The organism is Priestia sp. TSO9 (assembly GCF_021029645.1).
Classification (GTDB): domain Bacteria; phylum Bacillota; class Bacilli; order Bacillales; family Bacillaceae_H; genus Priestia; species Priestia megaterium_E.
The window spans coordinates 230,468-288,138 of sequence record NZ_JAJEKD010000013.1 but is presented as its reverse complement, the minus strand read 5'-3'; the positions used below and the strand labels follow the sequence as shown (position 1 = coordinate 288,138).

The 57,671-nt window shown below is 37.3% G+C and carries 48 protein-coding genes and 1 pseudogene (1 of these 49 cut by a window edge); 12 read left to right on the top strand and 37 right to left on the bottom strand.

The annotated features are described in order from the left end of the window. Positions 1-53: the 5' portion of a VOC family protein gene (locus LJC66_RS09675; RefSeq protein WP_230932430.1), read on the bottom strand. Its footprint begins 298 nt before the window's first position; the window shows 53 of its 351 coding nt (coding positions 1-53); its start codon is at positions 51-53; its stop codon lies off the left edge, out of view. A gap of 376 nt (positions 54-429) precedes the next feature. Between LJC66_RS09675 and LJC66_RS09670 the strand changes: the two genes are divergently transcribed. Continuing rightward, on the top strand, positions 430-1,860 hold the full coding sequence (locus LJC66_RS09670) for a hypothetical protein (protein ID WP_014460532.1): 1,431 nt from the start codon (positions 430-432) through the stop codon (positions 1,858-1,860). 898 nt (positions 1,861-2,758) lie between these two features. Continuing rightward, positions 2,759-3,898, top strand: a complete 1,140-nt coding sequence (locus LJC66_RS09665) for a hypothetical protein (RefSeq protein WP_230932429.1) — start codon at positions 2,759-2,761, stop codon at positions 3,896-3,898. 574 nt (positions 3,899-4,472) lie between these two features. Here the strand turns inward: LJC66_RS09665 and LJC66_RS09660 are convergent. The 6 genes from LJC66_RS09660 to LJC66_RS09635 form a co-directional block, all read right to left on the bottom strand. Then, complete coding sequence (locus tag LJC66_RS09660) at positions 4,473-5,177, bottom strand: FadR/GntR family transcriptional regulator (protein ID WP_230932428.1); 705 nt, start codon at positions 5,175-5,177, stop codon at positions 4,473-4,475. A 218-nt stretch (positions 5,178-5,395) separates the two neighbouring features. Next, on the bottom strand, positions 5,396-6,769 hold the full coding sequence (gene gudD, locus LJC66_RS09655) for a glucarate dehydratase (RefSeq protein WP_230932427.1): 1,374 nt from the start codon (positions 6,767-6,769) through the stop codon (positions 5,396-5,398). Between the two features lie 36 nt (positions 6,770-6,805). Next, complete coding sequence (locus LJC66_RS09650; protein ID WP_230932813.1) at positions 6,806-8,179, bottom strand: MFS transporter; 1,374 nt, start codon at positions 8,177-8,179, stop codon at positions 6,806-6,808. 118 nt (positions 8,180-8,297) lie between these two features. Further along, positions 8,298-9,764, bottom strand: coding sequence for an alpha-ketoglutaric semialdehyde dehydrogenase GucD (gene gucD, locus LJC66_RS09645; RefSeq protein WP_025751967.1), 1,467 nt, complete (start codon positions 9,762-9,764; stop codon positions 8,298-8,300). Positions 9,765-9,803: 39 nt separating this feature from the next. Beyond that, positions 9,804-10,736, bottom strand: a complete 933-nt coding sequence (gene kdgD, locus LJC66_RS09640; RefSeq protein WP_047751151.1) for a 5-dehydro-4-deoxyglucarate dehydratase — start codon at positions 10,734-10,736, stop codon at positions 9,804-9,806. A 156-nt stretch (positions 10,737-10,892) separates the two neighbouring features. After that, entirely contained in the window at positions 10,893-12,812 is a 1,920-nt protein-coding gene (locus LJC66_RS09635; RefSeq protein WP_098525186.1) for a sigma-54-dependent Fis family transcriptional regulator, read from the bottom strand. 214 nt (positions 12,813-13,026) lie between these two features. Between LJC66_RS09635 and garD the strand changes: the two genes are divergently transcribed. Continuing rightward, the gene (garD, locus tag LJC66_RS09630; protein ID WP_230932426.1) at positions 13,027-14,562 is read left to right on the top strand and encodes a galactarate dehydratase; all 1,536 of its coding nucleotides are present in this window, start codon (positions 13,027-13,029) and stop codon (positions 14,560-14,562) included. Positions 14,563-14,621: 59 nt separating this feature from the next. On the opposite strand, the gene LJC66_RS09625 is transcribed toward garD, so the two are convergent. The 12 genes and pseudogenes from LJC66_RS09625 to LJC66_RS09570 all read right to left on the bottom strand — a co-directional run bounded on the left by LJC66_RS09625 (position 14,622) and on the right by LJC66_RS09570 (position 29,934). Then, on the bottom strand, positions 14,622-15,656 hold the full coding sequence (locus tag LJC66_RS09625) for a DUF3231 family protein (RefSeq protein WP_025751963.1): 1,035 nt from the start codon (positions 15,654-15,656) through the stop codon (positions 14,622-14,624). A gap of 121 nt (positions 15,657-15,777) precedes the next feature. Continuing rightward, positions 15,778-16,901 (bottom strand): annotated as a pseudogene (locus tag LJC66_RS09620) (Ger(x)C family spore germination protein). 35 nt (positions 16,902-16,936) lie between these two features. Further along, positions 16,937-18,460 carry a spore germination protein gene (locus LJC66_RS09615; RefSeq protein ID WP_050690070.1) on the bottom strand — a complete coding sequence of 508 codons (1,524 nt, stop codon included), beginning with the start codon at positions 18,458-18,460 and terminating at the stop codon, positions 16,937-16,939. Continuing rightward, positions 18,447-19,544, bottom strand: a complete 1,098-nt coding sequence (locus LJC66_RS09610; protein WP_230932425.1) for an endospore germination permease — start codon at positions 19,542-19,544, stop codon at positions 18,447-18,449. Before LJC66_RS09610 ends, LJC66_RS09615 begins: the two co-directional genes overlap by 14 nt. 156 nt (positions 19,545-19,700) lie before the next feature. Next, entirely contained in the window at positions 19,701-20,273 is a 573-nt protein-coding gene (locus tag LJC66_RS09605) for an HTH-type transcriptional regulator Hpr (RefSeq protein WP_230932424.1), read from the bottom strand. A 231-nt stretch (positions 20,274-20,504) separates the two neighbouring features. Next, on the bottom strand, positions 20,505-21,719 hold the full coding sequence (locus LJC66_RS09600; protein ID WP_230932423.1) for a cystathionine gamma-synthase family protein: 1,215 nt from the start codon (positions 21,717-21,719) through the stop codon (positions 20,505-20,507). 273 nt (positions 21,720-21,992) lie between these two features. Continuing rightward, a complete protein-coding gene (locus tag LJC66_RS09595; protein WP_230932422.1) occupies positions 21,993-23,042 on the bottom strand; it encodes a 2,3-butanediol dehydrogenase in 1,050 nt (349 codons plus the stop codon). A gap of 54 nt (positions 23,043-23,096) precedes the next feature. Beyond that, entirely contained in the window at positions 23,097-24,974 is a 1,878-nt protein-coding gene (locus LJC66_RS09590) for a sigma-54-dependent Fis family transcriptional regulator (RefSeq protein ID WP_230932421.1), read from the bottom strand. A 264-nt stretch (positions 24,975-25,238) separates the two neighbouring features. Beyond that, positions 25,239-26,618, bottom strand: coding sequence for a dihydrolipoyl dehydrogenase (gene lpdA, locus LJC66_RS09585; RefSeq protein WP_230932420.1), 1,380 nt, complete (start codon positions 26,616-26,618; stop codon positions 25,239-25,241). 15 nt (positions 26,619-26,633) lie between these two features. Beyond that, a complete protein-coding gene (locus LJC66_RS09580) occupies positions 26,634-27,863 on the bottom strand; it encodes a dihydrolipoamide acetyltransferase family protein (RefSeq protein WP_230932419.1) in 1,230 nt (409 codons plus the stop codon). Between the two features lie 25 nt (positions 27,864-27,888). Beyond that, a complete protein-coding gene (locus tag LJC66_RS09575) occupies positions 27,889-28,923 on the bottom strand; it encodes an alpha-ketoacid dehydrogenase subunit beta (protein WP_230932418.1) in 1,035 nt (344 codons plus the stop codon). 18 nt (positions 28,924-28,941) lie between these two features. Then, a complete protein-coding gene (locus LJC66_RS09570) occupies positions 28,942-29,934 on the bottom strand; it encodes a thiamine pyrophosphate-dependent dehydrogenase E1 component subunit alpha (protein WP_372586373.1) in 993 nt (330 codons plus the stop codon). A 474-nt stretch (positions 29,935-30,408) separates the two neighbouring features. On the opposite strand from LJC66_RS09570, the gene LJC66_RS09565 reads away from it, so the two are divergent. Further along, positions 30,409-31,743 carry an ArsB/NhaD family transporter gene (locus LJC66_RS09565; RefSeq protein ID WP_014460545.1) on the top strand — a complete coding sequence of 445 codons (1,335 nt, stop codon included), beginning with the start codon at positions 30,409-30,411 and terminating at the stop codon, positions 31,741-31,743. A 79-nt stretch (positions 31,744-31,822) separates the two neighbouring features. Here the strand turns inward: LJC66_RS09565 and LJC66_RS09560 are convergent, their stop codons facing one another. The 3 genes from LJC66_RS09560 to LJC66_RS09550 form a co-directional block, all read right to left on the bottom strand. Beyond that, the gene (locus LJC66_RS09560; protein ID WP_230932417.1) at positions 31,823-33,199 is read right to left on the bottom strand and encodes an NCS2 family permease; all 1,377 of its coding nucleotides are present in this window, start codon (positions 33,197-33,199) and stop codon (positions 31,823-31,825) included. Positions 33,200-33,454: 255 nt separating this feature from the next. Further along, positions 33,455-33,781, bottom strand: coding sequence for a Na-translocating system protein MpsC family protein (locus LJC66_RS09555; RefSeq protein WP_013056580.1), 327 nt, complete (start codon positions 33,779-33,781; stop codon positions 33,455-33,457). 37 nt (positions 33,782-33,818) lie between these two features. Continuing rightward, on the bottom strand, positions 33,819-35,255 hold the full coding sequence (locus tag LJC66_RS09550) for an NAD(P)-binding domain-containing protein (protein ID WP_195694492.1): 1,437 nt from the start codon (positions 35,253-35,255) through the stop codon (positions 33,819-33,821). A 392-nt stretch (positions 35,256-35,647) separates the two neighbouring features. Between LJC66_RS09550 and LJC66_RS09545 the strand changes: the two genes are divergently transcribed. Then, complete coding sequence (locus LJC66_RS09545) at positions 35,648-36,550, top strand: COX15/CtaA family protein (RefSeq protein ID WP_195694493.1); 903 nt, start codon at positions 35,648-35,650, stop codon at positions 36,548-36,550. 61 nt (positions 36,551-36,611) lie between these two features. Here LJC66_RS09545 and LJC66_RS09540 read toward each other — a convergent pair whose 3' ends face one another. From LJC66_RS09540 to LJC66_RS09510, 7 genes are all read right to left on the bottom strand, one after another. Further along, complete coding sequence (locus LJC66_RS09540; protein WP_230932416.1) at positions 36,612-37,496, bottom strand: SDR family oxidoreductase; 885 nt, start codon at positions 37,494-37,496, stop codon at positions 36,612-36,614. 350 nt (positions 37,497-37,846) lie between these two features. Next, the gene (locus LJC66_RS09535; RefSeq protein ID WP_050690081.1) at positions 37,847-38,341 is read right to left on the bottom strand and encodes a universal stress protein; all 495 of its coding nucleotides are present in this window, start codon (positions 38,339-38,341) and stop codon (positions 37,847-37,849) included. Positions 38,342-38,488: 147 nt separating this feature from the next. Continuing rightward, the gene (gene cyoD, locus LJC66_RS09530) at positions 38,489-38,785 is read right to left on the bottom strand and encodes a cytochrome o ubiquinol oxidase subunit IV (protein ID WP_028408883.1); all 297 of its coding nucleotides are present in this window, start codon (positions 38,783-38,785) and stop codon (positions 38,489-38,491) included. Continuing rightward, positions 38,786-39,385, bottom strand: a complete 600-nt coding sequence (cyoC, locus tag LJC66_RS09525; protein ID WP_230932415.1) for a cytochrome o ubiquinol oxidase subunit III — start codon at positions 39,383-39,385, stop codon at positions 38,786-38,788. 1 nt (position 39,386) lies between these two features. Beyond that, positions 39,387-41,354: a cytochrome aa3 quinol oxidase subunit I gene (gene qoxB / locus LJC66_RS09520; RefSeq protein ID WP_230932414.1), complete on the bottom strand. Its 1,968-nt coding sequence runs from the start codon at positions 41,352-41,354 to the stop codon at positions 39,387-39,389. Position 41,355: 1 nt separating this feature from the next. Further along, a complete protein-coding gene (locus tag LJC66_RS09515) occupies positions 41,356-42,294 on the bottom strand; it encodes a cytochrome c oxidase subunit II (protein WP_269067605.1) in 939 nt (312 codons plus the stop codon). Positions 42,295-42,715: 421 nt separating this feature from the next. Next, positions 42,716-43,609 carry a TetR/AcrR family transcriptional regulator gene (locus LJC66_RS09510; RefSeq protein WP_230932412.1) on the bottom strand — a complete coding sequence of 298 codons (894 nt, stop codon included), beginning with the start codon at positions 43,607-43,609 and terminating at the stop codon, positions 42,716-42,718. 262 nt (positions 43,610-43,871) lie between these two features. On the opposite strand from LJC66_RS09510, the gene LJC66_RS09505 reads away from it, so the two are divergent. Next, the gene (locus LJC66_RS09505; RefSeq protein WP_230932411.1) at positions 43,872-45,104 is read left to right on the top strand and encodes a cytochrome P450; all 1,233 of its coding nucleotides are present in this window, start codon (positions 43,872-43,874) and stop codon (positions 45,102-45,104) included. Between the two features lie 178 nt (positions 45,105-45,282). On the opposite strand, the gene LJC66_RS09500 is transcribed toward LJC66_RS09505, so the two are convergent. Then, positions 45,283-45,747 carry a hypothetical protein gene (locus tag LJC66_RS09500; RefSeq protein WP_195694500.1) on the bottom strand — a complete coding sequence of 155 codons (465 nt, stop codon included), beginning with the start codon at positions 45,745-45,747 and terminating at the stop codon, positions 45,283-45,285. A 215-nt stretch (positions 45,748-45,962) separates the two neighbouring features. On the opposite strand from LJC66_RS09500, the gene LJC66_RS09495 reads away from it, so the two are divergent. Together LJC66_RS09495 and LJC66_RS27710 are read left to right on the top strand one after the other, a co-directional pair. Next, positions 45,963-46,388 carry a CBS domain-containing protein gene (locus tag LJC66_RS09495; RefSeq protein ID WP_230932410.1) on the top strand — a complete coding sequence of 142 codons (426 nt, stop codon included), beginning with the start codon at positions 45,963-45,965 and terminating at the stop codon, positions 46,386-46,388. Between the two features lie 65 nt (positions 46,389-46,453). Further along, a complete protein-coding gene (locus LJC66_RS27710) occupies positions 46,454-46,579 on the top strand; it encodes a hypothetical protein (protein WP_013056562.1) in 126 nt (41 codons plus the stop codon). 62 nt (positions 46,580-46,641) lie between these two features. Here the strand turns inward: LJC66_RS27710 and LJC66_RS09490 are convergent, their stop codons facing one another. Next, on the bottom strand, positions 46,642-47,697 hold the full coding sequence (locus LJC66_RS09490) for an aldose epimerase family protein (protein WP_230932409.1): 1,056 nt from the start codon (positions 47,695-47,697) through the stop codon (positions 46,642-46,644). 189 nt (positions 47,698-47,886) lie between these two features. Next, positions 47,887-48,411 carry a DinB family protein gene (locus LJC66_RS09485; RefSeq protein WP_230932408.1) on the bottom strand — a complete coding sequence of 175 codons (525 nt, stop codon included), beginning with the start codon at positions 48,409-48,411 and terminating at the stop codon, positions 47,887-47,889. A gap of 301 nt (positions 48,412-48,712) precedes the next feature. Here LJC66_RS09485 and LJC66_RS09480 point away from each other — a divergent pair, with 301 nt between their 5' ends. Further along, positions 48,713-49,606, top strand: coding sequence for a sigma-70 RNA polymerase sigma factor region 4 domain-containing protein (locus LJC66_RS09480; RefSeq protein WP_230932407.1), 894 nt, complete (start codon positions 48,713-48,715; stop codon positions 49,604-49,606). A 63-nt stretch (positions 49,607-49,669) separates the two neighbouring features. Here the strand turns inward: LJC66_RS09480 and fsa are convergent, their stop codons facing one another. Together fsa and LJC66_RS09470 are read right to left on the bottom strand one after the other, a co-directional pair. Next, positions 49,670-50,338 carry a fructose-6-phosphate aldolase gene (fsa, locus tag LJC66_RS09475; RefSeq protein ID WP_013082751.1) on the bottom strand — a complete coding sequence of 223 codons (669 nt, stop codon included), beginning with the start codon at positions 50,336-50,338 and terminating at the stop codon, positions 49,670-49,672. 60 nt (positions 50,339-50,398) lie between these two features. Then, entirely contained in the window at positions 50,399-50,908 is a 510-nt protein-coding gene (locus LJC66_RS09470) for a hypothetical protein (RefSeq protein ID WP_230932406.1), read from the bottom strand. Between the two features lie 491 nt (positions 50,909-51,399). Here LJC66_RS09470 and LJC66_RS09465 point away from each other — a divergent pair, with 491 nt between their 5' ends. Then, positions 51,400-51,696 carry a hypothetical protein gene (locus LJC66_RS09465; protein ID WP_013082749.1) on the top strand — a complete coding sequence of 99 codons (297 nt, stop codon included), beginning with the start codon at positions 51,400-51,402 and terminating at the stop codon, positions 51,694-51,696. A 111-nt stretch (positions 51,697-51,807) separates the two neighbouring features. Here LJC66_RS09465 and LJC66_RS09460 read toward each other — a convergent pair whose 3' ends face one another. Then, entirely contained in the window at positions 51,808-53,259 is a 1,452-nt protein-coding gene (locus LJC66_RS09460) for an NADP-dependent glyceraldehyde-3-phosphate dehydrogenase (RefSeq protein ID WP_230932405.1), read from the bottom strand. Positions 53,260-53,771: 512 nt separating this feature from the next. Between LJC66_RS09460 and LJC66_RS09455 the strand changes: the two genes are divergently transcribed. Beyond that, positions 53,772-53,912 (top strand): hypothetical protein, encoded by a 141-nt coding sequence (locus LJC66_RS09455; RefSeq protein WP_195694506.1) that lies wholly within the window; start codon positions 53,772-53,774, stop codon positions 53,910-53,912. A gap of 491 nt (positions 53,913-54,403) precedes the next feature. Then, positions 54,404-54,559 carry an aspartyl-phosphate phosphatase Spo0E family protein gene (locus LJC66_RS09450; RefSeq protein ID WP_230932404.1) on the top strand — a complete coding sequence of 52 codons (156 nt, stop codon included), beginning with the start codon at positions 54,404-54,406 and terminating at the stop codon, positions 54,557-54,559. 135 nt (positions 54,560-54,694) lie between these two features. On the opposite strand, the gene LJC66_RS09445 is transcribed toward LJC66_RS09450, so the two are convergent. Together LJC66_RS09445 and LJC66_RS09440 are read right to left on the bottom strand one after the other, a co-directional pair. Next, positions 54,695-55,663, bottom strand: coding sequence for an extracellular catalytic domain type 1 short-chain-length polyhydroxyalkanoate depolymerase (locus LJC66_RS09445; RefSeq protein WP_230932403.1), 969 nt, complete (start codon positions 55,661-55,663; stop codon positions 54,695-54,697). A 287-nt stretch (positions 55,664-55,950) separates the two neighbouring features. Beyond that, a complete protein-coding gene (locus LJC66_RS09440) occupies positions 55,951-57,297 on the bottom strand; it encodes an MFS transporter (RefSeq protein WP_195694508.1) in 1,347 nt (448 codons plus the stop codon). Between the last annotated feature and the right edge of the window lie 374 nt (positions 57,298-57,671).

Genomic DNA, 57,671 nt, shown 5'->3' with positions numbered 1-57,671 from the left:
ATGTCCTTTACAGGAATAAAAACTGTGCCTACTTCATTTAGTATAGGGTTCATTTATGACCTCCGGTATGGATTTAGTAGTTTTACAAAGTATTCTCTTTTAATCGCTGATAACCTTTTATTTTGAGATGCTTTCTATCAGTCCATTAAACTCGGTAGCAGAATTAGCAGTCTTGCGGACACGGTTATTCTCCATACATAAGCTACACGGCAAATGTAGATGCTTCATGACAAAATGTAGATGACTAAAAAAGAAAATGAGAAAATCTCCCCCTTCTCCTGCTTTGCACGTGTATAATGAAAAATAGACTATAGATAGTAGCCGTCTTTTGTTTGTAGCATCGAACTTTCGTGCATTACAATAGATTTAAAGCCACTATCCAACTAAGAATTAAAATGACTAACTTAAGGTTAAGGAGGTTAGATGTGTATGGATTATTCATCTTTACTCATACGCGAAGTCATTGATAGAGTATCTAAATTACGCCTCTTATCTGTTTATAATGAAAGCATAAAAAGTGATTTAGAAAGCACCATCCTCCCTCTTTATCAGCAGCACTTTGAAAATAAAGATGTAAACGAAGCGTTGAGGATTTTAAAAAAAGACTTTCTCAATCGTACGAAACGCAGATGGTTAGATGCTGCTATACGCGATTATGAGCAAAAAAAGCCTAAGAAGAATAAAGAGCTGATTGGAGAATACAAAGCGCTAACAGCTTATTATAAAACGAACGGAAAAGAACTCTTTTGCAAACAGTTTGAAAACGTATCATCTCCGGAAGAAGTCATTGATAAACGAATTGGTATTCTACGTGAATGGAGTCAAGAAGATAGCTTCTTCTTAACGGATTATCCTTATATTCATCAAAAAACCAAGACTCAGCGAGAAAAAGCAATCCATACGGATATATCTATTATTATTGGGCTGACCATACTGGACCCAAGCTTCCAAAACGGAAATCATAGTATTATTGAAAGCCCTTTTTCAACTGTAGAGAACCCTTTTTTCTCTAACTCAAGAGCAAAGCTTCTCGTCGAGCAACCCCTATTAGAGAAAGAAGGAAAAGAATATTTCTTAAGTACTTATAACTCTGAAGACGGGACAGATTACGAATTGTTAATAGAAAAAGAATACGCTGAAGAAAATGGAAACAAGATTAGTGATTTAGATCGGTTTGATTATAAAGTGTTTTTAGAAATCATGAGCCAGCGCGACGAGTTGTTCGCTACACAGAAAATCATTAACGTAAAAATTGGTGACCTTGTGAAAGCACTTTATAAAACAGACAGTAAGCGCAACTATCAAATGATAGAAGAAAGAATTACAAAAATGAAGCACTACAGCATGACAAAAGTACAGCATAATAAGAAAATTGCCTACGGTATTTTTGACTTTGTGGATATTACTACGATGCCGAACGGAACGCGAATTGCTGAAATTCACGTCAACGAAGTGATATATAGAGACTATATTCAACGCCAAACGGTGCGTATTTATAAAAATAAAGTAGAAAAATTAAGTTTAGACGCCGCTTATCATTTGCTATTCGTTATGCAAAAAGAGCGTCTCATTTGCTATGAAACAAAATCTTCATACAATGTCACAAGAGATTATTTATATTTTTCGACAAGAGTCCGCTTTCGAAAAAGACGAAAAAAAGAAAACCTTGTCGAAATTGAAACAGCCTTAGATGAGCTAGTCGAACAAAAACTAGCTGTCCAATCCTATAAAAGAGTAGGCCAAGTGTTTCAGATTACCTTTATTCCTGTGGGAGAAAGTGAAGTAAAAGACTTATTAGCCGGTGATTACGAATATGCTCCCCTTTCTATTTATCAAAACGTAACAAGTTCTATAGGCTAAAAAAGAATGCCCTTATAATCTTTATAAGGGCATTCTTTTTATCTATCTACTATTAGTTACTGCACTTTTTGCTCCACATTTCCGTGCAAAAGTGTTTTTTTGCTCCAATTCTCCATGTAAACATATTATTTCCCCTGCTAATATGGCAGTTAAACTTCACCTTACTCGTCATTTTGTGAACTTTTTGTGTCTAAAAAAATCGTTATAATTGTTTTTTGCTCCATATTTCCGTGCAAATGTGTCGTTTTTCTTTCTATACTGCATTTACTATAAGTTTGGCTCCAATCTTCCGTGCAAATATGCCACTTTTACATAAATTTTCTTGTGGCAGCGATTTTCCCTCTTCATTTTCTCCAATTTTTGCTCCACATCTCCGTGCAAAAGTGTTTTTTGCTCCAGATTTCCGTGCAAACATGTCATTTTCTTAAAAAAACACTATTTTCTCTGCAAATGTTTGTTTATCCCCTCTGAAAATGTGAACTTTTTGTGTCTCAAAAAGGGCATTTTTCTTTTTTTTGTCCCTATTTTCCGTGCAAATGTGTCACTTTCTTACCTGAATCTTTACTTTTATTATTTTTGCTCCTATTCTCCGTGCAAATATGTCATTTTTACATCAAATTTTTTTTGAATTTGTCGCATTTTGTGTATTTCATCCGTCACAATACGACATTTAGCTTAAGAATGCTGTTTTATCAACGTTTATAAAATATAAAGCTATTTTTGCTCCACATCTCCGTGCAAATATGTCACCTTGTAAATAGATGTTTCATCCCTTGGTATCACTAGTCTTCTTAAAAAATGCACCATTTTCCCGTGCAAATATGTCATTTTACAGCCTATATGACTGTGTCTATACTGTAAAAGACGACGTATATAGTTTTGGAAAGGAGGTCACTACATGAGTATACAAAAGCTGTCACTAAAACGGCACACCCTTATAGCAAATAAGCTGCTGATTGTCATGAGCGGCTTAAATAGAAACACGAAACGAGACAATAGCTATTACTATGAAAAACATTCATTTGGTCTTGCAAAAAACTTTGTAGATATAAAGTGGACAGGTTCTCTGATGAAGCAAATTGTAGCTTACGTAGCCAAATGTAACAGCCAGGGTCATATTTCAATTATTTCTGAGCAAGAACTAGCTAATACAATCCAATGTTCCGTTCGGACCGTTCAAAATAATAATAAGCTTTTAGAAGACTATGACATCATTCGCTGGGATCGTTTATGGGGAGACTATATTCAAGTTTCTTTAAACAACTATTTAGAGGATTTTTTAGATTTACATATAAAAGAAGCTGCTGATGTTCAAAACATATCATATAATTCTGAAATGCTTGACGAAGATCACAATACATATACTTCAAAAGGTGGTTATACTTCTGTTTCGATGGAAGTGATTTATCAACTGCTGGCTATTAAAAATATCAACATGCTGCGCCTGGCTTTACGTGCGTTGTACGTATACGAATCTGATGTAAACGTAAAGAAAGATTCAGAAGCCCTTTTATCTTACACTGAGGTAAAACACATTCTTCCGAAATACATTGGCTATAAAGCTGCTATTAAAGAAATGGCTAGTAAATTGAGTAAAATTTTCCGTATCGATGTACTAGAAAAAGATGATTGTGTCAAAACATTATTAGAAGAAAAGCAGCCAAGAAAATCAATTATTGAAAAAATCAAGGATGGTTTTATTTTAAGTTTCAATTTAACTGGTGCTCATGATAGTAAAAAACAAAAAGAAATCGAAAAAATCCGTGGAGAGCATGCATTTGCTCAGTTTAAGAATTTCTTTAAATCTTTTGGCCATTATTCCATTAAAAAAGAAGATATTCATTCCATTGTGCATGAGTTTGGTTTAGATATAATCGAAAAATCCTTAACGTCCGTTCAGCGTTACTTACAACAAACTTACATAGAAGAAAGTATGGATGCATTTCGACCTCTTGTGCATGAAATGGAGTCAAATTTCTTTACGTATATCCGCAAAATTGCCAACGGGTATTATCAGGCAAAAATTAACGCTCTATAATACTCTTTTTTGTTATGCCTTTTTTTACTCATTTCTACTCTATTTTCCTTCCATTCTTTCTTTCTCTTTCACTTACTAAAACATACATGTCTCTCAGCTATAATAAATACCTCTAAATGATAATGATTTTCGTTTTCGTGAAAAAAATCAACTAAATGAACAAAAAACACAATAAATAAACGTTATTTTCCGAACTACTGCGTAGAAAATATGGCTGTTATAAAAAAATCCTTTATTTTTTCGTGAAAATTCTTGTTGTTAACTGCAGTTTTTTTGATTCCTTAATACCCCTTAAACTCAGTCAGCAGAAGGCTTTTACCAATATAAGTTTTAACAATGTTTATAATCTCTTTAATTTCTTTTTAATCTCTTATAAATGTATAGTAATTTCTTTAAAATAAAGAGCAGCGAATAAATATCATTCATATATCTGGATGCATTAAATTAAAATATATAACTCACTGAAAAAAGCGATCCTATAAAATGGAAAATCTCTTTCTTACTTCATGTATCTGTATCACTTCATAAAAAAACACACAAAACAAATTCTTTACATCTGCTTTGTGTGTTTTTTTTATTTAGTAGGATTATATTGTTTAAGAACTTTATCACGTACATATTTAAGATGATGATACATTTTCTTGAATGCATCATCTGGGTCATGATTAGCTAACGCATCATAAATAGCGGTATGATGTTCTACAGTAAGTGCTGGTTCTCTAAAGGTAATTTCGCTATCTGTTTTTTCATGAGTGAAAAGCAGGGAATTAATCATACCTTCTACCACCGGATTATCCGCGCTAACAGCAATAATTCGATGGAATTCCTTATCCGCTGCACCGTAATTGTTATCTGTGCTCTTTTTTATTTCCTCGATCGTTTCTTTTAACTGGCTTAATTGATCATCGTTTATTTTTTCCGCTGCCATGGTTACTAGGCCCAGTTCTAGTGCCATGCGCGCCTCCACTACTGCAGGTAAATTATCGATTGATAACGCTAACATAACGGAAAAAGGATGTGCTCCTATTTTGTTATTAAAATACGTACCTCCACGAGTTTTTCGTGTAATTACACCAAGTACTTCTAATGCACTCAAGGCTTCTCTCAATACAGGGCGACTTACATTCAGTACGTCTAATAACTCCATTTCAGTTGGCAGTTTGTCTCCTGGCTTTAATTGCCCGCTGACCAATAACTGAATAATACGGTCGACTACTTGTTTTGCCAGCGTATTACGATTAACGGATTCAAATGACACTTTTTTAGTCGAACCACTCATCTTCATCCACCCTTTTCTGAATATTGTTTATTTGTAAGACTAATTATATCATATAGAATTTTTTTATGTATTACCAACCACTACTTCTTAACTATTCTTATTTCTTATCTACATAAGATTATGTATTAAACTGCTCGTTATTATAAAAACAGAAGCTCGAACAAAGACATAGAATTGTTCGAGCTAAAAGCACCCTATAATTATTTTTGAAAAAATTTTTAACGTACCAGACAAGGACGTTTATTATCAAAGCTCCAATTTTTAATTAAATACTGCATAGCTTTTGAATCATCACGTGCTCCTAATTGCATTTTCTTATATAGCTGATGTGCTTGCTCGATTCGTTCTAAATCCACCTCTATGCCAAGTCCTGGTTTCTTAGGTACTGTTACTCTTCCTCCCTCAATTTTAAAAGGATCTTTTGTCAATCGCTGACCATCTTGCCAAATCCAATGCGTATCAATAGCCGTTATTTTTCCAGGAGCGGCAGCAGCCACATGAGTAAACATGGCCAGTGAAATGTCAAAATGATTATTTGAATGTGATCCCCATGTAAGACCCCAATCATGACACATTTGAGCTACACGAACTGAGCCTTGCATCGTCCAAAAATGGGGATCTGCTAGAGGAATATCTACAGCGTTTAACTGGATAGCATGCCCCATTTGACGCCAGTCTGTAGCAATCATATTCGTAGCAGTTGGCAGTCCAGTTGCTCTGCGAAATTCCGCCATTGTTTCTCTTGCTGAATATCCATTTTCGCTTCCGCAAGGGTCCTCTGCATAGGCCAATATATGATGTTTATTTTTACATAGTTGAATAGCTTCTTCCAAAGACCAAGCTCCGTTGGGGTCTAAGGTAATGCGAGCTTCAGGGAATTTTGCAGCTAATGCTGCTACCGCTTCTATTTCTTGCTCACCTTGAAGTACACCGCCTTTTAATTTAAAATCATTAAATCCATACTGCTGATGAGCTGCCTGTGCAAGTTTTACAATTGCTTCAGGAGTCAGAGCTTCTTCATGACGAAGTCGGAACCACTCCACTTTTTCATTTTCACCACCTACATACTCCAAGTCGGTTTTTTTGCGATTTCCAATATAAAATAAATAACCTAGCATTTCCACATATTCTCTTTGTTGTCCTTCTCCTAATAATGCTGCAACTGGTACATCAAGAAATTTCCCTACTAAATCTAATAACGCCGCCTCCAACGCTGTAACAGCATGAATAGTCGTCCGTAAATCGAATGTTTGAAGGCCTCGCCCTGCCATATCTCGATCTTCAAATTTTTTACGTACTGTATTTAAGATGTTATTATAATTTCCGATTGATTGACCTACTACAAATGTTTTCGCATCTTCAAGCGTTTGACGAATGTTTTCACCTCCAGGTACCTCTCCCACCCCTGTGCTTCCGGTACTGTCTTTTAAAATAACAATATTTCGAGTAAAAAAGGGACTGTGAGCTCCGCTGAGATTAAGCAGCATACTATCATACCCAGCCACTGGTATGACCTGCATATCTATAATTTGAGGCGTAGACGATTTTTTTTCGTTTTGAATTTCACTATTTGTAAGGACATAATTGTTCATGATTTCCACTCCTAATTTAGGTTTTATTGTATCCGCTTACATATTATACGTACTTTCATCCTTTGCGGGGATATTCTTTAGTTCTACTCGTTTAATCTCTCCCACTAAAAGAAGATAGCAGAGAATAGCTACAAGAGCGTTAGCGCCCACAAAAACCAATGCTCCATTAAAAGAGCCTGTTGCATTGACAATGTACCCAATAATAATAGGTGTTGTAATAGAAGCAATGTTTCCAAATGTGTTAAAAAGCCCGCCGCTTAAACCCGCTATTTCTTTAGGGGAAGTGTCAGCCACAACAGCCCATCCTAATGCTCCAAATCCTTTTCCAAAAAAAGCAAGTGACATAATTACTACAACAATCCATTCAGCATCTACATAATTGCAAGCAACCATGCTACAGGAAAGCAACATGCCAATAACGATAGGTGTTTTACGTGCAAACGTTAATGAACGACCTCTCTTTAAAAAGAAATCAGATACAATTCCCCCTAACACCCCTCCTAAAAATCCGCATATAGCAGGTAGAGAAGCAATAAATCCAGCTTCCAAAATTGACATTCCGCGTGCTTGAACTAAATAAACGGGAAACCATGTTAAAAAGAAATAAGTGAGCGTCGTAATACAATATTGTCCAATATAAACCCCTAACAACATTCTGCTCTTAAGAAGTTGTTTAATTTGATTCCATCCCGGGCCGGTATTTTTCTTTTTTTCTATTTTTTTATCATCCATATCAATGAGCCCGCCGCCCTGCTGGATATAATTTACTTCTCCTTTTGTAATGCGAGGATGTTTGCTTGGACTGTAGATCACTTTCATCCAAACAGCAGCTAAGATTACCCCTAAGACACCCATAATAATAAATACAAAATGCCAGCCGAACCTGTGAGTGAGCCATGCCATAATAGGCGAAAATAATACTAGTGCAAAATACTGAGCCGAATTAAAAATCGCAGAGGCTGTCCCCCGTTCAGATTTTGGAAACCAGGCCGCTACAATACGGCTATTTCCTGGAAAAGAAGGGGCTTCAGCTAACCCAACCATAAAACGAAGCGTAAATAAGATAATTATAGCAGCACCGCCACTAAAAAAGCCGATAAATCCTTGAAAAAAGGTAAAAATAGACCAAAAAAATACACTGCATGCAATGATTATCTTTGATCCGAATTTGTCTAAAAACCAACCTCCAGGAAGCTGACCAATTACATAAGCCCATCCAAATGCTGAAAAAACATACCCCATTGAAACTGAATTTAAGCCTAATTCTTTTTGAACAGAGTCTCCTACAATGGACAGCGTCGCTCTATCCGCATAGTTAATCGTTGTCAAAACGAAAAGCATAAATACGACAAACCAGCGTACATGGCTTTTTTTGCTGCTTTCCGCTTCCAATTTTGGTTTAGCTTGCATAATCACCTATTCCATCCCCCTCTTATCGTTTTGTTCTTTTCCTATGTTTATCTCTCTTAAAAAGAAGGAATTTTCCTCCTTTTCAAGAGAATAAAAGGTCATAATACAATAAAGGTACTTAACTTTTTATAAAAACAGTTTTAATAGCAGTGAAAAACTCCTTAGCAGCCTCCCCTTGTTCTCTAGAGTGAGAACTTGATTGTTTCATGCCTCCAAACGGTGCCTGAAGTTCAACGCCTGCGCTTTCCGAGTTAATTCGAATAAGTCCAGCATCCATTTCATTAATAAATGAAAGCATATGAGAAATATTTGTAGTGAAAATAGAAGCGCTTAGCCCATATTGAACATCGTTAGCTAGTGCTAATGCTTCCTCGATGGATTCTACTTTCATCAGCGCTATGACAGGACCAAAAATTTCTTCTTGTGAAATCGTCATATTCGATTCTACGTTTTCAAAAATAGTAGGTTCTACGTAAAATCCATTTTCGTATTCCCCGTCAGTTAACTGACGTCCTCCGTATAAAAGAGTTGCACCTTCACTTTTTCCTTTTTCAATATATGACAATACGGTCTGTAACTGATTTTCGCTTGCACATGGCCCCATCCACGTTTCCACGTTTAACCCTTCTCCAACGGTAATTTCTTTTGTTTTTGCTAATAGCTTTTGTTTGAATTTTTCATATACCTCGTGCTGAACAATTACCCGACTAGTCGCAGTACATTTTTGACCTGTCGAACGGAATGCCCCGCTGATTGTACCTTCTACTGCTAAATCTAAATCTGCATCCGCCGCTACAATTACAGGGTTCTTCCCCCCCATTTCTAACTGATATTTAGCTCCTCGAACGAAAGCCTTTTGACCAATTTGTTTACCTACTCGATCGGAACCTGTAAATGTAATCGCATTAATTTCTGGATGTTCAGCAATAGCTTGACCAATGATTGACCCTGAGCCAGTAATCATGTTTACTACACCCGCTGGAATTTTTGCTTCTTCAAAACATTCGATAATCTTAGCACACGTAATAGCTGTTTCGGTAGCTGGTTTAATTATGATAGTGTTTCCGTAGACAAGTGCCGGAGCTATTTTCCATATAGGAATAGCAATAGGAAAGTTCCATGGGGTGATAACTCCAACAACGCCTAACGGCACTCGAGATGTAAACATCAATGCTTCAGCATCGGTAGAAGGAATTACATCTCCCATTTTTCTCATACCTTCTCCCGCATAGTATCGAAGAATAGCTATTCCGCGAGCTGTTTCTCCTTTTGTTTCAGACAAGGTTTTTCCCATTTCACGGGTAGCGCATTCCGCAATTTCATCTAGTCTATTTTCCATAATATCCGCAGCTTTGTGAAGGTACTGTCCGCGAGCTGCGCCTGACAAGCGCTTCCATTTTTCTTGAGCTTGTTGAGCTGCTTTTACCGCTAGATTTAAATCTTCAAGAGTTGATTTTTGTACATATCCTACAGCCTCTTTCTTGTTGGCTGGGTTTAGACTTTCCATCATCTCTTGAGACGATGATGGCACGCCTTTTCCGTTAATAAAATTTAAATATTGTTTGTTTTGAACACTAATTGTCATATGAACTCTCCTTTTTATAAAGCGTTTACATTTTATTGGTTAAGATAAAACTTGTTTAGAGGATTTAGGATATTGATCAAATGCTCGTGTTAAAATCTTTTCGAGCTGTGCGTAATGTTCTTTATCTACTGAAACAATAGGAGGCCTTACTGTATCTGTAACAGGTAGACCTATAATTTCCATCCCTGCTTTAATCAATGAAACAGCATATCCTTTTTTCTGCTTGCGAATATCGTTAATTGGAAGAATTATATTTTGGTAGAGTTCACTTAGTAACTCTTGATCGTAACTTAATAAAGCGTTGTAAAACATTCTTGATATGTGCGGAATATAGTTAGAGATTGCTGACGAATAAGAATCAAATCCAATTGGAGCGTATGCTGGCATCGTTACTTCAGCCATTGGCATTCCGTTTAGCCAGCTTAGTCGTTTCCCTAAAGACTGGGTTAATTCTATATTTAATTCCATATTTCCATATCCGTCTTTTAATCCTACTAATTGGTTTAATTCTGTAAGTTTTTCTAAAGTTGGCAACTGTAAAATGGCATTGTCTCTTTGATAAACAATTGCGTTTAAATGTGTATGCTCAATGATTGCTTTTAGATAGTTGTAAAGGCCTTCTTGTTCACCTTCAATTAAGTATGGAGGTAAAATTAAATAGCCGTCTGCCTGTTTTTCCTCTGAAATACGAGCCCACTCTAAAGCTGTAGAAAGATTACCGCCCACACCTGTATAAACGGGAACTTTTCCGTTGACGACAGATATAGCTACTTCTAACATTGCTGTATATTCTTTTGTATTTAAGGATTGAAATTCCCCTGAACCGCAAGCGATGAAGATAGCCTCTAATCCTTCGTCTAATAAAAATTGAATATTTGTTTCTAAAGCTTTTTCATCTAATTTTCCTTGGTTATTAAGGGGAGCAACGGGAAAACCTAAAATTCCTGTAGGTGCTTTTCTATTCATATTCACATTCATATCCTCCTATAAATTTTCAGATAATTTTTACATTTTTATTGTAAGACAAATTAAATTGTTTGTCAATAAAATAAATAAGCTTAAGTTATTAAATAAAGAATTTTAAAATAGAAACAAAACACACCTCTAACAAAGAGGTGTGTTTTGTTTCTATTTATACGCTTTTTTTATTTCAATTTCATAGTTTCTCAACTTACGGTAAAGTGTACTTCGATCAATTCCCAACAATTTAGCTGCTTGAGATATATTGGAATGGGTTTCCCTTAGAGTAAGCAAAATTTGCTCTTTTTCAGATTGAAGATGATTGTTAGTTTCCGCTTCTTCACCGATGTAATTTGTTTCAAAAACATTTTCATTTAGCTGCTCTTTCATATCCTGAGCCGAAACTACATTATTTTTACTGATCACTACTAATCTTTCAATAAAATGCATTAATTCTCTTACATTTCCTTTCCATTCATAGGTAGTTAATTGTGAATAAGCTTTTTCTGTAATTTCTATATTTTTCTTTTTATAGAGATTAGTGTAATAGACTAAAAAATGCTGAGCAAGATAACGAATATCATTTTTTCTTTTACGGAGCGGTGGAATATTTATAGTTAAGACCTTAAGCCTATAGAGTAAATCCTCTCGAAATTCGCCTTTTTCTACGACTTTTAATAAATTTTTGTTCGTTGCTGCAATAACTCTTACATCTACAGGAATATATTTATTATCACCTAAGCGCATAACCTGTTTTTCTTGTAAAACTCTAAGTAAGCGCGATTGTCCATATGTATCCATCTCAGAGATTTCATCCAGAAAAATCGTTCCTCGATGCGCCATTTCAAACAAACCTTGCTTTCCTTTTCTGGTCGCCCCAGTAAAGGCCCCTTCTACATATCCAAATAACTCACTTTCCAGTAAATTAGGCGGAATGGCGGCACAATTAACAGCAACAAAAGGACCGTTTTTCCGCAAACTTTCTGCATGAATACTCTGAGCAAATAACTCTTTCCCAGTGCCAGACTCCCCATAAATTAGAACGGTTGCATCTACCGAAGACACTGTCTGTCCAATCCGTTTGGCTTCACAAATATGCTTAGAATGTCCTAAAATATCAGAAAATGTGTAGCGTGTCTCGAACTTTCTTGACAGTACTTCCCCTCTAATTTTAGCTTCCATTTCTTGAATACTTGTAATATCTTGAAAAGTTATCATTGCTCCAATAATGTCTTTCTCCACTTTAATTGGAGCAATATTAAATATTAAACTTTTATTTTTGATTTTTTTGATTATACCTAGATGCTCTTCTCCTTCAAAACAATTTTTAATAGGCAAAAAAGGCATAGCAGCATCGATCTGCTTTCCTAGCACTTCTTGCCTTTTTAATTCTAGTAAATGCTCAGCAGCATGATTAAATACTTCTACTTTTTTATTTCTATTAATACTAATAATTCCTTGTATAGAATAATCAATAAGGGCTTTAACTGTTTGGGAACGCTCTTTTTCAATTTTTCTTCCTAAAGAAATCTTTTTAGCTTCTAAAAATGCTGTTCTAACAGCGGAGTTTCCAGATTCAATAGGAATTGCCTTAAAGCCTTTCCTAAGCGATAAAGTAGTTGTTTTCATTCCGCCAATAACAATATCTGTTTCTACTGAAGAAAGTTGCTCAATACAAGTTGGAATATCTTCAACTGAATTAAGAGGATAAATAGAAAGGTTGATACCCAAAATATCTGCTAAAATTTCCACATCATTTTTCATATTCTGAAACGCGAGCATGGCCACTTTAGGATTCTCTAAGCCTGTTGCCTTCTTGCTTTTATAAAAGGCTTGAGCTAAATCTTGTCCTGTAATTGGAATTTCAACTAGAGGAATTCTGCTTACAGAATCAGTAATTAACCTTGCAGTCCCTCCTCTGCAAACGATAACATCACAACTGGATTCTAATTTATTGGCGAGTTTTACGGCGCGACTTAACCTTGCAAGATAGATTTCAACCTCTCCTTGTAATCCTAACTCTTGAATTACTCTTCTCCCTTGTAAAAACAGTTGTTTATCTGGAGCAATAAAAGCAATTTTTGACATATTCGTTCCCTCCTTATTAGTTAGAATATTCTAGTTATTATAACGCATTGACACAACAATTGTTGCTTTATGTACAACAATTGTTGTATATTTCATCACTTTTATTCGATATAAAGGCTTTTTTTACCCGTTAAAGCACTTGGCATGCTTATTGCAATAAATAAAGATGAACATGTTTAGAAAGAAATTAAAAGCGATTAAGGAGAGATGAATCATGTCTTTGCAAATCAATCAAACGGAAAAACCCCTTTATATCAAAGTAAATGAAAACGATAATGTTGCTACTATTGTAAACTCAAAAGGATTGCCGAAAGGAACTGTGTTTCCATCTGGGTTAGAGTTAAAAGAATATATCCCTCAAGGGCATAAAGTTTCATTAAGAAACTTTGAGAAAGATGACAAAATTATTCGCTATGGAGAAATTATCGGAACTGCTTCCTCACCAATTTCTCAGGGAACTTGGGTAAAAGAATCATATGTTACCCTGCCTGATCCTCCTATTTTAGAAAAGTTGCCTTTGGAAACTAAAGTTTTTGCCCATTTACCTCCTTTAGAAGGTTACACATTTGAAGGCTATAAAAATACAAATGGAAGTGTTGGAACAAAAAATATACTTGGGATTGCGACAAGTGTTCAATGTGTAGCAGGAGTACTTGATTATGCGGTTAAAAAAATCAAAACAGAGCTTCTTCCTTCTTATCCAAATGTAGATGATGTAGTAGCTTTAACTCATAATTATGGCTGCGGAGTTGCCATTAATGCACCGGATGCCGTCATTCCGATTCGTACATTACAAAATCTTTCTACCCATCCAAATTTCGGGGGTGAAGTTTTAGTAGTTGGCTTAGGGTGTGAAAAGCTTCTTCCTGAACGTTTGATTCCCCAGGAGGATTCAGGAAATATAACACGTTTGCAGGACCAGACCGGCTTTAAGCAAATGGTTGCTACAATCATAGAGATGGCAGAGGAAAAATTAATTAAGCTAAATAATAGGACGCGCGTAACCTGCCCCCTATCTGATTTAACGGTAGGTTTACAATGTGGAGGAAGCGATGCCTTTTCCGGTGTTACTGCCAATCCAGCAGTTGGATATGCGGCAGATTTACTAGTAAGAGCAGGCGCTACTGTTTTATTTTCTGAAGTTACTGAAGTTCGAGATGCTATTCATTTGTTAACACCACGAACAATTAATGAAGAAGTCGGTCAATCTCTAATTAATGAAATGAAGTGGTATGATCAATATTTAAAAAGAGGCGAAGCTGATAGAAGTGCAAATCCTTCACCTGGAAATAAAAAAGGCGGACTTGTAAACGTAGTAGAAAAAGCACTTGGCTCTATAGCTAAAGCAGGAACAACTCCAATCGTCGAAGTTTTATCGCCTGGAGAAAAACCGACTAAAAAAGGCTTAATCTATGCAGCAACTCCGGCGAGTGATTTTGTATGCGGAACATTACAGTTAGCTTCTGGGATGAACATGCATATTTTCACAACAGGGAGAGGAACTCCATATGGCCTGGCAATGGCACCTGTTCTTAAAGTATCTACTAGAAGTTCATTAACTGAGCAATGGGATGATTTAATAGATTTAGATGCAGGAAGAATAGCACAAGGAGAGGCAACCATTGAGGAGGTGGGTTGGGAACTTTTTCACTTAATTATAGAAATAGCAAGCGGCCATAAGAAAACGTGGAGTGATTATTGGGGGCTGCATAATGATTTATGTCTTTTTAACCCTGCTCCTTTAACTTAACAACATAACGAGAACCTGTTTCTAAACTGGTTCTCGTTGTTTTATGACGCGTTGAGTAACTAGTTGGAGTTTAAATGATCTCTGTCTACCGCTTCAGGCGGTGTTTCCATCCAGCCGTTTTCCATCATAATAGCTGCAGCATCATATACAAACCTTGAGATATTTGTCATTGATTTTCCATATAACAGCGCCAAATCATGCCTTCCATTGACGGCTACTGAATTTCCAAAAGCTCTCATTTTCATTGAGAACATATCCATTTTGTGAAACAGCATCAATTTATCCGAAAATGGTGAAAAAGTAGAAGTAGTGACTAAATGATCAAGAAAAGATGGCGCTGGTAAATTAGCTCGGTGAAGCTTTTCGATATAGCGTTCTACCGCTTTATTTGTCAGATCTTCACCTTTTACAAATAATGCGCGGATTTTTTCACTTTTAGCAACTTGACTAAATGCCAAAATTAAGGCTTTGCTTGTCACATTATTCTCGATGTTATCATACAAATGAGCAATTTCTAATGCATGCAAAGGTCGAACATCTCCTATAAACCCGCTTAAATAATGAGTATTAGCGATGTTCACTTTTTCTGGTGCGGGAATAATTGGCGGCTTAATAATAAATCCTTTATCCATTAAGATTGCCTTTATTTGCTCCATAAGTTCCATTGTAGCTTTCATACAATACGTTAAAAATGTTTTTACATCTTCTCTATACATTAGGGGCAGTGCGATACTGTAAATGCTTAGTCCCGCTTTAGCAGCATATTTTAAATAATGCACGTAAAATTCATCTTCAAACAGCTTTGGAGCGCCTAGGTTCACGTCTTCTTGCGTAAATCCATATGGAATTGGCACATTCTCTTTTGTGAAAATGTCTTTTACGGTACTTTGAAATTCTTCCGTTAGGCCTTTTGCATGTTGTAACAGCTTTTTTATATCGGGATCTTCAACGTGTTCAAGAAAATAACTTAAAATATACGAAGACATGCTGTTGCCCATATAGGTTGCCCAAAGTTTACCCATTTCGGGGGCTGTTAATTTCTCTTTCACGCTTGTTTTTTTTGAACCTATTTTAATTGGTTTGATTGTTTCCATCTATAATCTCCTAATTCGATTTGTTCTTAGGTTGGTCTTTTCTATTTTATCTATTCCTCCACTTTTGTCCTTTGTTTAACGAGTTAACATTATCAGGTGAGATATGCAGGTTTTCAGTATTTTAATCTAAAGTCGCACCTATTCTCTGTTTGTTTCCGTGCTTAACCTGTACGTTGACCTTCACATTTATTGAGTCTTGTGTTAAAGGAATTGCCCCGTTGCTTTGAACAGCTTTCCATTTACGCAGTTCTTTTTTGTAAAGAACATGAGAAAGCCTGTAAACATCGCTGTTTATACTTAAGCCTCGCTCATACGTTTCAATAATTTGTTTCTTAATTTTCTGTTCAGCTTCTTTTTTATAGTTGATAGTTTTTCGTCCTGCGGCATAACTAAAATCGTTGCTTTTGCCCGAACTTTTATATTAAATGTTAGATTACTACCTTTTATAACAGGTTCAATTTTTACTTTTTTCTTGTCTACCACAAGATCAATATCGGAATGATCAGGCAGCCTTACCCGTAAACCAGCTCGTACAAATTCATCCGTTATCCATCTAAGCCCTTTGATTTTATTCTCAGAAAAAACTCCTTTTAATTCAGATGATGTAATAGCCACTGCTCCGTTTACCTGAATAGCTGTTTCTCTTTTTTGATCCGTTGTTAAATGTTCTTTAGTCTCAACTAAAGGAATGTTTACTTCATGACTTGGTTCGTTAAGATGGATAATGAGCTCTCTTAAATCGATGGGTGGAATAAATGAGTTTTGCTTAAAAATCACTTTAGGATCGCTCAAGCGTGAAAGAGCGTTAGATACTTCGAACATAGGGGTAGCTAACAACGTTTTTTTCAAAGGGCTTTTTGTAGCATACATCCAGATGTTGTATCTCGTTTCCCGATAACGATCTAAAAAATCCACCGCAGATTTGACAGCGCCATGCTTTAACGCATCGTCTGTTAAAACAAGGAAAGCTAAGTGCCCAAAAAAGATTCTGCGCTGAGAAATTTGATAATACCTAAAAATAGCTTCATCAATGGTTTTTCCTGTTGCATAGCCAACTTCTACTTTGACTTGACCAGCGCCAGCACCGCTTGCCTCGGATTTTGCCAGTAAACTTAAATTGATTGTCTGCAGGTAGAGAACGTAACGATTATCTTTAAAATCTACCCCCATTCCCTGTGCGTATACCATTTGTTCCGGTTCATTCGTATCCCAGCACCCCGAAAGAAACAATAAAAAAGAGCTCATAACAAATATAAGTAAGTTCCTTATGGTTCTTTTCACTAACTTCCTCCTTCTTCGCGGGTGGAATCGCTTGGGTTAAGCATACTAGCTCTTGTAGCTTTTTTACTTTCGGGCAGGCGGAAGAGAGATTTTAAAATGTTTTTCGCGTCTAACCGGGTTGCTAATTCGAAATATGGCACACCAAACGTCCGAATGTTTGTAATATAAATCATGACTAAAAAGATGGAAATAAAAAAGCCAAAAAAACCTAAAATGCTGACACAGATAATACTAAAAAAGCGGATCAGTGAAATGGTTCCTATAAGGGACTGATTTGCTAGCGTAAAGGTAGCAATCGTAGAGCCTGCAATAACAACAAGCATGGCAGGACTTGTTAAACCAGCTCTAATGGCTGCATCACCGATAATAAGCCCTCCGATTACACTGAGAGTCTGCCCGACAGAAGTCGGGAGTCTAAACCCTGCCTCTCGAAACAATTCAAATAAAAGAAGCATTAATATTGCCTCAAGAGAGGTAGGAAACGGGACACCTCTTCTTGCTTCAACAACCGTAGCTAATAGGCTGAGCGGAAGCTGATTTTGATGAAAAGCCGTCATTGCCACCCAAAAACCGGGCAAAAAAGCAGCGATAGAAAGCCCGAAGATTCGAAGAACACGCTCAAAAGAGCTGTATAAATATGTATTTTCTTTATCCTCAGATCCCTTTAATAAGTAAAAAAGGTTAATGGGTGTAACATACGCATATGAAGTTCCATCAATTAATATAATGAACCGGCCATTTAACAGAGATTGAACCGCAAAATCAGGTCTCCCTGTATAAGCGTGGCGAGGAAAAAAACTATACGGATTTTTATTAATGAGCTCTTCTAGCTGTGTTCCGCTGAAAATACCGTCTATATTGATATTCCCTAACTTCTTCATAATTTCGTCAAGTATCTTCTTGTCAGCTACGTCTTCCATGTATAAAATGCTTACTTTTGTTTTTGTTCGTTTTCCAATCTCTAAAGATTTTGTTAACAAGGAAACCGATTTAAGACGCTTACGAATTAAAGCAATATTGACAGGTAAGTCTTCAATAAAATTATCTCTAGGACCCAATATGGTTACTTCATTTTTCGTTTCTTCTGGGCTTCTTTGAGGACGGTCCGAAATATCGATAGACACAACAGATTGTGGTGATCCAAAATCAATGAATAATTTCCCAGAAAAAATTTCTGAAACTGCCTGTTCTTCATCTTGAACGATAGAAACTGAGGGAAGATTTAATAATTTTATGATCTTGTCTCCTTCTACTTCCCCCTCTAGCTTAGCGCAGCATTCCTCTAATTTTTTAGGAATCATTTCATAGAGCATTTCCGTACTAACTAGACCGGTACAATAAATCATAAGCACTCGTTTGTTATAAAAATAAACGGTCTCAAAGTTAATATCGCTGCATTTTCCAAATAAATCTCTTAACGTACATTCATTGATTATCTGAGTACGAGAAGAGCTTTCTTTTAAAAGGCTTTCCGTCTCTTGTTTTTTAGAGCTGTCTCCTTTTTTCTTCTTAAAAAATTCCACTCTTATCCCTCCTTGTTTTATGAGAAAATAGAAAGACTATGACTACTAAGAAAAGAGAGAAAGCAACAAATAACCAGAAAGTAGCCGGTATGATTGTAAAAAATAAAAGATTTGAAAAAGCAAAGTCCGTTATAGGAGCCAGCGTACATACAGTGATAACCACTAAAACGAGTAAAAGAAACCTTTTTTGGCCTTTTTGAAACGGAACTAATTCTTTTATAATAAAAAGAAAGGTCGAAATGCGGATAAAGGTACCCGACAACCACTGATAAATAGATAGAAAGTCAATATGCTCTATAAACTTTCCAAGTGATGCAATTCCCCATTCTTCATAGGGAGGGAAACGTTGCTTAGAGGCTTCTACAGGGCCAAATTCAGTAATTGCTCCAATGAGAGGCCCAATCGTAAGGCCTGTTAAGAGAATTGCAGCCACCGCTAAATGCTTATAGCGTATAGGCTGCGGTACTTTGTGCTGCAAAAAAAGCAGCAGCAGCAGCTCTACCATCCCCGATCCTTGAAATACAATACTTTTAATAACAGGAAAATAGCCATTTTCTAAAACTGGCTGCAATAAAGAATAATCTTTAAATTGAAAGTTTGTAAAAGAAACAAAGAAACCTAATAGTACAATAAAAAATAAAAGAAATACGTTTACAATGCTAATCGTTCTAATACTCGTAGCGGCAAGTAAGCAACAGGTAAAACCAAATAGTAAAACGAGGATAATTAAAGGTGTTCGCTGAAGAAAAATAATATTAATCCACGTAATTGTCTCTCGTAAAGTGACGATCTCCATAATGGTCAAATAAGCAATTGTAAAAAAAATAACGACATTGGTAAATGACTTATTCATATGTTTTTTCATCCATTGAAAAAGATGTTCGCCTTTTGTTTTTTTATTTACATATACGAGTAAAGGAACCCATATGAGCGTTAAAAGACAAGTAAGAAGAACGGTAATCCAAGCATCTCGTCCTGCCGTTTTAATTAATGGAGATATGAGCATCACATGAGTTTTTAAGCCAATAAACGTCATTGAAAGAAGGATCAATTGAAAAACAGAAATTGAGTCTGACTTATTCATGGTAATCACTCCGTCTCTTCAGAAAAATTACTACTGGTAGCTTATCCTAAATTTCTCATAATATAATAGAGAATCATTATTCCAAAAATAAAAAAGAGCTGTTTTATACGTCGTATTTCTCACGTATAAAACAGCTCCGCCTGTTATTCACTGCGTTCAATTACTAGTTAGCTGGACTTCTTTCTTATCTTCATTTTCTTCTATTCCCTCTTCTTCTATATTCACAAAAGGTTGGTCAGCAACGGTCACTAGCTCGCCGCCGCAAACGTGGCGAACAACGGTTACGAGCTCTGGAAAATCGGGAAATTTGCCGTATAACGTTTTTAAAGGAAGTGCGCCTTTGCACACCTTACTGTTATGTGGTTCATACCCTTTGAGCGTATCAAGTAATAATTGTTCTCCGCTTTCAGTTAATTTGATGTAGGTGTTTCTTTTATCATTTTCTCTTTTGGACAAATGCAGATATCCTTGATTTTCTAATTTTTTCGAAAAATTAAACGCTGTAGAGATATGCATAGCTCCTAAATGAGCTAACTCTGACATCGAGATTTCTCCCGTGCTGCTAGCCAAACATAAAATATGATGCTCATTTACATTTAGACCATAAGGTTTCACCCATTGCTCCCAGTCATCTTCTGCAGCTCTCCAGATGGCTTTACTTACCTGCATTAATTTGAATCCAAACAATGATGCATCTTTTATTGTGTATTCACTTTCTTGTTTCGACATACTATCATTCCTTATTTGTAGGCTATTGTAAGTTAGTTTATTTTTAAAGCGTGTAAAAACATTTTATTTCATCTAATTTATCAGCATACCTACAAAATCAGACGAAAAAATACACGTGCAGTTTAATTTATCAGCTTTATTCCACAACATCTCTGCAATTTTGAAGAAATGTCTACCAGCTAAAAAGAGTTGCTTATCTTATTTTTATTTAAAAAAGTAATACATGTCTTTTTAATTACTAATAGATGATGCGGATTCTAAGTGAGCAAATGCTTGCTCTAAGTCTGCAATTAAATCTTCCGTATCTTCAATTCCTACAGATATGCGAACCAGTCCTTCGGATATTCCAAGAGCTTTACGTTCTTCAAGCGTACATTCTACGTGACTAGTCGTTCTTGCCGGGCCGTAAATCGTTTCAACCGCTCCTAAATTGCCGGCTTTATTTGCATACGTTAACTTTGGCAGCAAAATTTTAATAGCTTCCATTTCTCCTTTTAAAACAAAGCTTAATATTCCGCCAAAGCCTTTCATTTGTTTTTTGACAATATGATGATGAGGGTGTGTTTCCAATCCAGGATAATAGACGGCTTCAACAGCTTCTTTCTTTTGAAGAAATTTAGCAATTTCCAAAGCGCTTCGTTCTTGTTGACGTATACGTAATTTTAACGTTTTCATTCCTCTTAAAATAAGATACGCTGACATGGGATCCATGGTCGCGCCATTGATCTCACGGTAGTGATACACCTGCTGCATTAATTCTTTAGAGCCGCATACTGCCCCTCCTAAGGCATCCGCATGTCCGCTTAAAAATTTTGTTGCGCTGTGAATGACAAGATCTACCCCTAATTGAAGAGGGTTTTGATTAATGGGTGTCGCAAACGTATTATCAATAATGACGACTGCCCCTACTGCTTTTCCTGCTTTTGCTATTCTTTCAATATCAATAATCTTCATCGTAGGATTTGTAGGTGATTCTAAATATAGCACTTTACATCCTTTATTTACTTCCGCTTCAATTTCTTCATGATTTCCCGTATTGCATAAGGTTACATCAACTCCGATGTTAGGAAGGAACTCGGTGAAGATTTTATTTGTTCCTCCATATGTATCTTTTACAGATACGACGCGGTCTCCCGGTTTTAAAAACGTGTATAATGTGCTGCTAATAGCCGCCATGCCGGAGGAAAATGCGACCGCTTCTTCTGCTTCTTCAAGTATCCTTACTTTTTCTTCAAAAGCTTTAACCGTAGGATTACTCATGCGATTATACGTATATCCTGGTTTGTTTCCTAACGCAACTTCTTGCCATTCGTCTACATCATCATAATTGTAAGCTACGCTGAAGACGACAGGAACTTGGGTGGCATTGTAAGCAAGCGATTCTTTTTCTCCTGCCCATACCGCTTTTGTTCCGTCTTGTACATTTCTAAACTGTTTGTCTGTCATTCACTCATCACCTCTGATTTTATTAATTAGATTATATATTGTATACAATATACTGTATATAGTACAGAATAATCTGATAATAAAACAGCCATATTTACCTTATTACATTTAAAGAGGTTGAGATATAACGAAATAAATCCAATCAACTGCTAGAAGTACTTAAACAATCGAACCTACGATTAACATAACAAAAAAATGAACCGCTAATCAAAAATCTTGATCAATGGTTCATTTTTTACTTCATCTAAAATACTTTTGTCCCAGCCTCTTTTTTTATTCGGCTTTCACTAAAATTTTCACCTGTTCTTTTTCTTTTAACAATGTCTCAAAACCTTCTTCAATCACCTGTTCTAGTTTAATACGTTTTGTCACCAATTTATCAGCAGAAAAATAGCCTTTTGCCATTAAACTAATAACCGCTGGAAATACATCGCGGTAGCCAATAATACCTGTTACTGTACGCTCTTGTAAAACGATTGTTTGGGGATGAATGGACGCTTCTTTTTCAAATATACTAACAATCATTGTCTCTCCGCCACTTTTGGTAGAATTAATGGCTTGAGTTAAAACTAAGGGAACACTTGTCACTTCATAGGAAACCTCTACACCTCCGCCTGTGCGCTTATGTACTTCTGCTACGGGGTCGTATTCTTGCGGGTTAATGGCAATCGCCCCAAGTTCTTCAGCTTTCTGTCTGCGCTGTTCCGATAGTTCAATCGCATAAATTTCAGATGCACCCGATGCTTTCAACGCTTCAATAACTAACAAACCGATTGGCCCCGTCCCAAATACAGCGGCTTTATCTCCTACCTTTAGTTTGCTTTGACGCACAGCATGAAGAGCCACAGCTGAAGGCTCTACGAGAGCTCCTTGCTCGTAAGACACCGTTTCCGGTATTTTATGAATCATCTCTACGGGTACAGAGGCATACTCAGAAAAACCTCCGCCCCCTCCTGCAAGACCATAAAACCCCATTTTATTACAAAGATTATACTTTCCTTGTTTACAGCCTTCACACTCTCCGCATGCATAGATAGGTTCTACCACTACTCTGTCTCCGACTTTTACATTGGTAATACATTCTCCGATTTCTACAACTTGTCCAGAAAATTCATGACCCAGCACAACCGGTGCTTTATCTTTGCTTAATGGATGAGGTTCTTCTGTAGGAATAAAAATGGGTCCTGCCGTGTACTCATGCAAATCACTTCCGCAAATTCCACACCATTCTACTTTAATTTTCACTTTCCCTTGAGAGACGGTAGGTTCTGAAATATGTTCTAACCTTACATCTTTAACGCCATGCCATCTTAATGCTTTCATTCTACTCAGCTCCTATCCTTATTTAAAAATTTAAAACAGCTACAAACTTTAAGCTTACAAATTGAATTTTTTTAATCTGTTGTAAAATGTACTTCTTGGTATATCCAACAGCTTAGCGGCAAGTGACACATTTCCCTGCGTTTTACGTAAAGCATCCATCATTAAGTCTTTTTGAACTTTTTCACGAAATGTGAGTGCGGGTAAGGACGTAAAATCATTTTCTTCTATTTCTTGTGAAGTATCAAAGTGGGAGATGCTTTTCTGACTGCCAAGATTTAAAGAACTTAAATAATTCAATACCTTCTCTTTTTCTACTTCCGTGTTTAGTGAGATTTTCAAGCGTTCAAGTACATTAAATAATTCTCGAATATTGCCGGGCCACTGGTAATCTATTAATTTATCCACTAATTCTTTAGGGAAATTCATATTCCAATCATTTTTTTGACAAAAGTAGCGCATCAGATGTGGAATATCTTCTTTCCTTTCTCGCAAAGGCGGAACATGCACGGGATACACGTGAAGCCGGTAATATAAATCTTCTCGAAACTTCCCTTCACTGACAAGCTGACGAAGATCTCGATGAGTAGCGGTAATAATCCGGATGTCTACCGGAATTTCCTGATTGCTTCCAACAGGCGTTATCTTGCGCTCTTGCAGTACTCTTAGTAAAGAAACCTGCATAGAATGAGGAAGCTCACCTATTTCATCAAGAAAAATCGTACCGTGATTAGCCTGCTCAAACTTTCCTTGATATCCTTGACGCCGTGCTCCTGTAAATGCTCCTTCTGCATAGCCAAATAATTCACTTTCCATAAGTTCCTTCGGAATGGCACCACAATTAAGAGCAATAAAAGGCCCGTTTTTACGCGAGCTGTTTTCATGAATCGTTCTCGCCACTACTTCTTTTCCAGTGCCTGTTTCCCCTAAAATATAGACCGTTGTATCCGTAGGAGCCGCATGCTTTATTTCTTCTAGTGTTTGCTGAAAGGAACGGCTTATGCCCGCTTCTCCTTTAAAAGAAAATGATTGAGCAGGGATCTGTGTAGCTGTTTGGTTATGGTGCGCTTCTTCTGATAGATAAATAATCTTTCCAATAGAATGACCGTGTCTTTTTGAAATTACAGGCACTTCCATCACTATACGAAATCCCTGTTGTACAATCGTATTTAACTGCAGGCCTGACCATTTTGGTATACATTCTCGTACGGTTTTGCTTGCTCCCACAATCACTTCTTTGTAATTGCAAAGCAGCAAGAGCTGCTTGCTATCGACGAAATTCATAGAAGCATGAACCAACTCAATTTCGTCTTTGTGCATTCGAATGCTTAACTCCCGTTCAATTGTATATGCAATGGACGTAACCATTCCAAGTGTATAAGGGTGAGCTCTGTTTACAGGACAAGAAATATTAATAATCCCAATTAAATTTCCGTCGTCATTTCGAACAGGCGCTGCCGAACAGCTCCATTGATGCGAAGCAATTGAATAATGTTCTGTACCCGTTATCATAATGGGCTCTTCCGTTTGCAGAGCCGTACCGATTGCATTTGTGCCTACTTCTTTTTCTGTCCAACAGGCACCTTCCACAAAATTAATTTTCCTTGCTTCATTCAGTGTAAGTCTATTTCCTGTAATAGATAAAATATAGCCTTCTGGGTCAATTAATAAAGCAACCATTCCTAAGTCCGCCGCTGATTGTCTGATTCTTTCTAAATGCGGCAAAGCCGTCTCAAGAAATAAAGAGTTCATTTGTTTTCGAGAATGAAAAGCTTCGGTTTTTAAAATCGATCTGCCTTTATCTAGGTAAGGATTAACATCTGCGCTTTTACAGCGGTGCCACGATTTCACAATGATGTCGTTTAACCTTGAAGATTCAAGTGCTCCTTCGTTTACAAAACGTTTCCATGTGTTTAAAGAAAGTGTGGATTCCATTTCTTACCTCTCCCCTATAAACTTAATTGAATATAGTAAATCAAGGCTTGTTACTATTATTATAAACCACAAAGAAAACGTTATCATTACTAAAGAGAGATTCTTAAACTTACGTTATGTAAAAAGTATAGAAAAACTAGACGAGGATGCAGGAAAACTCCTATCGCTCTTGCATGATTCCTTCATCCTCTAGTTTATCTTTTTAAGCCCTTCATTTTTACTTTTCATTCTTAAAGGGCTTAATCACTTAGGGTATTTGTATAGTTAAGAGTGAACGGCCTGCCCCGCTGACTGCAAAAGAGCTTCGTGAATGGCTTCAGATAACGTAGGATGGGCAGCGATAAAGTCTTCCATTATATCTGTAGTCAACTCTCCGTGCATCATAATGGTTCCTTGGCCAATTAATTCTGTAGCATGTGAACCTACAATGGAAAGCCCAATAATTTCATTAAACTGCGGTTCTACGATTACCTTCACTTTTCCAACGGACTCATTGGCAATCATTGCTTTACCATTTGCCGTAAACGAGAATTCTCCGATGCGAATATCGCCGTATTCGCTTCGAGCCTGCTTTTCTGTCATACCGACACTTGCAATTTCAGGGTGAGTATAAATGCAGCGGGGCACAGCTCGATAATTTACGCTCTTATCTTTTCCACATGCGTGTAAACCGGCAACTGTGCCTTCATGAAAGGCGACATGAGCAAGCTGAATTCCGCCAACTACATCTCCACAAGCATAGATGTTAGGTATATTCGTTTGCATATGCTCATTAACATCAATTCCTTGTTTTGAAAAATGTACGCCAACCTGTTCTAAACCTAAACCTAGCACTCTAGGTTTTCTTCCAATTGAAATTAATGCATACTCAGCCTGCAGTTCATGCAGCTCTTCTTTATGTTTAAATAGAGCTGTTTTATCTTTTGGCTGCATTTCTGTTAGCGAAGAGGATGTATAAATTGTCACGCCTTTTTTCTCTAATTCTTCCTGTAACGTAAATGCGATGTCGGCATCTTCACCAGGAAGCAGCTGGTCTGCCGCTTCCACAATTGTTACTTTTGTTCCCATTTGGCTGTAAATGCTTGCAAATTCACATCCAATTACACCCCCTCCTACTATTAAAAGAGATGAAGGGATAGCAGGCAGCGACATTGCTTGTTTACTGTGAATGATCCACTTTCCATCAAAAGGAGCAAATGGCAGGCTAGCAGGTTCTGAACCCGCAGCAATAATAAACTGTTCAGCCTCTATCTCTTCTACGTGATTTTCGTTTCGCACGGATAGACAATGATTTGTCAAAAAAGAAGCTTCTCCTTTTATGACTTTAATACTGTTCTTTTTCATCAAATAGCCAATTCCCCTGACCAAGTTTTTTACAATGGCTGTTTTATGATGCTGAACGCCATCCCAGTTAATTTTCACTCGTTCTAAAGGAAGAGTGATCCCTAATTGCTCAGCTTTCTTAATTTTCTCATAGGCTTCCGCGCTTGCTAATAGCGACTTTGTTGGCATACAGCCCTCATTTAAACAGGTTCCACCTAAATCTTTTTGTTCGATTAACGTAACTTGTTTTCCTTGCCGGGCGGCAGTGATTGCCGCCACATATCCTGCTGGACCGCCGCCAATGACAACTAAAGGTTTCACGGAATGCACCCCTTTCTATAAGAGTAGTAAAATAGGCTGTTCTAAGTATTGTTTAATGGTTCCAAGGAAATTAGCTGCAGGTGCTCCGTCCAGTACGCGATGATCAAACGTCAGGCTTAAAGGCAGCAAGTTTCTTTTTTGTAATTCGTCTCCTTTATACATCGGTACATCTTCAGTAGCTCCAACACCAAGAATTCCTGTTTCAGGCGGGTTTAATACAGGTGTAAAATACTCTACTCCGTAAGCACCGAGATTAGTAATAGTGAATGTAGAACCTTGCATTCTATCAGTGCTCAGCTGACCTTGCCGAGCATCTGCTGCTCGGGTTTTGATCTCTGCAGCTAATTCAACTAACGACATCTTTTCAGCATGCTGCATAACTGGAACAACTAACCCATTTTCTAAAGCTACGGCCATTCCAAGATGAACATGGTTATAGAGTTGAATTTCGTTATCAATATAGGCACTGTTCATTTGTTTGTGTTCTTGAAGTGAAAGAACAACAGCGCGAGCAATAAAATCAGTTAGAGAGATTTTCACCTTATGGCGTTGTTGGATTACATCTTTGATTTCTCTCTGAAAAGACAGCAAATCCGTCACGTCAGCTTTCATATTAATCGTTAATTGGGCACTGTTTAATAAACTATTATGCATTCGACTTGCAATGACTTTCCTCATGCCCGCTACGGGAAGCGTTTCTTTGTTTATAGCGGGGTTATCCCTTTCTACCGTTTGGGGACTCGCTTCTGAAGCTCTTTCCGCCAGCACTTTCTCTACATCTGCTTTGGTGATTCTTCCTTTTGGTCCTGTGCCTTGAATCGTTTCAACATTAAGGTTTTCAGATTCTGCTATTTTCCGTGCAATTGGCGAAATGCGCACAGTTTCTTTATTCTTTTTTGATGGAGCTGCGTTTGCTGGTGGCTCTTCTAAAGAGATAGCAGCCGCTACCTCGTTTTTAGGCGCTTGCAGCTCATTTGCTGAACGGTTCTGCTCATTGAGCTGCTCGTTTGGCTTTCCAACATAACAGATAATCGTTCCAGGAGGCACTCCTACATCTTCTTGTACAAGAATATCAAGAATCACACCGTCCTGCGGCGCTTCAATATCCATTTCGATTTTTTCAGAATTAATGCTTGCAATCATATCTCCTTTTGAAACGGAGTCTCCAACTTTTTTGTTCCACGTCGAAACGGTTCCTTCTTTCATTGCCATCCCTAGTTTTGGCATTACAACCTCTGCAGCCATTTGCTTCCTCCTCCTTTCTCTTTACTTACACGCTTAGAAGCGATTTATCTCCTAGCAACTCCGCTACAACTTCAATTACTTTTTGCGGTGTTGGCAGATAAATATCTTCTAACGGAGGTGAAAATGGCACAGGTGTATGCGGTGCTGTAATTCGTTTAATAGGTGCATCAAGCATGTCAAATCCTTTATCAGCAACTAGCGCAGCAATATCTGTTGCGATGCTGCATCTTGGATTGGCTTCGTCAATGACAATTAATCGATTCGTTTTTTCTACAGAAGAAAGAATGGTCTCTTCATCAAAAGGTGATAGACTTCGCGGATCGACTACTTCTACATCAATTCCCTTGTGAGACAATTGATCTGCTGCTGTAAGTGCAGTATTTACTTGTTTTCCAATGGCTACAATGGTTAAATCTGTTCCTTCGCGTTTCACGTCAGCTTTCCCTAGCGGAATTGTATAGTAGCCTTCAGGAACCTCTCCTTTCATGTTGTACAATGTTTTGTCTTCAAAAAAGATAACCGGATCATTGTCTTCAATAGCTGCTAACAATAACCCTTTTGCATCGTAAGGGTTAGAAGGTACGACTACTTTAATGCCAGGAATGCTAGTAAACAAGGCGTACAAGCTCTGAGAGTGCTGAGCTGCAGCCCTAAATCCAGCTCCATGGGTTGTCCGAATCGTGACGGGCACTTCAGCTTTTCCTCCGAACATGTATCTAAATTTCGCCCCTTGATTCAGCACTTGATCTAAACAGCAGCCAATAAAGTCATTAAACATTAATTCTGCAACCGGCCTTAACCCTGTAGCTGCCGCTCCCATTGCAGCTCCTATATAAGCTGCTTCTGAAATAGGCGTATCAAGAATTCGTTCACGTCCAAATTCTTGCACAAGCCCCTTTGTGACTCCAAGGACCCCGCCCCACGCCTCATCATCTTGCAGATGGTCAATTTCCGCTCCGCCAGCTACATCTTCTCCCAAAAGAATTACATTCTCATCTTTTCGCATCGCCAGTTTCATTGCTTCATTAATAGCTTCAGACATGCTTAATTTTCTAGTCATTTTCTTTTCCCCCTTTAATTAGTAAGATACATAAACATCCGTTAATAGTTCCGAAGCATCAGGATAATCGCTTGTTTCTGCTAGCTTAACTGCACGTTTTACTGCTTTTTCTACTTCACCTTCAATGTCTCTAAGCTCTTGTTCTGTTACTACTTGTTCTGAAAGCAAGTAATTTTCAAAAAGAGCGATCGCATCTTTTTCCTGGAGATGTTCTTTCTTTTCATTTCCTGATTTATACGTTTGTGCGTCACCTTCAAAATGTCCGTAATTTCGATACGTTACACATTCAATTAACGTTGGCCCTTCCCCTCTGCGGGCTCGTTGAATAGCTTCTGCAGCTGCTTCATAAACTGCCATCACGTCTTTTCCATCCACTCGTACCCCAGGAATGTTATAAGATACGGCACGGTCTGCAATCGCACTGCAGCTCGAAGCATAAGAAAATGGAGTTGCCTCTCCGTAGCCATTATTTTCAGCAACAAAAACAACCGGCAGTTTCCAAATGGCTGCTAAGTTAATTCCTTCATGAAACGTCCCTTCATTGCCCGCTCCGTCTCCAAAAAAGCAAACGCTTACATCTTTTGTCTTTTTATACTTAGCAGTTAAAGCAGAACCGCATGCAAGCGGGAAGCCTCCTCCTACAATGCCATTTGCTCCTAAAATTCCTTTATCTAAATCTGCGATATGCATAGATCCGCCTTTTCCTTTGCCTAACCCGGTTACCTTTCCAAAAAGCTCAGCCATCATTCCATCTAAATCGCCGCCTTTCGCAATACAATGACCGTGTCCGCGATGAGTGCTCGTAATACTGTCACTGTCATTAAGATGAGCGCACATTCCAACCGCTACCGCTTCTTCACCTGCATACAGATGAACAAAACCAGGCAGTACACCTTTTGCAAAAATTTGATGTACTTCATCTTCAAATTTTCGAATTTCTACCATTTTCTGATACATCCAGCTGGCTTTTTCTTTCGTAAGCTTTTCTGTTTTGTTTTGAGCAGTTTTCATTATGGTAAGCCTCCTCATTTGATTATCAAACTTCACTTAACTACTATTGCAAGTACCGTGCCAATAGTAAAATCGCTTTATACTAGCAATCTATTGTTGGATTTGGCCTCATAAAGTTAGACAAAGTTGGACGCTGTTCCAACTTTGTCTAACTTTGTCCAATCTTAGGGAAACCAATTATGTAAACTGAATTTAAGGTGCATAATAAGTGTGCAGGAGGAAAATCGCATTGAATAATCAATAAGAAAGCTTTTATATAAATATGATATAATGCTGAAGGAATCGTCTTCATTTTGAGGGATACTAAAGCTTTTAAAGGAGGTTGGTTAAAGCAAAACGGGCTTTATAGAAGTTTTACCGTAAAGTTGGATGTAAATTAAACGATGAAAGATGAGGTGAAAACCTGGAAAACATCCAAAGTTTTTGTCATCTACACTTCGTGATGTCTAGATGACATATCGCCAGGTTACTGTTATGCACAATGCAATTCAACACATTACAAGTTTTCATGTATACGCAGCCATTATTATATTTATCATTACATATTTTTTGATTATGACCGAAAAGATCAATCGCGCTTCGGCAGCTCTTTTAGGCGCTATATTGATGATTTTGTTAGGTATTGTTGACTTTAATAAGGCCATTATGGAACACATTCAGTGGGAAACGATTGTCCTTCTTATGGGTATGATGATTTTAGTCGGCATTACAAACAAAACAGGCGTGTTTCAATACGCAGCCATCAAGTCTGCTAAAATCGCTAAAGGTGACCCTGTTCGAATTCTAGTTATTTTATCAATCTTAACAGGCGTCGGATCAGCATTTTTAGACAATGTGACAACCGTGTTATTAATTGTTCCCGTTACATTTTCCATCACTACTATTTTGAATATTAATCCTTTTCCATTTCTTATATCAGAAGTGCTGTTTTCAAATATTGGAGGAACGGCAACTTTAATAGGCGACCCGCCTAATATCATGATTGGGGCAGCGAATCCTCATCTTGATTTTAACGCTTTTTTATTAAATTTAGCTCCTGCAGTACTAATTATCGGTGTTGTTACACTAGGAATTCTTGTTCTTATTTATCGTAAAAAATTAAAAGTAGAAGATAGTAAAAAACAAGAGCTAATGAGTTTAAATGAAAAAGATTATATTCAAGATTCCGCTTTAATGAAAAAATCGTTAACGGTATTAGTATTAACGATTCTAGGTTTTACCCTGCACTCGGTTTTACATATCGATGCGGCTATGGTAGCCATTACGGGTGCAGCTGTATTATTGGTAATTGGATTACGAACCCATGATGAAGTAGAAAGTGCGTTTGATTCTGTTGAATGGACAACCATTATTTTCTTTGCTGGTTTATTTATTCTTGTCGGAGGATTAATCGATGTAGGCATTATTAAAAAGCTGGCTGCCGGCGCGTTGAACGTTACAGACGGCAATATCGCACTGTCAGCCTATCTCATTTTGTGGATTAGCGGAATTGCCTCAGCTGTTATTGACAACATTCCTTTTGTTGCTACAATGATTCCGCTTATTCAAGATATGGCTCATGGAATGGGAATGAGTCCTGATTCTGCTCAAATCAGTGTACTATGGTGGTCACTGGCTCTAGGAGCATGTTTGGGAGGAAATGGTACGTTAATTGGAGCGTCTGCCAATGTAATTGTAGCTGGCATGGCTGTAAAAAAAGGACATAAATTTTCGTTTATGGATTTTTTGAAAATTGGAGCTCCAATCACGCTCGTATCTCTTTTAATTTCAACGTTATATATCTTCCTTCGCTATCTTTTATTTCTGTAAGGGAAGAAAAATTAAAATCTACGCGAACAGTAAAAAAGACTTCTCAGCTGAGAAGTCTTTTTTACTGTAAATACATGCCTCAAGCAGCCCAGACGAAGTTGATAATAAAAGCAGCGCTAATGATGTACATAATCCAGTGAATTTCCTTTGCCCTGCCGGCTAATAATTTAACGAATGTATAAGATAAAAACCCTAGCGCTAAGCCTTCGCCGATACTAAACGTTAACGGCATCAAAATAATGGTACAAAAAGCAGGCACAGCATCTGTTATCTCGTCTAAAGGGATGTTTTTGATTTCCGTTAACATGAGAGCTCCAACCATAATTAAAATAGACGCTGTAGCAAAAGCAGGAATAATGCTAATTAATGGCGTAAATAAAAGACTCACTAAAAACAACATGGCAACGACCAGTGCTTTAAGGCCTGTTTTGCCTCCTTCTGCAATTCCCGCAGCATTTTCTACATACGCGTTCATTGCGGTAGATCCCATAGCAGCACTGGCTACTGTCGCAAGAGAATCTGCCATGAGCGCTTTATCTAACCCTTTAATTTCTCCTTTTTCATCCATTAATCCAGCTTTTTTAGATAATCCAATCATCGATCCTAAATTATCAAATAGCTCCACAAGTGTAAATGAAAAAATAATAGAAAAAAGACCGTAATGAAGAGCTGATTTAATATCCATTTGTAAAAAAGTTTCTGACATGCTCGGCATTGAAAATGACACAACGCTGCTAATGCTTTTAGGTGCTTCTACTATGCCCAGCACCATCCCGCCAATTGATACTAGCAAAATGCTAATCAGGGCAGCTCCTTTAATTTTTCGAGCAGTTAATACAGTTACCGCGATAAAACCTAATAAAGCAAGTAATGGACCCGGTTTTGTAAGCTGACCAAGGGCTACTAAATTTTCTTTGTTGCTTACAATAATTCCTGCTTGCTTAAAACCGATAAAAGCAATAAATAGACCGATTCCCACAGAAATAGCACTTTTTAAAATAGCGGGTATCCCTTCAATAATCTTCTTGCGTAAGCCCGTTATGGTTAAAATAAAAAATACAACGCCTGAAATAAATACGGCTCCTAAACCTGTTTGCCACGTTAGCCCTTCACCCAATACCACTGTATACGTAAAAAAAGCGTTCAGCCCCATTCCTGGTGCTACTGCAATAGGCATGTTCGCCCATAATGCAAACAAAAGAGTAGCAAAGACAGTGGCAAAAATCGTCGCTGCAATTGCCGCTTCTTTTGGAATGCCTGCATCTGCTAAAATCGTCGGATTAACAAAGATAATATAGCTCATCGTCACAAAAGTAGTAATTCCAGCAAGAATTTCTGTTTTTACATCTGTTTTACGTTTGGTTAAATGAAACAGCTTATCCAACCATGAAGGGTTAGGTGCTGATTTTTTTATTAGTTCCATATGCTGAGCTTCAACTTTTTCATTCATCGCCACTTACTTTTCACTCCTTTAATTTTCGATTCATCTTCTTTTCACTCGCTTTTACAGCTCCTCTATAAAACAGTGTGTTTTTAAGCATTTCCCCTCTCTTTTTTATGAAAATATCTATAAAAAAAGCCGTGAAAACAGAAGGAAATCCTTCTATCTTCACGGCTCTTTGCTTCTGTAAACAGAAGATAAGCATCCGTTTTTTACGTGTTTTGCACAACAAACGATTTCATCGAACGTTTTGCCATTTATATAGAGAAGTTATTTAAAGCAAATAACCGTACAAGAATTCTCTGTAACAGGATCATAGTCTCTAAATAAAGAAGTGACCTGGATATCAAATAAAAGCTCCACTTTTTGCTTTAGCATTTTTTTATATTTAGTCGACAAAGCGGCATCAAGAGACATCACTAATTCTCTATATTCTTCACTAAGTGCTTCTAATGCCGGCATTCTTTTTGATTGAGCTAGTATAAGAATTTTATTATCAATAATATCTATTTTTTGAGTATTCACGCCTACATTAAAAATTTCTTGGCTAATTTGAGTATACAAAGTAGCTATCTTCTTTTTAGAGATCGGCTCCATATGCTTCACCTTTTTCATTGTTAAAAATGTAGTTTTATTATATTGTTTTCACTTGATTATTGTCCTTTGACCAACTGCCGACAAATTCAGGCTCATCATAGTCAAAGAAATTAGTTAAATTCTCATGGCGATTATCAATAAAAAGCTGATTGGCGACTTCTGAGACGAGCTTTGGTATCGCATATTTTAGCCCTGAAAGAGCGGATGCAGAAATTCCACAGCTAATTAAAGCGGAATAATTAAAAGCAAAAAGGCCATATACCATTTTTTGACCTTCCCTATTACGACTTAAAAAAGCAAAGCCGTTACTAAGGTAAGGATGGGCATCCAATACTGGGTTGGCGATTTCATGCGGTGCTTTGTAATGATCGTTCCAGCGGGCGATGTGTTTTTCAACAAGTTGCAATTCTGGACGCAGAGCCGGATCTGTTAGAAGTCCGGTGCTAATAATTAAATAGTCAAACGTAAACGTTCCCTGAGGAGTGGTTACAACTGCTTTGTCGTGTTTTTCCTCGACGTCGAGCCATGGGGCATGTACGTGCAAATGAAAACCTGGCCATGAGGAAGCGCGTCCAAATGTATCATTCGTAGGCGGCTGATTGTATTCGAAAAAATGAGCCATCACTTCATATTTTTCAGCATCTGACAGAGCATGGAAACGTTCAATCATTCCTGAATCTTCCATTTGTCTAATTGGATTAATACGGGGAAGTTCTTTTCGGCGAACAAATACATGAGCTTCAGCAACCCCTTCGGAAAGCGCATAGTTGGCGTTATCAAAAGCGGAAGCTCCTCCTCCTAAAACAGCTACTTTTTTGTTCTTCAACGTAGTAAAATCAATGGTTTTTGAAGTGTGAGAATAAAGATGAGGCGGCAATTTTTCAGAAATCATAGGCGGAACATGCCATTCTCCTCCTCCTTGAATTCCTGTAGCTAGTATAACTTTACGTGCCATCAGTGTAGGACACACGGCTCCATTCCCTTGAATATGCAAGCGATGGATACCTGTTTCTGCAGGCTCAATTAACGTTAATTTTATTTCATTTGCCACAGGAAGGTTAAGAATGTTCCGGTACCAGCGCAAATAATTCATCCAGTCTCCTCTTGGGATTTTGTCAAGAGCTTCCCAGCCTTCTGAGCCGAATTGTGCTTCCCACCACGCTTGAAACGTCAGTGAAGGAATTCCTAGATCGACAGACGTTAAGTTTTTGGGTGTTCTTAGCGTAATCATTCGTGCATATGTTTCCCATGGACCTTCTGAACCCGAACGGTTTTCGTCAATAACAAGAATATTCGACACGCGTTCTCGCAGTAAACCAAAGGCCGTTCCTAAACCGCTTTGACCTCCTCCAATAATGATTACATCGTATACGTGTCCGCTCTTAGGGGTAATTGGCTGTGCTTCTGTTGGTTTCCTGAAGGAAAGGTAAGACAGATCGGTTTCTACTCTTTTATTTAAAGCTTCTAAGCTCATCGTTATCTCTCCTTTCAACAAAGTTTCTTTCTAATAAAAAAGTTTATTTCACACCTTACATAAAATGATAGGTTTTATAACATTGTTTGATTTATATCTATATTATCACTTTTGGAATATGATTGTATCTCCATTCTCTCTAAAGTTTTTTTTGCAAATTGTATAAAATCACTAATATAATTTTTTTATATCTTATGTAGGGAACCATATTTACATCGTTTAAAAGGAAAAAACCATTATAAAGTTTAAGGAAGAAAGCTTTTCTGACATCAATTTTAAGGGAAACATGTGCGAGTTTGTGACAGTTATTTGTTAATTACGCTCTACTACTTGACTATCGTATTCATCAAATCTATAGTCATAATTAGTAACTCAGCAAAGGGAGTCAACGTATGAGAAATTTATTTAAAATAACAGCTATATTTACAACGATTGTTATGTTTATTTTGATGATTGCCGGCAGTCTGGTCACAACCACAGGATCTGGATTAGGATGCGGAAACGAGTGGCCGCTGTGCAACGGGCAGCTAATACCCGAATACGCGGTAGCAACAATGATTGAATATACGCATCGTCTAATTACCGCATTTGCCGGTCTTCTTGTTTTGGCATTTTCTATTTGGGCTTGGATTCGTTACCGCAGAAACCGTGAAGTGAAAATTTTAGCGATTATGAGTATTGCATTTATTGTTATCGAGTCATTGCTCGGGGCTTCTGCCGTTATCTGGCCTCAGTCAGCTGAAGCGCTAGCGCTTCATTTCGGTCTTTCGCTTATTGCGTTTACCGGTGTATTTTTACTTTCAATATTTGTTATTCAAAAGGACCGTTCGGATCATTTTATTAAAGGAGCGGTTACAGGCAAATTTAAATGGCTCGCATGGTTTACGCTTATATTTACCTACTGCGATATTTATTTAGGTGCATATGTGCGTCACAAAGGTGCAAGCTTAGCGTGTACAAGCTTTCCGGCTTGTTATGGCAACACTCTTATTCCAAAGCTATCAGGAACAACAGGCATTCACTTTGCTCACCGATTTGCTGCTCTTGTGCTGTTTGTTCTTATCATTTGGATTATGGTATCTGCTATCAAACAGTATAAAGAAACTCGCCGTGATATTTACTATGCGTCCATCATTGCAGTTGCTTTAACCATTGCTCAAATATTTAGCGGTATCTTTGTTGTCATGTCTCGTTTAAATGTCTTTGCTACACTGTCTCACTCGGCGTTTATTACAGCGTTATTCGCTACGCTTAGCTACATTTGTGTACAGACGTTAAAAGGTAAAAGACGATAAAACAGAAATAACTCTACAAAAAAGCCACTTGCAGTTTATAACTGCAAGTGGCTTTTTTAAGTTAAGCTAGTTCTATTCCGCCTGTAATTCCGTAAACTTGAGCTGTTACGTAGCTTGCATCTGTTGAAGCTAAAAATACGTATACATTCGCTAACTCTAACGGCTGACCAGCGCGCTGTAACGGTGTATCTTGTCCAAAGCCTGGAATAGCGTCGCTTGGCTGCCCTCCAGAAATTTGTAGCGGCGTCCAGATAGGTCCTGGAGCAACGGAGTTAACGCGAATACCTTTTGGAGCTAATTGCTTGGCTAGTCCGCGAGTGAATCCGTTAATGGCAAACTTTGTAGCTGCATAATCTAATAAATTAGGACTTGGGCTATAGCCTTGTACAGAACTTGTGGTAATAATAGAAGCACCTGCCGGTAAATAAGGCAGCGCTGCTTTTACGGTCCAATATAAAGAGAATACATTTACTTCAAAGGTTTTGCGCAGTTGGTCCGTTTCTAAATCAGCAAGATCTTCTACTGCCTGCTGTTTGCCAGCTACGAGCGCTAGAACATCTAAACCATCTAATTCTTTATAAGCTTTTTCTACTAGCTCCTTGCAAAAAGATTCTTCTCCTACATCACCAGGTATGAGCACGGCTTTTCTTCCTTCTGCTTCAATAAGCTTTTGTACTTCTTCTGCATCTGCTTGCTCTTGTGGCAAGTAATTAAGTGCAACGTCCGCTCCTTCTCTTGCGTAAGCGATCGCTGCTGCTCGGCCAATACCTGAATCTCCACCTGTCACAAGAGCTTTTCTGCCTTTTAATTTACCTGCACCTATGTAACTGTTCTCCCCGCAGTCTGGGATGACGTTCATTTCTTTTTGTACACCAGGCGGTTCTTGATACTGTTTTGGATAGTCTTCACGGAAATATTGAGTTAATGGATTATTTAACTTTGACATATTCGTCACTCCTTCATAAATCAACCTTAACCAACTAAGGAAAAGTTTTCTATATGCTTGTTCTTCCCGTCTTCTTCCTTAGTAAACATGTTTGATGTGCTCTATTAGCGCCTCGCTTTTCTTTCATTGCCTTTCCCCTTCAATCAACAGCTAGAAACAGCTGCATACGTGAAACCTACGTTTACCATCACAATAAAAAAATCCGAACGAGTCAAATTCTCCCTTAAGAATCTTGACTCCTTGTTCGGATCTTCTTTTAACTAAAATACGTTTATCCCCCCCCCTTTAAATAAATGGTGAGAGCTTTTTATTTTGCTGTGAACAATAAGCATTCTTTTTCTTCTGTTCTGCTACTCTGTTAGTTCCACTTGTAAAGGCTTTGATTCTTCTTCGGCTTCTTTAGGCGTGCGAACGATTAACACATCACATTTGGCATAGCGCAAAATATGCTGAGATACACTTCCGATTAAGATACGCTCTACCGCGTTTAACCCGGTTGCACCGCATACAATTAAATCAACGTGCTTATCGGGAGCAATTTTTTTAGATATTTTTGTTTTAGGAGAACCGTGTTCAATTAATGTCTCGACTTTCGTTACGCCAGCCTTAATGGCTAGGTTACGATAGTTGGTTAAAAGTTCTTCAGCAAATTTCTCTGCATCTTGAAAGCGTGTATCTGTATAGAATGCATAAGGTGATGGACTTAACGCCTGTATGTCGATAACGTGACAAACTATCAAATGAGCGTTATTTTTTTTCGCACTGTTAACTGCTTTTTTGAATGCCCACTCTGCTTCTACAGAACCGTCTACTGCTACGAGGATGTTACGATAAGCCATATTCATCATAATCTCTCCTTTGTCTTTCGTTTATAAAGAACTTTCCTTGCTACACTTTTATTGTACTTCTTGCACAAGCGAAAATATGTGATTTTTATCACAATTTAGAGAAATTAATAAAAATGGAGCCGTGTGTAGTGCACGGCTCCATTTTTATTGAACTTGAGAGTTAAAAGTCATTATCCAAATCGATCCTGCTACAATCGTAATAACAAAAACGATTCCAAGTATTAAAGCCATCACATTATAACGAGGCTTCTCTCCGTCTTTAATATGCATGAAGAAAAACAGTTGAATGAAAAATTGAAGCACGGCCATTCCTAGAATGCTAGCTAGTAATATATTTTTAGCAAATACATGGTTTAATACCAGCATCAAAGGAATAACGGTTAAAATAATCGAGAAAATAAATCCTAGTGTATAAGCTTTTAACGACCCATGGTTCTCCATCTACATCACCCCCATTAAATACACAACCGTGTAAAGGAAGATCCAGACAGCATCAAGAAAATGCCAGTATAAGCTGATAATCGTTACTTTTCGTTTTGTTACAGAGGTAATTCCATATCGTTTTAATTGGATTGTAATTGAAATCATCCAAATGATGCCGACAGAAACGTGCAGCCCGTGCGTACTAACCAGTGTATAGAAAGCTGTAAAAAATGCGCTGGTGGAAATGGTGGCTCCTTCATGAACCATTGTTTGAAATTCATGAATTTCAAGGCCAACAAAGCACATACCTAAAAGCAGAGTCACGATTAGCCAGCCAATTAACTGCTTTATTTTTCCCTTGTGCATGCTCAGCACAGCTAATCCGCTCGTAAAGCTGCTCGTTAATAAGATAAACGTTTCAGAAACAAATCCTGGAACTTCAAAAAAATCTTTTCCTGTAAGGCCTCCCGCAGTATGATTAACAAGAACGGCATACGTAGCAAATAATGCTCCAAATAAGATGCAGTCCGTTACGAGGAAAAGCCAAAAACCCATAACTTTGATTCCTTCATCATGGTTATCATGATGTTCTTCGTGGTGCGTTGTCGCATAAGCCATGTCAGCCAACCCTCCCTACTGAATCTTCTGTATGTCGAATTTCATCCACTGGAATATAATAGTCCGAGTTGTATTGAAAAGAACGAGCTAGTAAACAAGCTCCGACTCCTGTCAAACCGAATATCGCCATCCACACCCAGTGGAACGTTAAGCCAAAACCAGCAATGAACCAGAAAACCGACATGATAAATGGAATACCTGAATTCTTAGGCATATGAATTGGAGAAAAAGCAGCTGTTTCCTTCGCTTTTTTCTTTTTTCTTTCTTCTTTTGTTGTCCACCACGCATCTTGGCCCGCTACTGTTGGAATCACTGCAAAATTGTAGTGCGGCGGCGGTGAAGGGATGGACCATTCTAATGTACGTCCATTCCAAGGATCCCCTGTTACATCTCGTTCTCCGTACTTAATGCCATGAAGAATCTGCCATGCTTGAAAGATAAACCCTATGCCCATAAAGAAAGCTCCGACTGTAGAGATAACGTTCAGCGGTCCCCATCCCATGTCAAAATCGTACGTATAAATACGGCGCGTCATTCCCATAAATCCTAATGCGTATTGAGGCATGAAGCATACGTAAAAACCAATATTCCACGTCCAAAATGCCCATTTACCAAGACGGTCATTGAGTTTAAAGCCAAACATTTTTGGCCACCAGTAGTACAAACCTGCAAAAAAGCCGAATACAACGCCTCCGATTAACACTTGGTGAAAGTGTGCAACTAAAAAGTAGCTATTATGATACTGATAGTCCGCGGGAGCTGCTGAAAGCATCACACCCGTTGCTCCTCCCACAACAAAACACGGGATAAAAGCAATTGTCCATAGCATTGGCTGTGTCATTTGAATACGGCCGCGGAACATCGTAAATAACCAGTTGAACACTTTAACACCCGTTGGAATTCCGATAGCCATCGTCGTAATAGCAAAAAACACATTCACATTAGCACCTGCACCCATCGTGAAGAAATGATGCACCCATGTGAAATACGATAGAACGCTAATAATCATCATTGAAAAAACCATAGACTTATAGCCAAATATCTTCTTTTGAGAAAACGTTGCAACGATTTCAGAAAAAATGCCGAATGCAGGAAGTACAACGATATACACTTCAGGATGTCCCCACATCCAAATTAAGTTAATGTACATCATCGGATTTCCTCCGCCGGTCATAGTAAATAAGTGTCCGTCAAAGAAGCGGTCAATAAACAATAAAGCAAGCGTTACGGTTAATACAGGAAACGCGAAAATGATAATAATACAGCTTGCTAGAACGGACCACGTGAATAGCGGCATATGCATAAGTTTCATGCCCGGCGCACGCATTTTTAAAATAGTCATAATAAAATTAATTCCAGAAGCCAAGCTGCCAATACCTGATATTTGAATACCCCAAATATAAAAATCTTGACCTGGTCCAGGACTGAACTGCATGCCAGAAAGCGGCGGATAACTCAACCATCCTGCATCTGGCGAGCCGCCGATTACAAACGACAAATTAAAAAGCATGGCGCCAAAGAAAAATAGCCAAAAGCTTACCGCGTTTAAAAAAGGATAGGCGACATCTCTTGCTCCAATTTGAAGCGGCACAACAATGTTAAAGAAAGCAAACATAAGCGGCATTGCCATAAATAGAATCATAATAGTTCCGTGCGTAGTAAAAATTTCGTTGTAATGATTAGAATCTAGAAAATGCCACTGAGGGAATGCTAGTTGCATACGCATTAATAATGCATCTACTCCGCCTCGAAACAGCATCAATAATGAAGAAAGCATATACATAATTCCAATTTTTTTATGATCCACCGTTGTGAGCCACTCACGCCATAGCCACTTCCATTTTTTAAGATACGTAAGAACAAAAATAATACCGGCTAGTGTTAACAAAATGGCGACATCTGCTCCGTAAATCATAGGTTCTCCTGTCACGAAAAAATGAGATGAAAAATCTTTTAATTTGTCTAACAACTTATTTTCCTCCTTCCTGGTGCTCATGCTGTGTATGTACTTGTTCTTCAGAAGCCACATTCATAGTCTTCATGTCTCCATTTTTCATATGGTGATGCTGACTATAATATTGACCACCGTTTTTAATGACAATTTCTTGGAATAAGCCTTTAGGAATGGTAGAATACGATTTTTCTAGAGAAAGACCTTGTTGGGCAAGATTGCTATAATCAGCTTTTGTTAAAGCTGGTGATGTTTCTTTCACTTGCTTTACCCATTGATTAAATTCTTTTGTCGATGTAGATTTAACTTTAAAGTTCATATGAGCGAACCCTTCACCCGTAAAATTAGCACCCGAACCAAAATATTCTCCCTTGTGATCAGCTTGCAGCCAAAGCCCCATTGCCATTCCCGGCATGGTATATAATTGTCCTCCCAGCTGGGGTACCCAAAAAGAATTCATAGGTGCATCTGACGTTAGCACGAATTGAACGGGCACATCTTTTGGAATTTTGACATAGTTCACTGTCGCAATATCTTGATCCGGATATTGAAATAACCATTTCCAGTCAAGGGATGTTACTTCAATCGTTAGCGGCTTTACATCTTTTTTCGGCGGATCTGCTAAGTCATACGTCGTCTTGGCCGTAGCGAAACCTAAAATACCAATAATAATAATGGGGATGCCCCACCAAATAAATTCAAGACGCTTACTATCGTCCCAATCTGGCCGATACGGAGCCTTGTTTCCAGGCTTATCGCGGTAGCGTAAAACGATATACACAAGCAGACCTAAAACAGGAATAACAACAATTGTGCATAAAATTATGGAAAAAATAATTAACTGGTATTCTTTTTGAGCCACCGCCCCCTGCGGATTTAAAATCAAATAACGACTATCACAGCCTGCTAAAAAAATTGTGATGAATACGGAGAGAATGATTAACTTGCTAATATGCATTGATTTTTGCTTTCTCACCTAAGTTCAGGCTCCCTTCCTCTAAATCTCTGTACATAATAATGGTATATAAACGTTCATATTAGAGATGCATCTCAACAGATCAAAAGGCTAAAAACCTCCTAACATATTGAAGTTTGTCATGACATATTGCTTACTCCTAAAAAATTATCATGTTGCGTTGTTAAAGGGTGTGATATTTATCACACTTGAAGCGATTTTTATCTAGTTTAAATGGCTTTACCATAATTTCGTCACATATTTGGGTAAATGTGGTGTGAAATGCCTTGCTCCTAGCGCGTAGATTCTGATAAAAGCAAAAAGCTCTTCCAGTTCTTATTAACTGGAAGAGCTTTTTAGGAGTAATGAAGTATGGAGCTTTATTTCTTACTAGTTTGTTTGCTTCACATGCTGAAACATCCAATCAATCATTTTTTGTTAAGACAGTTATGACTTCTTTATATTCCTCTAACTCTTTGGTCTGTGCGAGGGTATTGATTTTCTCTAGCGATAAAAGAGAGCTCTGAATAATAAATGTGCGAGGCTCTGTATCATTTTGCAGTAATTCATCAGAGATAAACGTCACAAATTCCAGACTCTTCTTTTGCTCCTCTTGATTTGTTAGTTTATTTTCAATCACCCGTTTTAACTTCGCGCTTACGCGCGTAAGCTCAGTCGAAAAATGACTTTCTCTTTTCTCATTAAATACCGCAGAGTAAACGGAGGGATTAAATAACTGTTCTTTTTGTTCTGCTACTTCGATTACGATTTCCTCTATACGCTTCATACAATAACGGACAATTTGTTCAATAGGCAATGGATAGTTTAGTGCTTTATTCATTTTAAATATATTGTTAAGCATTCCTTCTAGCAGCACAGCTCCATCAAATAAATAAGGAGAAGTCTTAGACGGGAAAATCTGCTGCAAACGTTCATATATCCAGTTGAATGTTGCTGTTTTTAACTCCTCTATATATTGAAATGTTTTGATCTCATTTAAAACGAGTGTACTTTCAATCATTTCAGGAATTTTGTTTTGCTCTGCAAAGTTCAGCATAAAAATTATCTGTTCTTCAAATACCTTCTGATTGTCTCCTTTATATTCAATGGCTACTTTTTCTCTTTGTAGAATAAGTGATTCTTGCAAAGACGAAAGTAATGAGAGAAGCAGTTCGCTTTTAGATGAAAAATATTTATAAAATGTTCCTTTTGAAATCCCGCTTCTTTCTAATATATCTTGTACCGAAGTGTCTACGTATCCTTTTTCCATAAAAAGCTGGTGCGTATGCCTTAAAATATCGAGCTGTTTTTGATTCATTGCTGCTACTCCTCTGTTTACAATTTACTTTTTATTTAGTATAACTTATCTGCTTTTTCCTACGTGAATTTTATCCTTTTTCCTTGATAAACAACTAAAAATAATTATATACTATCAGTACATTTTTATACATATAGTATAAAAATGTACTAATAGTATAGGTTAATTTAACAAAGTAATTTCTAGCAAGTAACAACTACTAAGCGCTATGTAGTTAGTAGATTCCAAATTTATACCTATTCTGAAGGAGGAATAAGATCATATGAACAAAGAAGTCATTCCCGTTACAGACATTCCAAAATTCCAATCACGTGCAGAAGAGTTTTTCCCTATCCAATGGTATAAAGAAATGCTGAACAACCATCCTGTTTATTTTCATGAAGAAACAAACACATGGAATGTATTCCAATACGACCATGTTAAACAAGTCTTGAGCAACTACGAATTTTTTTCAAGCGATGGACAAAGAACCACTATTTTTGTTGGGGATAATAGTAAGAAAAAAAGCACATCTCCAATTACCAATCTTACAAACTTAGATCCTCCTGACCACCGGAAAGCGCGATCTTTACTTGCTGCAGCTTTTACTCCTCGCAGTTTAAAGAACTGGGAACCGCGAATTAAACAAATTGCAGCAGACCTTGTAGAAGCGATACAAAAGAATTCAACTATTAATATTGTTGACGATTTATCTTCTCCTTTTCCTAGTTTAGTTATAGCAGATCTATTCGGCGTACCGGTAAAAGACCGATATCAGTTTAAAAAATGGGTAGATATTCTGTTTCAGCCTTATGACCAAGAAAGATTAGAAGAGATTGAACAAGAAAAGCAGCGTGCAGGAGCTGAATATTTTCAATACCTCTACCCGATTGTCATTGAAAAGCGCTCCAACCTTTCTGATGATATTATCTCAGACTTAATTCAAGCCGAAGTTGATGGTGAAACATTCACAGATGAAGAAATTGTACACGCTACCATGCTGCTTTTAGGTGCAGGAGTTGAAACCACAAGTCACGCCATTGCAAATATGTTTTATTCTTTTTTATATGACGAAGAGTCGTTATACAGCGAGCTGAGAAACAATAAAGAATTAGCTCCAAAAGCAGTAGAAGAAATGCTTCGATATCGGTTTCACATCTCCAGACGAGATCGGACGGTTAAACAAGATAACGATTTATTAGGCGTTAAGCTAAAAAAAGGAGATGTTGTTATTGCGTGGATGAGCGCATGTAATATGGATGAGAATATGTTTGAAAACCCTTTTTCTGTAGACATTCATCGCCAAACTAATAAAAAACACTTAACGTTTGGGAACGGACCTCATTTTTGTTTGGGCGCCCCTCTTGCTCGACTTGAAATGACAATCATATTAGAAGCCTTTTTAGAGGCCTTTTCTCATATCGAACCATTTGAAGATTTTGAATTAGAATCGCATTTAACTGCTTCAGCTACGGGGCAATCTTTAACGTATTTGCCGATGACGGTGTACAGATAAAGGTTATGTACATGATAAAGTAGAGAAACATGAAAGAAGTTTATCTTCTCTCATGTTTCTCTTTTCTTTTATTATCTCGTTTAATTATTTATGTACCAAGTTTAGGAGGCCGTTAATATGATTTAAAGCAGACAGTACCGAAATTCAAGTGACGATGAGCTGGTTAACGAAATATCAGCTATTGCCTTCTCTGCCTTAATACATCTTCTATAAAATGCTGATACAAATAATTAATAAGAGCAGTCGCAATCGAGATGGCAAAAAGTTGAAAACGCGTCATGTTGACCATTTTGTATACCTTTAGTTTTTCTGCCAGACTCGTCAAAGGATAAGCAAATAGATAATCAAATAGAACGTTAATCAGCAAATATTTTTTGAAATTTCCATAGGTCAGCTTGAATACCCAAAAATTAGCTACAAAAAATGGTCCAAAGATAAAAGATATATCGCTTGAAAGTTTAGGAAAAAGAGGTTTTCTCACTTTCCACCAAGTAAAGCTTTTAGATAACTCACTTATAAAAGCAATAACTAATGAACTAAATGTTAAAACAGGTAGGTATCTTTTAAAGACAAATTTATCAACTTTTACTATAGACAGCCAAGGCAATAAAAGTACTGCCAAAAGCGTTAACTTTCCTTTCATTATGTACCCAACTCCTGCCGTTACGAAAATGTAAGCTAGATCATATCCTCTTTAGTTTGTGTAATACGCTCTTTTTTATGTGCTTATTACACTGCGTTAGTTTTTTATTCGCCTTTTATTACAAGATTTTTTGCTTTCAGGAAATTATTGATTCTCATATTCTGCATGTGCATGGAGAAAATACGGAGGTGAATGTTTAAAAGGAGGAATTAAAAATGACTACAGTACGTGAAGTTATGACTAAAGATGTGAAAGCTTGTGCACCGCACGACCCAGTAACAGCAGCTGCAAAATTAATGCGTGATATTAATTGTGGTTCTGTGCCGGTGTGTCAAGAAAATCGAGTAATGGGAATGATCACAGACCGTGATATCGTATTAAACTGCGTGGCGGATGGAAAAGATTGCAGCACTGTGCATTGCCATGATTGTATGACTAAAGATGTAATTACGTGTTCTCCGGATACGGATATTCACGAGTGTGCACGTATGATGGCTGACCATCAAATCCGCCGCATTATTGTAGTGGAGAATAATAATAATATGGTTGGAATCTGCGCAATCGGCGATCTTGCGACAGTGAACGTATATGTTGATGAAGCTGGTGCAGCATTAAGCGAAATTTCTAACCAAGTTCATTAAAACTTTTCAGCATATAAATCCTTAATGCTTGTACAAAATAACCCTGTCTGCAAGGAGGTGCTAACATGCCAAATTTAAACGATAACAAATTTAAAAAGATTCAGTCTGAGAGTCAAAAGCAAGGAAAGTCTCAAGAAGAATATGCGGCTGAGCTTGACGCTAATCGTGCAAAAAGCCAAAAGAAAAAGTAAGAATAAAAAGGGATTACAATCGGCAGAGGCTCGTTTGTAATCCTTTTTATCATCCCGTTTTGTTACAGGCTGCGATCAGTTATAAATGTATAGTGAGTATATGCTTCATACTTTTCACCTGGCTTTAATACACAAGAAGGAAAATGCTTATGATGAATAGCGTCCGGTAAACCTTGTGTTTCTAGGCAAACACCAAGGTATTTCTCTGAATGAACTCCTCTAATTTTGAATTCTTCGTCTAGATGATTTCCCGTATAGAGAACGATTGAAGGCTGATCCGTTTTGACTTCTATTTTGCGGCCGCTTGCAGGATCAAATAATGACATCTGATTTTCAGCTTCTGCTTCTAAAAGAAATGGATGATCGTATCCTTTACCCACTAATATATTTTGCAGATGTGTGGATTCGACTCCTTCCTTGAGACTATGTCCTTCTCTAAAATCAAATGGGGTATCTGTGACGTTTAACACTTCTCCAGTAGGTAAAAGATCATCATTCAACTCTAAGAATTCGTTACTTTTCAGCTTCAAAACATGATCCAACACCGTTTCTTTTAGATTTCCGCTTAAATTGAAATACGTATGATTTGTTAAATTAATAAGAGTATCTTGATCTGTTATTCCTTCGTAAGAAATATGGAACTCATTTTTATTCGTTAATGTATACGTAACTTTCACTTCAAGGTTGCCGGGATAGCCTTCTTCTCCGTCTTTACTTACATATGTAAATTCAACGCCTACATAATCACTTGCATCAATTGTTTTGGCATTCCATATTTTGTGACTAAATCCTTCTGCTCCGCCATGCAGATGGTTGTTTCCTTCATTTTTCTCTAGACGGTAGGTTTCATTATTAAGCTCAAACGCTGCTCCGCCTATACGCCCTGCTACGCGTCCGACCACAGCTCCGAAATAAGGAGAATACTTTTGGTATTCTTCTATTGAATCAAATCCCAATACAACACTTTCAATCTTCCCTTCAGAATCCGGCATTTCAATATTTGATATTACACATCCATAGTCAAGGCAGGTGATTTTAAGCCCTTCATCATTTAATAAGGTATAAGCATGTACAGCTTGATTGTTTAGTTCGCCAAATTTCTCTGAGTTCACTTTCATTTTTAATCAGTCCAATCCTCTTTTTATTCATAAATTGCTCAACGAACCCTGCATGTTATAAACATCGGATATGTTGTTATAGTTCCCTCTGCAATCTTTCCTGAATCTTCATTATTCTCATTTTATTGTAATCGTGTACATTTCTTAATTCAAGCTTGAATGATAAAGGCTGGCTACCGTTTGTTATTGCTATTTCTTCAGTATTCCTAAGTATTCTTCCCAAGGTCCTACATCTTCTCTATATCGTTCTGCCATTACTCGAACAATTTGCGCAATATGGGTTAAATCGTGAGCAACCCAAGTCGAGAGCAGCTCTCTGACTTTTACTTCCCCAAACTCAGGGTGTTCTCCTCTCACTTCAAGGTGCTTTTCATGCTTAACTAGCAGCTTTAGTTGATGTAAATTCTGTATTCTTACCTTTTTGAATTCAAGAAGCTTCTCTTCAATAGAACTAGTAGATTCCTTGTTTAAATGGGCATAGCGGTCAAACGGAGGAAAAGCTCCCTTTCTTCCTTCTTCAAGAATAAATTCTAGCCTTGGTATCCAATTGTTTTTTTCTGCTTCTATTAAATGTTCTATGACTTCGGAGGTAGTCCACGTTCCTTCTCCTTCATTGGATTGCAGCCACCCTGCAGATAGACCAGACAAAAGTTTTTCAAGCGTTTGTGGCGTATGCTCAAGTATTTCAATCGCTTCTTTTAAATTAAAATTCATATCAATTCCCCTTTCTCAACGTAATGATGCTGAGCTGTCAGTTATGTAAATCCTTTAGAGATTATAGTCAATTTTACCATAATTCGCTTCTATTAAAGGAGCCAACTATTTTTCTAATTCCTTTTATGATGACTAAAACAAGATAGGAACACATGTTTGGTTTTTCTCTAGAAATATGATAAAATATATATAGGCTAAAACGCAGTGAGTATCAGTCTGAATAGGCACTGCTCATTCGTAAAATAGATTGCTAGCAACTTTTTCATCTTGAGCTTTCCGTGTGAATTGGAGTGAGACAACAGTGAGTAAAAATCAAAAACGATGGACAAAAGAAGAAGATAGATTTCTTATTCAACACTATGGCGCTATGACGCTTCAAGAGATGGGTAAGTATTTACATAGAAGCAAGGAATCGGTTAATAAACGACTTACTCGATTAAATCTTCGTGCTTCGGATACAGCTTTACGTAAAAAATGGACGCTTGAACAAGATGCTTTTTTGCAGGAGAACATTGATATCATGAATAACCGTGAAATGGCACATTCCTTAGGCAGGAGTCCTTCTTCTATTGCTACGCGCATAAAAGTTTTGGGACTAACACGAAAAACGGCGATGCGAAGATGGACGCTGCAAGAAGACGAATATTTGCTAAGGTATTACGGGGTAAAACCTCTTTCACACATATCAGCTAAATTACAGCGAAGTGTGCAAGCGCTAGAATCGAGGTTGAACCGTTTAGAAGTGTATGGAGCCAAAGCACACGTAGGACATATTACAGCGTGTGAACTAGCAGCCTGCCTTGAAGTAGATGTTCATACAATTTACAAGTGGATTCATAAAGAGAATCTATCGTACAAAATGATCATCGCCAAGACCAGAACATTTATGGGAATTGACATTCAATCTTTTTGGAAGTGGGCTGAACAAAATAAATCGTGCCTTAACTTTTTTAAAATACCTAAAAATACGCTTATTCCAGAACCAGCGTGGGTGAATGAACAAAGAAAACTAGACTATGTAAAGCGCCCTAAATACGAGCATAAAAAGTGGACAGCAGAAGAAGATGCCAGATTGTGGCGTATGTTTTATCAGGAAAAGCGCAATCAGCGAGAAATTGGACAGCTGCTCGGGCGTTCGAGAAATAGCGTGCAGCGACGCTTAGAGCGTTTACGTAAAAAGAAACTAGCTAGTTAAACGATAAAAAGCTTGGAATAAGCTATGCTTACTCCAAGCTTTTTTTATTGATATGACTTTTTGTTAAGCTTTAACTGCTTTTTCCCAATCTGCTGCAAATTTTTCCATTCCTTGGTCAGTTAACGGATGTTTTGCTAATTGCTCAATAACAGCGTATGGAATTGTGGCAATATGAGCTCCTGCAAGTGCTACACGCGTTACATGATCCGGATGTCTTACAGATGCCGCAATAATTTGAGAGTCGATGTTTTGAACGCGGAATAACTCAGCAATTTTAGATACCAGCTGTACTCCGTCTTCTGAAATATCATCAAGACGTCCTAAAAATGGAGAAACATACGTCGCTCCAGCACGAGCTGCTAAAAGCGCTTGGTTTACTGTAAAGATCAGGGTTACATTTGTTTTTACGCCTTTTTTAGCAAGGTAGCGCGTCGCTTCCAAACCAGCTAATGTCATAGGCAGCTTAATCGTAATGTTTTTATCTCCGTCGTTAATTTTAATCAGTTCTTCAGCTTGAGCAATCATGTCTTCAGCAGAAAGTGCGTCAGGCGTTACCTCAGCGGAAACGGATTCAACTTCCGGTACCATTTGAAGAATTTCTTCGATGCGGTCTTCAAATCTTACGCCTTCTTTTGCTACTAAAGATGGATTGGTTGTCACACCAGCTAGAACACCTACTTTGTATGCTTTTTTAATATCTTCAAGGTTTGCTGTATCAATAAAAAATTTCATCTCACTATTCCTCCTTATTATTATACATCAATCTGCATTTCAACTTGCGCGAACTATAGCCTAGCCAATTTGCTGCAGGGCATATAGATTTTCCATAGAAGCGTTTTCAATCTCTTTTGCAGTTAATACCTTTAATTTTTCTAAAAATTGTATAGCGTCTACTCGGTCTTCGATGTCTTCCTCTGTACGAATATTCTCCGTTTTAATCTGATGGATACATTCGTTGATGACTTCTTTGTACGCATTCGTTTGGATAAACCATTCTGCTAATAGCGTTTTTGTTGCTTCTCTTTCTTCTTCACTTTTAACTGCAAACAAACTCTCTGTTTCCGTTTCACTCAGCATAAGGCTGCTAAAATCGTGATTCATACAAAGCCAAAAATAACCTTTTTGGCTATCGTAATACTTTCCTTCTCTTAAAAGAAAATACTTGATTCCAAATTTAATTTTATGAGATTGGTTCTCTGAACTCGGCATATGAATTTCTTTTATTTCTACGCTTTCTGACACATCCAGATATGTTTCTAAACCGTACTTTGTATTCACTACTTTTGCATCCAATATGTCCATCCTCATTCTCCTTTTCTCAAATTCTATTTATTTTTATAAAAACAGAGGTCTGATTTTATGTAATAACGAATCTAGTTTTTGTGGATGTTTTTCTTAACCAACCGACATGTTTTACTGTTTACGCTTTCATTATATATCAGATTATTCGAAAAATCATCAAAAACAATCAAATTCATTCAAAAAAAGTCATAAAATCGTAAAAAAGTAGTCAAAAAAGGTCATTGTTCATTAAAAATAGATGAACTTTTATGTTGATTGCATGCTTCAATGTATCTTAAGGTAATTACCTTTTCTAAAAAAACGCCTTTTATTACATACCCTTTCTGGAAAAATATACTCATTCGTTTCACCATTTTTTCACTTTAACATGATATCCTGTAGTATACTTTTGTTTCACGCGCTAATTCCCATGATTTTTTGCTATTTAAGGTTATTCATTTTTATTAGTGGGAAAGTTACATAAATACAACACGTTATAGGGGGACTTTAACATGGATAAGAGAATTGAAACATTAAAAGAAAAACTGCCTGATAATCATAAGGAGGTTGCTGTTCTGACCTCTCATATTTTTGATGCGCTTGATAAATTAACAACTGAACATCGCAGATATGTTGATATTTCGGCAGCAGCCAAAATAAAGCCGAATCCGGATGAAGAGAAAGCTTTTTTTGATACCATTTATCAAGTGAAAACACTCATTATGTCAGAGCTTGAAAAAACCGTTGAAGATATCGAGCATAAAGGTGATAAAAACTGGCATAAGAACTATAAAGATGGAATCGAGTGAAGTGATAGGTAAATAAAACATTTAAAAGCCTGTGCTTTTTGGAGCACAGGCTTTTTCCCATGAGATTCTCTACACTCTACTGGCTTGATTTGGAGAGCTCTTGGAATTCAATCATTGAAGATTTAATACCGTTACTTTTTCACGAGTCATGGATTCAATACTTTTACGAATGCCTTGAGCACCCATACCGGATCCTTTTACGCCGATAAAAGGAAAATGATCAGGACCTCGTTCTGTGCGGCCGTTGATTTGAACGGAGCCGACTTCAATTTTATTTGCAATTGAGAAGGCTTTATTAATATCTTTTGTAAAAACGCTTGCTTGTAAGCCAAATTCTGATTCGTTTGCTATATCAACGGCTTCTTGATCCGAAGCGACGCGGATAATTGGTAACACAGGACCGAATGGTTCTTCCCATGCCACGCGCATAGTATCATTCACCTCATCTAAAAGCGTAGGATAGATAAGGTTTCCTTCACGCTTGTTTCCAGTCAAAACTGTTGCACCTTTTCCTAGAGCATCTGCAATTAAAATCTGAATAAAGTCCGCTGCTTTGCTATCAATTAATGGAACAATCGTACATCCATCTTCAGGAGAACCGACTGATAGTTTATGTACTTCTTCTTTTAAAATATTCACGAGCTCGTTTGCCACTTTTTCATGCACAAGTACACGTTTAATAGCTGTACAGCGCTGACCGGAATAAGAAAATGCTCCGCTTATAATATGTTTTGCTGCTTCTTGTAAATCTGCATCTTCACATACAATACCCGGGTCTTTTCCTCCAAGTTCTAGTACAAGAGGAATCATGCCTGCCTTTTTAGCTAATTGAGTACCCGTATTTGTTCCCCCGGTAAATGAAATCATGTTAATGCCTTTATGTTCAACTAAATAATCCCCAATAACAGATCCGCGGCCCGTCACGACGTTTACAAGACCTTGTGGAATACCTGCTTGATGAAGAGCTTCAATCATCTTAATACCGCTGATCGCTCCTTGCGTTGCGGGTTTGAAGATAACTGCATTTCCTGAAATAAGCGCAGGCGCCAGTTTAGCAGCTGCTAAATTTACCGGATAATTAAAAGGAGGAATTGCGAGGACCACCCCTAAAGGCACGCGTTCAACAATGGCAACTTTAGACTTAGAACCCCCAGGAAAACTATCTCCCTTCATGCTTTCTCCGTTCATATGAAGGGCTTCTTCAACTGTATAGCGAATGAAATCTGCTGTGCGCACTACTTCATTCCTTGCATCTTTTAAGCTTTTTCCAACTTCCTTCATAATAATTTCGGCAATTTCACTTTGCATTCTTACCAGCTCATCTGCCCAGTTGTATAAATACTTGGCACGTTCTTGCAGAGAAATTTCTGCCCACCCTTTCTGAGCTTTTTGCGCGGCATGTACTGCTTCATCGACCTCTTCTTTTATGATAGCCTGCACTTTTCCAATCACGTCATGACGGTATGGAGAAACAATGTCAATTGTCTGCCCTGATTTACTTTCTTTCCACTCACCGTTAAGATAAAAAGAATAAGTTGATACATTTAATACCGTTGTTGTCATAAAAAGTCCCCCTTAATAAAAGTGAAATTATTATCAAAATTTTCAGTCTTTTTCACGAATGAAAACTCTGTGAATATCTCAGCAAAAAGAATTCTAGATGCATCCATTTCTATACCTTTTTATATCGCTTGCAACTTCCTTAAACTCGTTGCCTTTAAAACAGCAGCTTTTCTCTTTTCGACTCAAAACCAAAGCACCATATAATTTAATGAATATTTTGTATTTTTAATATATATAAATTTCTTTCATTCGTACAATACAAAAAAGTTATCTCAACGATTAATAATGTTAATGATTTGTGTCCCCCATACGAAAAAAATTTATGGCTTCCTACTTTTTTAGGGGAAATGGGAGTTTTAAGCTCCCTAGATTATATTTATTTTGAGGGAGATATTGAGGAGATGCACTACTCTTTTTGTTCTATGTGTTGAGAAAATAAAATAAGGGTATATAATAAATATAGGAAAATGAAGATAAAAGTAGAATATATATTCTAAAGGGAGGGATTTATTGTGATTGTTACTTTAGGTTTTGCGGCATCAATTATTGCTTTGTTTATGCTTTTTACTAACCGGACGTCCAATATCCCGGAAGAAATAATCCATGAAACACCAAAGGTTAATAAAGATGAGCAGTATATGTATTATATATAAAGCGTCTTAACAGACGCTTTTTTGTTACGCTTTTTACAAAGTCTATAGCAGTTAGAAACGGCCCTCACCTATCATTTATCTTTATTTGTCAGTGCTTGATAGCCATAAATAGTTAAGCAGAAACTAATAAACGAAAAAAAGATATGTTTTGGCTTAAAGTTAACTAACTTAAATAAGTCCAATCTTATGTTAACATGCCTAAATATAATCGGATTATGCCTATGTCCAAAAAACCGGATAAGCTCTGTGGCTCTGTGAGTTATTTACAACCGGTGGAACAATTACAATTAAGACAGAGCATAGCTTCCAGCCAAACGTTTAAGAGCTAATTCTTTTTAAATGAAAATATCTGAATTCAAAATACGACAGACTTCGACACTATCTATTTGTTACTATATTTTTTAGGTTCTATTTTTAAATTGGAACCATTTTTACATAAATAATTCAACAATTTAAGCCTTTAAAATGACGTGGTAAGTGGAGGAAACTTAATGTGTTTCAAATGTAGAATACTGCTGATAAAGATAGAATTTATACGAAAAATGATGATGATGATTGCCCTAGAAGAAGGGTTTACAAGTAGTAATACGATTAAAATCAGTCAGGATCTCGATGTATTGTTAAATCGGTTTGAAGCTACCTGTTAAAAAATTTTCGTTGATAACAGAAAAAGGATCTTTCGATAAGATCCTTTTTTGCTGTTGGTAGACAATTATTTGTTTCAAAAAAATGAAGGCTGATGTTATTTAGTAGTACGTCTTGATCGCTCGTTCATACTCTATTTAATCGTTCTGTGCTTCAAAAAAATCCCACATCATTTTTGAAGCATTAGGACCTTTTGAATCAGTATCTGATCCATTGTCATTTCCTCCTGACCATGCATGCCCCATATCCTCTACCATAATTTTTTTCATCCAGATTTTATTTCCTGCATCTATGTAGTCAGACATTATGTAGCTATAATGCTTTCCGTTGTCTTGTGACGTATAAAAAGCAGCATTTTCATGTAGGTTTATACCGAAATTCTTATATGTATAAATCCACTGCTGAATTAATGTAGACGCATTAATTGGATGGACTGTTGTATCTGATTGACCATGAAACGTAATGATGGGAACAGGCCGTGCATAAGGTCCCATTTTTTTATAAGCTTCATCACCGTCAAGCTCAGGATTTAAAGAGCCGTATAGCATGACTTCTCCAGCTTTGATGAGGTTTACGGCATACGCATTACTGCCTGCTGAATGAATGCCTACTGCTTTGAATACATCAGGATAAGCAATAGCCATCACATTTGCCATAAAGCCTCCAGCTGACATACCAGCAAGGTATATATTAGCAGAATCAACAGCATATTTAGCGGTTATGTGATCAATCATATCTTTTATTATGTCTGGCTCTCCATTACCGCGAAACTGGTTATACTCATAAAACCAATTCCAGCATCCGTTGGAATTAGCAAAGTAATTCATTTGAGGATAGAGAACAATAAAGCCTCTTTCTTCCGCTAGCTTATTCATCTCCGTACCTGCAGCAAAATCATCTGCATCTTGTTGGCATCCATGAAGCATAACGATTAATGGTACTTTACTTAACCCAGTATATGTACTCGGAACATACACCTTGTAGGTAAAATAATCATCATAATTATACTGTTTCCAAATAGGTTGAAAGAACACGCTCTGCAATTCTATTAAAAACTTAGAAGCAGTTAAAACTGGGTTCGTAAAAAAGGAATATAAAGTATTCATGAAGTTTACCCTCTCTCTATTTCTGATGTATATACTCTTTATTTCGTTATATCACAAAATAATCCTTTTATTATGGCGCTGATCTTTTTTATGCGACTGTAATTATTTTCCTATTCATGCTTTAGTCGTACAAATTCATAATGCAAAACTATAGAAAAAAGAATTCTATAGCAAGAACAGTCACTTAGTACGTTTAATACATGTATACGCGCGGAATACTAGAAAAGGACTGGCTATAAAAGCCCGTCCTTTTTTATGTTATCAAACGATTATTTATTTAACCAAAATTAAAAACTGATATTATTTGGCGGTACATTGTCTCCTTTGTCCTCTTTCTTGAGCTCAGATTCTATATATGAATCTTTAGAGGATTCTCCCATACGCCAATAAACAAGAAAGCTGATGGCAATACACCCTGCTACATAGAAAAAGAAAATTGATTCATGGCCAATACTTTTTAGCCATAGGGCGATAAATTCTGCTGTGCCTCCAAATATGGCAACTGTAAGTCCATACGGTAATCCTACACCAAGAGCTCGAATTTCTGTTGGGAAAAGCTCAGCTTTTACAATAGCGTTAATCGATGTATAACCTGTTACAATAATAAGTCCAACTGTCATTAATAAAAAGGCCATGACTGGGTTATGTGCTTGTTTCATAAAAAGAAACAGCGGTACAGTCAGCAATGTTCCCAAAATACCAAAGCTCATTAACAGAGGTCTGCGTCCAATTTTATCCGATAGCATACCTGCTATTGGCTGAATAACAACAAATACAAGCAGCGCACAGAAGTTAATCCAGCTTACGACCCCTTTATCTAGTCCTACACTGTTTACCATAAATTTTTGCAAATACGTTGTATACGTATAAAACGCAACCGTTCCTCCTAATGTTAAGCCAATAACGGTCAACACCGCTTTAGGATGCTTCATAAGTGCTTTAATTGTCCCTGCATTTTCACGGCTTTCAGAGTCCATTTTAGAAAATTGCTCTGACTCATCCATCGTACGGCGCAGCCATAAAACGCTTAGCGCGCCGATTGCTCCAATAACAAAAGGAATACGCCAACCCCATGAAATCATATCTGCTTCACTAAGAACGTTTTGCAGAATAATTTGAACACCTAATGCCACCAGCTGACCAGCAACAAGCGTCACATACTGAAAGCTTGAATAAAATCCTCTTCGCCCGCTGCTTGCCATTTCAGAAAGGTAAGTTGCAGAAGTTCCGTATTCTCCTCCTAAGGAGATTCCTTGCAGCAAACGCGCTAGTACTAGAATAATAGGAGATAATAATCCTATGGTGCCATAGTTAGGAGTACAAGCGATAATAAAAGAACCGCTCGCCATAATGGTAATAGATAAGGTAAGCGCAGCCCGACGACCATATCGATCCGCGTAGCGCCCCATTAATAAACTACCGATTGGACGCATTAAGAAACCGACAGCAAAGATTGCCGCTGTGTTAAGCAGCTGACTTGTTGAATCACCTTCCGGGAAGAATTGCGATGAAAAATAGACGGCAAAAGCAGAGTAAACGTACCAATCGTACCATTCAATTAAATTCCCAACAGATCCTTTAAAAATATTACTTGTAACACGCCTGTTGTTTGCAGCTTCACTGGTATGAGCCATGAGTGATCCCTCTTTTCTTTGAGTGTTTAATGTTGGTTCTCCTGTAACATGAAGTAGTAAGTAATTTACCAGCAAATCTTTTTAAACAGCTAGATTGTATTGCTTTCTATAAAACCTATTCAACCAATTACTTATATAATGAGAGCGCTTAAAAAAGGTTGGATAATTCATTTCAATATCATTTATAGATAACAAAATAAGCGGTTTTAAAAGCGGCTGCTGTCTATTACATATGTAGTGTTAATCCTCCCTTCTATTTATATATTGTACTATTGATTTATTAGAAAATATAATATTTTCTAATTATTTATACAAAAATTTTACAAAGTTCGACTTTCTAATTTATATGACAAACAGAAAAAAACCATGTTCTT

What these genes read in the sequence shown, in the direction of transcription:
- LJC66_RS09670 (WP_014460532.1), top strand. Translation starts at nt 430, where the DNA reads ATGGATTATTCATCTTTACTCATACGCGAAGTCATTGATAGAGTATCT.
- LJC66_RS09665 (WP_230932429.1), top strand. Translation starts at nt 2,759, where the DNA reads ATGAGTATACAAAAGCTGTCACTAAAACGGCACACCCTTATAGCAAAT.
- LJC66_RS09660 (WP_230932428.1), bottom strand. Translation starts at nt 5,177, where the DNA reads ATGAGTGGTTCGACTAAAAAAGTGTCATTTGAATCCGTTAATCGTAAT.
- gudD (WP_230932427.1), bottom strand. Translation starts at nt 6,769, where the DNA reads ATGAACAATTATGTCCTTACAAATAGTGAAATTCAAAACGAAAAAAAA.
- LJC66_RS09650 (WP_230932813.1), bottom strand. Translation starts at nt 8,179, where the DNA reads ATGCAAGCTAAACCAAAATTGGAAGCGGAAAGCAGCAAAAAAAGCCAT.
- gucD (WP_025751967.1), bottom strand. Translation starts at nt 9,764, where the DNA reads ATGACAATTAGTGTTCAAAACAAACAATATTTAAATTTTATTAACGGA.
- LJC66_RS09635 (WP_098525186.1), bottom strand. Translation starts at nt 12,812, where the DNA reads ATGTCAAAAATTGCTTTTATTGCTCCAGATAAACAACTGTTTTTACAA.
- garD (WP_230932426.1), top strand. Translation starts at nt 13,027, where the DNA reads ATGTCTTTGCAAATCAATCAAACGGAAAAACCCCTTTATATCAAAGTA.
- LJC66_RS09625 (WP_025751963.1), bottom strand. Translation starts at nt 15,656, where the DNA reads ATGGAAACAATCAAACCAATTAAAATAGGTTCAAAAAAAACAAGCGTG.
- LJC66_RS09610 (WP_230932425.1), bottom strand. Translation starts at nt 19,544, where the DNA reads ATGAATAAGTCAGACTCAATTTCTGTTTTTCAATTGATCCTTCTTTCA.
- LJC66_RS09605 (WP_230932424.1), bottom strand. Translation starts at nt 20,273, where the DNA reads ATGTCGAAACAAGAAAGTGAATACACAATAAAAGATGCATCATTGTTT.
- LJC66_RS09600 (WP_230932423.1), bottom strand. Translation starts at nt 21,719, where the DNA reads ATGACAGACAAACAGTTTAGAAATGTACAAGACGGAACAAAAGCGGTA.
- LJC66_RS09595 (WP_230932422.1), bottom strand. Translation starts at nt 23,042, where the DNA reads ATGAAAGCATTAAGATGGCATGGCGTTAAAGATGTAAGGTTAGAACAT.
- LJC66_RS09590 (WP_230932421.1), bottom strand. Translation starts at nt 24,974, where the DNA reads ATGGAATCCACACTTTCTTTAAACACATGGAAACGTTTTGTAAACGAA.
- LJC66_RS09580 (WP_230932419.1), bottom strand. Translation starts at nt 27,863, where the DNA reads ATGGCTGCAGAGGTTGTAATGCCAAAACTAGGGATGGCAATGAAAGAA.
- LJC66_RS09575 (WP_230932418.1), bottom strand. Translation starts at nt 28,923, where the DNA reads ATGACTAGAAAATTAAGCATGTCTGAAGCTATTAATGAAGCAATGAAA.
- LJC66_RS09570 (WP_372586373.1), bottom strand. Translation starts at nt 29,934, where the DNA reads ATGAAAACTGCTCAAAACAAAACAGAAAAGCTTACGAAAGAAAAAGCC.
- LJC66_RS09565 (WP_014460545.1), top strand. Translation starts at nt 30,409, where the DNA reads ATGCACAATGCAATTCAACACATTACAAGTTTTCATGTATACGCAGCC.
- LJC66_RS09555 (WP_013056580.1), bottom strand. Translation starts at nt 33,781, where the DNA reads ATGGAGCCGATCTCTAAAAAGAAGATAGCTACTTTGTATACTCAAATT.
- LJC66_RS09550 (WP_195694492.1), bottom strand. Translation starts at nt 35,255, where the DNA reads ATGAGCTTAGAAGCTTTAAATAAAAGAGTAGAAACCGATCTGTCTTAC.
- LJC66_RS09545 (WP_195694493.1), top strand. Translation starts at nt 35,648, where the DNA reads ATGAGAAATTTATTTAAAATAACAGCTATATTTACAACGATTGTTATG.
- LJC66_RS09540 (WP_230932416.1), bottom strand. Translation starts at nt 37,496, where the DNA reads ATGTCAAAGTTAAATAATCCATTAACTCAATATTTCCGTGAAGACTAT.
- LJC66_RS09535 (WP_050690081.1), bottom strand. Translation starts at nt 38,341, where the DNA reads ATGAATATGGCTTATCGTAACATCCTCGTAGCAGTAGACGGTTCTGTA.
- cyoD (WP_028408883.1), bottom strand. Translation starts at nt 38,785, where the DNA reads ATGGAGAACCATGGGTCGTTAAAAGCTTATACACTAGGATTTATTTTC.
- cyoC (WP_230932415.1), bottom strand. Translation starts at nt 39,385, where the DNA reads ATGGCTTATGCGACAACGCACCACGAAGAACATCATGATAACCATGAT.
- LJC66_RS09515 (WP_269067605.1), bottom strand. Translation starts at nt 42,294, where the DNA reads ATGCATATTAGCAAGTTAATCATTCTCTCCGTATTCATCACAATTTTT.
- LJC66_RS09510 (WP_230932412.1), bottom strand. Translation starts at nt 43,609, where the DNA reads ATGAATCAAAAACAGCTCGATATTTTAAGGCATACGCACCAGCTTTTT.
- LJC66_RS09505 (WP_230932411.1), top strand. Translation starts at nt 43,872, where the DNA reads ATGAACAAAGAAGTCATTCCCGTTACAGACATTCCAAAATTCCAATCA.
- LJC66_RS09500 (WP_195694500.1), bottom strand. Translation starts at nt 45,747, where the DNA reads ATGAAAGGAAAGTTAACGCTTTTGGCAGTACTTTTATTGCCTTGGCTG.
- LJC66_RS09495 (WP_230932410.1), top strand. Translation starts at nt 45,963, where the DNA reads ATGACTACAGTACGTGAAGTTATGACTAAAGATGTGAAAGCTTGTGCA.
- LJC66_RS27710 (WP_013056562.1), top strand. Translation starts at nt 46,454, where the DNA reads ATGCCAAATTTAAACGATAACAAATTTAAAAAGATTCAGTCTGAGAGT.
- LJC66_RS09490 (WP_230932409.1), bottom strand. Translation starts at nt 47,697, where the DNA reads ATGAAAGTGAACTCAGAGAAATTTGGCGAACTAAACAATCAAGCTGTA.
- LJC66_RS09485 (WP_230932408.1), bottom strand. Translation starts at nt 48,411, where the DNA reads ATGAATTTTAATTTAAAAGAAGCGATTGAAATACTTGAGCATACGCCA.
- fsa (WP_013082751.1), bottom strand. Translation starts at nt 50,338, where the DNA reads ATGAAATTTTTTATTGATACAGCAAACCTTGAAGATATTAAAAAAGCA.
- LJC66_RS09470 (WP_230932406.1), bottom strand. Translation starts at nt 50,908, where the DNA reads ATGGACATATTGGATGCAAAAGTAGTGAATACAAAGTACGGTTTAGAA.
- LJC66_RS09465 (WP_013082749.1), top strand. Translation starts at nt 51,400, where the DNA reads ATGGATAAGAGAATTGAAACATTAAAAGAAAAACTGCCTGATAATCAT.
- LJC66_RS09460 (WP_230932405.1), bottom strand. Translation starts at nt 53,259, where the DNA reads ATGACAACAACGGTATTAAATGTATCAACTTATTCTTTTTATCTTAAC.
- LJC66_RS09450 (WP_230932404.1), top strand. Translation starts at nt 54,404, where the DNA reads ATGTGTTTCAAATGTAGAATACTGCTGATAAAGATAGAATTTATACGA.
- LJC66_RS09445 (WP_230932403.1), bottom strand. Translation starts at nt 55,663, where the DNA reads ATGAATACTTTATATTCCTTTTTTACGAACCCAGTTTTAACTGCTTCT.
- LJC66_RS09440 (WP_195694508.1), bottom strand. Translation starts at nt 57,297, where the DNA reads ATGGCTCATACCAGTGAAGCTGCAAACAACAGGCGTGTTACAAGTAAT.